This window comes from Ammoniphilus soli, from assembly GCF_040813775.1.
The window spans coordinates 57,672-115,342 of sequence record NZ_JBEGDL010000001.1 but is presented as its reverse complement, the minus strand read 5'-3'; the positions used below and the strand labels follow the sequence as shown (position 1 = coordinate 115,342).

The following is a 57,671-nucleotide window of genomic DNA, read 5'->3' as shown; positions in this document are numbered from 1 at the left end:
GGGTGGGCATTTGTTTGGAAAGGGGCATACGAGCTAAGAGGACCCCCTCAAACACTTCGCTTTCTTCCCCTTCGTAAGGGTAAACCAGGTCGGATAGCCTCCAGTCCTCTTGCAGGAGTTGTTCGTATCCAACCAGATGGCAGCCTTCCATGACAAGATTGCAAATATCCTGATTTTCCCTAGAAGCAATGTATGCTACTCTCGCTAAATTGGGATCATCCAAACCTTGTATAGGGATGGAAATCTCCTGGAGATGGGAAAGAGAAAATTCAATCCCCTTTCGGATGCCAGCAATCACTTGAGACACAGGAACCCCTCGGTGCACCTGGGCAGCTCCCTCCTGAACGAGAGAGCTGGCCAAGATGGTGGCCGTGGTAGTGCCGTCCCCCACTTTGTCTTGTTGGGCCGTTGCAATCTTGATCAGCATCCTCGCGGCAGGGTGCTTCACTTCCATTTTCTCGAGAATGGTGACGCCGTCATTGGTTACAATGACCTCTCCATCCTCATCCACCAGCATAGTGTCCAAGCCCTTAGGTCCCAGCGTCCCTTCTACAGCGGAGGAAACCGCACGAATGGCATTCACATTGTTCATCAACGTCGAAAGCCGTTCTTCCCCAGCTTTTTGCCCACTCTCTCCAGAACGGTTCATCACTTTCTACTCCTTATATCTTCTTGCTATAAAATCTCTCAAGGGCATGGGAGAGGTCTTTGGCAAGAAAATCTACAATACTTATCACTTTGCCGTACTCCATCCTCGTCGGGCCTAAGATGCCGATCGTCCCTAACGGTTGCCCGTCTACATGATAGGTCGCACTGATGATGCTGCAATTGCTGATTGCGTCCTCTCGGTTTTCTGTCCCGATTCTCACCTGGATTCCTGGAATGGATGGGCTAAAGTGCTTGAGGAGCTGCTCATTTTGCTCCAGGAAATCAAGTATTTCCTTCACCTTTTCCACATCCCGGAATTCCGGCTGCATCATGATGTTCGTGGTTCCCTTCAGGACGACCTTTTCTTCCAGCTCCTCATCCACAAAAGTGTCTTCAAGGATTTGGATAGCCGTCTGATAATTGTCCATCAGCTTTTGCAATTCCGTGGATAACTCCCTATGGATTTGGGTCCTCAGCTCATGAAGAGGGATCCCGACCAGTTTGGAGTTAAGAAAATTGACTAGCTTTTCAATCTCATGGATAGGAACCCCATCCGGCACATGGATGGTCTTGTTCTGAACCTTTCCCGAATTGGTTACGATAATGGCTACGGCTGTGTCGTTGGTTAATGGGATAATCTGAATATGCTTCAAACGGGCATCGACCACCTCATGACCAAGCACGATCGAGGTGTAGTTGGTCAAACTGGAAAGAATCGCTGCCGTTTGTTGAGTAATCTGTTCAAAAGCATAGTATTTCTCAGCAAATAATTGCCGAATGTTAAATACATCGCCATGGGTAAGCTGGGATGGCTGCACGAGATGGTCTACATAGTAGCGATACCCTTTTTGCGAAGGAATGCGCCCTGCCGACGTATGAGGCTGCTCAAGGAAGCCCAGCTCTTCCAAATCGGCCATTTCATTGCGGATGGTAGCTGAACTGTACCCTACATCCTCTCGCTTAGAAATCGTCCGTGAACCGACAGGCTCAGCATGGCGTATATAATTGTCAACGATAGCATGAAGGATTTGGATTTGTCTCGTGGATAACAACCTGATCCCTCCTTATTGTTAGCACTCGAACTTGTTGAGTGCTAATGGCTTCTCAATAAAAATACCAAATTGATAAGACCCTTGTCAACTGCCAAGGAATCGAAGGAAAACCTCATTTCCCAACGGAATGCCTCGTTCACTTAAACGAATCCGATGGCCCTCTTGTTCAAGCAGTCCCAAGTTCGTCAGTTCTTCCATTTCCTTCCCAAAAACCTCTTCGAGTGGGCAGCCATATCGCTGAAGAAAGTCATCTTCCGAGACGCCCTGCATCAAACGCAGTCCCATAATCATGAACTCTTCCATAGCCTCTCGAGGAGTGACTGCAAATTCTTCAATTCGCGGCAGTCCCTTTTCGTTGACGAGCTGAATATATTGCTGAACAGGCCCGGCGTTGACGTGCCTCTTTCCGAGTACATACCCATGAGCACCAGCACCAATTCCATAGTATTCCTCGTTTTTCCAATAGGTTTGATTGTGCCGGCTCTCAAATCCCGGTCTGGCAAAATTGCTGATTTCGTATTGCCGGAATCCCTGTCGGTCCATTTCTCGGCGCACCCGCTCATACATCGCAACCTCTTCCTCTTCTGGAGGGAGCAGCAACTGATTTTTTTCATATAAGACATGGAATCGGGTATTCTCCTCCACCTTGAGGCTATAAGCGGAAAAATGCTGCAGATTTAAGGAAAAAGCCTGATCTAGAGTACGCTGAAAGATTTCCAGAGTTTGCCCTGGGAGCCCGAAGATCAAGTCAATAGAAATATTCTCAAATCCAGCTCGCCTCGCATTTTCAATACTGCGGAGCACTTGCGCTGTATCATGTATTCGACCGATATTCTTCAGCAGTTCATCATCAAAAGCCTGAACACCATAGCTAAGGCGGTTTACCCCGCCTTCTCTCATAATGGTTAGTTTATCCAAATCCGTCGTGCCGGGATTCGCTTCCATCGTAAATTCCATATCTGGAGCTTGGTTGGGGATTCTTTTTTGAATGGTCTCCAGGAAAAATCGCATCTGCTCTACAGATAGGAAGGTCGGCGTGCCTCCCCCGACAAAAATCGTATCCACTCGAAGCGAAGGATTCCTTCGCATTGTAGCCTCTAGTTCCTTTTCTAATGCATAGAGATAATCCCATATCAATTGCTGATTATCTGTCACGTACGAATTAAAATCACAATAGTAGCATTTATTCGTGCAGAACGGGATATGGATATATATAGACCGGGGCATTTTATCCTCCTCTTTATTAAATGATAGATAAAAGGCCTTGGCAGACGCCAAAGCCTATTAGTGCGGATTATTTTTTATCCATTTGCAGGACAGCCATGAAAGCTTCTTGCGGAACCTCGACGTTCCCCACTTGCTTCATGCGCTTTTTCCCTTCTTTCTGCTTCTCTAGCAGTTTACGCTTACGTGAAATGTCTCCACCGTAGCATTTAGCCAATACGTTTTTGCGCATCGCTTTAATGGTTTCCCTCGCCACGATCTTCTTTCCAATCGCTGCTTGAACAGGAACCTCAAACATTTGTCTTGGAATAAGCTCCTTTAGCTTTTCGCATAGCAGCTTACCGCGAGCGTGAGCCGAATCTTTATGGACAATGATCGATAAGGCATCGACCACTTCGGCATTTAGCATGATATCCATCTTCACCAGCTTCGACTGACGATAGCCGATGACCTCATAGTCGAACGAGGCATATCCTTTTGTACTTGATTTTAACTGGTCAAAAAAGTCATAAACGATTTCCGCCAACGGCATTTCATAAATGATTTGCACACGGTTCTCATCGATATACTGCATATCGATAAAGTCTCCGCGCTTGCCTTGGCATAGTTCCATGATCGCCCCTACAAAATCCTTCGGCACCATGATCGAAGCTTTCACATACGGTTCTTCAACGAAATCAATAAACTGAGCGTCCGGCATCTTCGATGGATTGTCAATATCGAACTGTTCTCCGTCCGTCTTCTTCACCTTATAAATAACGCTAGGTGCCGTGGTAATCAGGGTAATATTAAATTCCCTTTCGATCCGCTCTTGAATGATTTCCATATGGAGTAGTCCAAGGAAACCGCAACGGAAACCAAAACCTAAGGCTTGCGAAGTTTCTGGTTCGAATTGTAAGGATGCATCATTGAGCTGCAGCTTTTCCAAAGCTTCGCGCAAATCGTTATACTCCGCTGTATCCACAGGGTAAAGGCCGCAGAAAACCATAGGATTGATTTTCCGATAACCTGGCAGGGGCTCTTTTGCTGGGTTCTCCGCGCCGGTAATCGTATCCCCCACTCGAGTATCCCCTACAGATTTAATGCTTGCTGCAACGAAACCAACATCCCCGACGGTCAATTCATTTACTGCGATGGGAAAAGGAGCTGATGTTCCGACTTCGGTTACTTCAAACACTTTATTCGTGGCCATCATTTTAATCTTCATCCCTTTGCGGATGGTTCCGTTGACCACACGGATATTCGCGATGACCCCGCGGTAAGCATCATAATAAGAGTCAAAGATAAGAGCCTGTACAGGCGCGTCCGGGTCACCTTGAGGGGCGGGTACCTTTTGCACCACTTGCTCAAGGATCTCTTCAATTCCGATACCGGCTTTAGCGGAAGCAAGAACGGCATCGCTCGCATCCAGCCCAATCACATCTTCTACTTCGTTTTTGACGCGGGCTGGCTCTGCGCTAGGCAAATCAATCTTATTGATAACCGGGATGATCTCCAAGTTATTATCGAGGGCCAAGTAAACGTTCGCTAGCGTTTGCGCTTCGATCCCCTGAGCAGCATCTACAACAAGCAAGGCTCCTTCACAGGCAGCCAAACTCCGGGATACTTCATACGTAAAATCAACATGCCCCGGTGTGTCTATGAGATGAAGAATGTATTCCTCACCATCTTTTGCTTTATACTTCAAGCGAACAGCGTTTAGCTTAATTGTAATCCCGCGCTCCCTTTCCAAATCCATGGAGTCCAGGAACTGATCTTCTTTCTCCCGATCGCTTAACGTCCCGGTGAACTCTAGCAAACGGTCCGCTAATGTGGATTTCCCATGATCGATATGTGCGATTATAGAAAAGTTGCGAATCTTTTTTTGTCTTTCACGTCTATCCATAGTATGAAAATACCTCCCTGAGGCGAAAAAATGCACTAATTTCAATTATAGCAGGGGAGGTATTCGGAAGCAATGCCAAAACATTATTTTCCGCGTTAATCCATAACCCAATCCATTAGTTCCTGTGTGGCTGAGGTCATCCATCTCCCTACATGATTTCCCATGCTGCTGGCCCAATTTTCGATGGAGCGATCGTGACTGCCTGAAGAAACAGGCGACTGGGGAAGCGATTCCTCAAGAATGGTGTTCTGGCTGCTCAATGAATACTGCTTTCCGAGGACCGTCATCTCCATCTTTCCTTGGTCTACTCTGGCTATATGAAAGGATTGGGCAGGTCCATCTTCTGTCCCCTCTACACGCTGGATGCCTTTTTCCGCTAGGTGAATCCCTCCGATTACCAGACAGGACATCACCATGACCAGCAGTATAAACTGAATTCTCCACTTCATTGATTCATCGCTCCCTTAATCACCCTTTAGTGCGTATAGGCTGAAACGTTATCCATATCAATCTGGTCATGCAATGCAGCATTTAATCCATTCGCAATAATATTGGCGATATCTTCAACAAATTCATCCACTTCCTTGGGGGTAACAATGAGATTGTGGCCTAATGGCTGCAAGACTTCGCGAATGAGTTCCCTTTTTTCCATCTCCGGAAGCGTTCCGACCAATCCCATGATTACCTTTTTTCCTTCATCGGAGGGCTGGTCCTGGGCTTCAAAGGGCTTTGGCTTTCCGGGCAAATTAAAGCCTGCTGGGGTAAGGCGGTTTGATGGTGCCGGGTTAGCTGCCTCCCTCATTTGCCTTCCCATATGCGAGAGAACATAGTCAATCGTATCGCTTGCGATGGATACGGCATCGACCACTGTCGGCACCCCTATCGCGATAACCGGAATCCCCAAGGTCTCCCGATTAAGCGGCTTGCGCTTATTCCCAACGCCGGAACCCGGATTAATGCCTGTATCCGAAATTTGAATCGTGCTGTTTACCCGTTCGATGGAGCGGGAAGCCAGGGCATCCACAGCAATGACAAAATCAGGCTTTGTCCTTTCCACAACGCCAAATACAATCTCGCTTGTCTCGATTCCTGTAATGCCCAACACTCCAGGAGACAAGGCACTGACAGCCCGATAGCCTTCCTCCACATGTTCCGGCATGAGTTCGAACAGATGACGCGTTACCAAAAGATTTTCTACAACAATCGGCCCAAGCGCATCCGGCGTGACGTTCCAATTTCCCAGTCCGACTACTAGCGCCTTGGCTTCCTTGGAAATCCCCAGATCCAGCAGGAATTGGCTAAACGCATGAGCAAACCGGGAAGCCACCATATTCTGCAGATCCGTATCTTTCCTGCGCAGTCCGGGAGCTTCAAGCGTCAAATAGTTTCCCGGCATTTTTCCGATCGATTGGGCTCCTTGTTGATCTCTTACATGAACTCTAGTAATCCGGACCCCATTCTCTTCTTGGGTATCCATTTCCACTCCGGGGATGTGGGGAATCCCTGATTTCTCCGCTGCCAGCTGATGGGCTTCCAAAGCAAGGTCCGTACGCACCGAGTATTGGCTGAGATCTAATTCCTGCTTATCCTGGTTTATAGACATGAGTTAACAGCTCCTATCTTCCATTTTTTCACAAAACTTCTATATTTATAATGCTATAAAGCCCTTCTTTTTATACAACTCCGTTATTGCATTTCTATTTTCGGCATGATAGAATGTTTTCTGTTGCTAACTTCAGCGAATGTTATTTATGGATGCACCAAGGAGGTGAATCTGATGCCAAATATTAAATCCCAAATTAAGCGTACTAAGACAAATGAAAAAAGACGTCTTCAGCGCGTATCGCAAAAATCTGCTCTTCGCACAGCTTTGAAGGGTGTTGAAGCAGCGGTTGCGACGAATGATGTTGCTGCAGCTCAAGAAGCATACAAGCTTGCTGCTAAGAAGCTAGACAAGGCTGTAACAAAAGGTCTTATTCATAAAAATGAGGCTGCTCGCAGAAAGTCTCGCTTGGCTCAAAAAGTGAACGGCGTTACTGCCTAATCACTCAGGATAAAAAAGGAGTGTCCTTGCTTTCGCAGGAACACTCCTTTTTTTCATTTCTACGCCTCGATCATATCTCTCAGTCTCATAAAAAACAATTCCATGGAAAGGGACTTGTCCATTTGCCCTGTTTTGATGCGAAAATCCTCTTCCGCAAGATAGGCAATGATCCTCCGCAAAGCCTTTTCGCTGAATCGTTGTGCTTTTTCCGCCGCCAGCTTAACGGGATAGGGGTGCACGCCTAGCGAGGAAGCCATCTGCTGCCCCGAATAGCCCTTGGCCGCTAATACTTTGACTTGGAGAATCAATCGGAACTGGCGAGCGAGCAAGCTCAGGACGGTTAATGGCTCTTCTTTATTCTTTAAGAGGTCATAGTAGATCCTCATGGCTTGGTCAATATCCAATCGCGAAGCTTTGTCTATCAAACCAAAAATATCCTGCTCTAGTGTGCGAGATGCTAAGGCATCTACGACTTCTTCCGTAATCATCCCACCTTGGCCCACATAGGAAGCCATCTTGTCCAATTCCTGCTGTAAGCGCCTAAGATCGTTTCCGACAATCCGATCTAGGTCTTGCGCTGATGGATCGTCAATCTGCACTCCCCGTTTTTGCGCTTGCCTCTTGATCCAACCCCACAGCTCATGATCCTTCAACGGCATAAAAGGAAATACTGCGCCTGCCGACTTCAGCTGTTTCACTAGTTTTTTCCGTTCATCCAGTTTTTCTTGAAAGACCGTCAAAATGAAAATGCTGGTATCAATGGGTCTTTCCAAATAAGCTTGGAGGGCCTCGAGCTGATGATCCGCACCACCGCTTGCTTTAGCGCCAGTTAGAAATAAGGCATGCTTGGCCACGACAAGCCGTTTCTCTCCCATGAAGGGAAGGGTCTCGGCATCCATGACTGCTTGCTGAATCGGGATTTCATTCATATCATAGACACTGAAATTAAAGTCCAAAAACTGCTCATCCAATGCTTTATTTTTTATAAAGGAAACGCACTCTTCGATTAAAAAGGCTTCCGTTCCATATAGAAGATAAACAGGTTTAAACTCTCCCCGCTGGACTTCCTTGAAAATATTTCGATACTCCACCTGCTACACCTCACTACCAAGCTTTGACTTCTTCATTATACCAGAAAGTTAACGGGGGCACTTTCTGGAGAGAACAAGATAAAAAAAGGGCAGCCATGCATTCTCAGGCTACCCTTCTTATTCCTCTATCCCCGTATATGTAAACGCCGGAATGCCGAACCCTAGGCTTCAGCAACCGGACGGAAAGCAGAAAGTCATTGCTTGCTATACTATACGCAGGGACTATTGTTTTTGTTCCTGTTTATCTTTCACGCTAATCAGCCATTTCTCAGGTTTCTCCGCAGGCTGCTCTGTTCCGCCATTAGCGGGATATAGAGTATACAAGACCTTAGCGGAGTCGACCCACTCCACCGAGACATAAGCGGCTCCTTGCCATTCATGGCTTCGAAACGCTTCCTTCCCCTGCTGGTCCAGAATGATAACTCTTTGCCCTTCCACCCGAGCGCTCCACAAACCATCCGGCGAGGCAAACGAATCGGGCTCTTTAGGCGCTGCAGCTAAGCTCTTCTGTGCTGGGGCAGAATCGGCAACAGGTTCTTGCTCTTCTGATGGCTCCACGGCCGCGAGCGACTGGACGGGTTCAGAAGGTTCGGGTTCGCTGGCCGGAGGGGCCATTGCAATTTCGCTTTCCAATGGGGCTTTCTCCTCTTCCGCCTTTGTCTGTTGCTCCTCTGTCTCTGATTTCCTCTGAGGAGCTTCGGGTGGCGCAACCGGTTCTTTCAGTTGCGGGGCTTGCCCCTCCTGTGCGATGGGTTCGCTGGCCTTGGACATAGCAACCGGTTCATCAGAAGGCTCAGCGGGTTGGCCCGGTTCAGACGGTGTCACTTCCTGCTCCTCGCGATTTTCCACCATCGCCATCTGGTCTTGTGCATTCTTCTCTTCATCCGGAGGTGCAACGAAAGATTCCATGGATTCGCTTTCCGTACCTTCTTGCATTCCAGCTAGATTCAATTCCGGTTCTTTAAAGAACTGCGGTACTGCCATTAGCAAGATAATGGCTGCGGCCACCCCTCCTGCTGCTAAAGACCAAGTTTTCCAAGCCATCTTATTCTTTTTCAAAAAGGGAGATTCCTCAGTTTTGCCTAATTCCGGCAGGATAGCGTCCACTAGGCTGATCGGAGGCTCCACATCTGGTAGACTTTCGAGCTCGGCATGCAATTCTTTTAAAGTTTGATACATGGATTGGCATTCGTTGCATGAACAAAGATGTTCTTCCATCAGGGTCATTTCGCTTGGCGTCAAATCGTTATCTAAACTCCGCTGCATATACTCGGTCACCTCTTCACACCTCATACCCGAACACCACCTTTCTGATAGTCCTGGAGAAGCTTTTGTAGCTGCTGTCTGGATCTGAATAAATGTGATTTAACCGTATTAAGGGGAAGCTCCAGCGCTTCGGCTATCTCCGTATAGGAAAAATCCTGAATGTAGCGCATGACCACAACCGTCCGATGCTGTTCGGGCAACAAATTGATTGCTTCCCTTATATCTTTAGCCATATGGCTTAACTGAACTTCTTCTTCAACGTCTGTTTTATCCTGAAGCGGTAACCCATGTTCATCGATGGAGGTCGTTTCTTTCCTTTTTCGGCAATGGTCAATGCATATATTCGTTACGATTCTCTGCACCCAAGTCGTAAATTTGGCTTTTTCCTGGTATGTGCCAATCTTGTTATACACTTTAATGAGTGCTTCCTGTGCAGCATCCATCGCATCCTGCTCATTTTTTAATATATAGTAGGCTGTTTTGTACACAGATTTCTCTATTGTTCTTAATAATTCAATGAGGGCGTCGCGATCGCCCGCTTGTGCAGCTCTGATCAGATCTGCTTCAGTCACTTGAGTTCCCCCCTCTGTGATCTTTCTGACGGTCTGGCCTTCCCAAAGGTTGCAGGTAGGTCCAAACTTTCATGTCATTAAGGCTAATCTCCACCGTAACCGCCCCATGCTGGTCGGTTCTGAGGATACCGCTATTTATATCCTTTATTCTATTAAGCACTTCCTGGTGCGGATGCCCATATCGATTGTTTCTGCCTGCTGATATCACGGAGAAATCGGGCTGAGCAGTATGTAGCCATTCGCTCGTTGTTGAACTGTTGCTTCCATGATGCGCGACCTTTAGGACATGGATCTTTTCTAAAATTTGCTGCTCTAAAAGCTCCTCCTCGCCTTTCTCCTCCAAATCACCCGTAAAAAGGACTCTGAAGCCATATGCTTCAAGCAATAGCACCAGCGAACGGTCATTATCGGAGTAGTTCGAGCCTGCTCCGGGGTGCAGAATCCTCCAATGAATCCCGTCCGCATCCGTCCATGCGATTCCTCTGCTTCCTTGGTACAAGGGAATGCGCTTGGCTCGGAAAAATGCATAAAGGGATGTTTCCTCCTCGCTTGCGGGCAGAGCGCCGTTGACGAGGACACGCCTAATGGGTATTTCCGCAGCCACCGAGGCTAGTCCGCCGATATGATCCAGATCGCCATGAGTAATAGCTAGAGTATGCACTTCATTAATCCCTTGAGCCTTCAAAAATGGGATAATGACGTTTTTTCCGGGGTCAAATTCTCTTTTTCTTACCCTCCATGATTCTTCTCTATCATAATTTAATACACCGCCGCCATCAATCAGGTAAACCTTATTTTTGGGCAACTGAACGACAATCGCATCCCCTTGTCCTACGTCCAAGAAGGTAATCTTCACTTTATTGCCCTGTAAAGGAAGGAAAAGCAAAAAAGCCACAAGGCCTGTCATTGAGCATATCCATAACAATTTCCTACCTTTTATTATCCATAGCCCACTATAAAGGACAATGTAATATATTGCCAACCACCAAATAGAAGGACTTGCCATGTAATAAAGAAAAGCTTGCCCTTCCGTAACCTTTTTCAAGGTTTCATTCACCAGGGCAAGGAAAAGGCCTAAGCTTTCTGTCCAAAGCTGAACTAAACCGGGGTGGATAATGCCTAGCATAAACAAAACAAATCCTATAGGAATGACAATGACTGAAAATAGGGGAACGAAGAGAAGGTTGATGACGAGAGAGAGAAAATGATATTGGTGAAAATAATAGACCGTCAAGGGAAAAGAAACCAGCTGAGCAGTTACAGCGACCGCGAGCAGAGAGGAGATAGAGGCGGGCAGATAATGAAAATATCCGCTGATTGTTGGAACAAACATAATAAGTCCCCATGTTACGAGAAAAGACAACTGAAAGCCAATGTCCCAGAGATGATAAGGGTTGTAAAGAAGCATAAGAAACAAAGCTATCCCCCAGAGATTCAACCCATCCCTTGGACGATGAAGATAAACTCCAATAAGCGAGACCATGGCCATAATCCCGGAACGGACAATGGACGGGGCTGCCCCTGCCAGGATCGCATAAGTCGGGATGATGGCAAGAGTGATCAGAATGGAAGTTTCCCTTGTTAATCCTATAAAGCGAAGCGTCCCTAAAATACCTCCGGCAATAATCGTCATATGAAGCCCGGAAATAGCCAGAACATGGATTAGGCCTGTATCTGCATAAAGATCCGAGATTTCCTCAGGAATGACCCCCTTGATCCCCAGCAATAAGGTTTTCATGATGTCAGAAGAACCTGGAGGAAAGGTATGATCCATGGAAAGCTCGAGATAAGCCCTTAGCTTGTATGCCCATACATCTGCTCTCCACAGAGAAGGCGGTTTGACTTTTATCGCAGACCAGGAGGAAGAATGCAAGGTCCAGTGGATTCTCTTATAATATAAAAATTCCCGATAATCAAAGGAGCCGGGATTCGAACCTGGTTCAGGCCTCTTTAATCGGGCTGGGAGCTGAAGCAGCATGCCATAGGACAATTTCCTGGCTTGCTTCTGTTCTTCCTCAGACTTCAAGAAGATACGAACCTCCGCCGTTTCCTCGATACGCTTCCCCTGCAGTTCCATCAAAGCCATTCGAAACTTCACGACATCCCCGTCTACCTCAACCGCCGAAACAATCTCTCCAGTCAGCAGGATTTCTTCAGCCGATTCCTTTAAAACGCTTTGATTGCTGACATCATACCAGAAATAATACCCTCCCCCGCCGAAAATAATGGAACAAGCCAGGAGGTACTCCCTCATGGTTAGGGTAAGGCAGGACCTGCAAGCAAACACTGCTGTGACAATCAGAAGGTAACCTAGAGAAACCCAGTGGCTTTGAATGAAAAAGTGGGAAGCAGCCATTCCTAAAGCAAGCAATAAAGCTGCTGAATACATTGGCCTGTCACGCAATCTTCATCACTCCCCGTCCTGCTTTTTCTCCATCATATCCCTTTAGGAGGCAGGAAAAAAGCCCCACAGCGAAAGTGGGGCTTTCAGGCTCATACTATCTATCCGATCAAAAACACCAGGACCGTATGTAACCCTCGCAGCAAGAAATCCGAAATCCAGCTATACACGAAAAAGGCTACGATCGGAGACAAATCAATCATGCCAAGCGGGGGAATAAAGCGCCGGAAAACAGCCAAATAAGGTTCGGTAATATTATATAGAAATTGGGCAAATCGGTTCTCCTGCAGCTGCGGAAGCCAAGAAAGCAAGATGCGTCCGATCAATGCAAAATAATATAAACGGATCAGCAAAGCTGCACCTTCCATAATGGTCATAACTAACGAATTGGTCAAAGTGTAGTTCCTCCATTAATGTTTTTATCCTAAATATTATACGTTTTTTCCCAAAAGAAAGCTACCTTTCGGGCTTTTGAAGTGGGTTGGGCCCATCAGGTTGCATAAGGGATGTGAACGAGCTCAATCCCTTCCAAAAACACTTTGTTTCTATCATTTTTATATCTATGGCGAAAGACGATTCGTTTGATTCCAGCCTGATTTAATAGCTTCGAGCATGTCTCGCAAGGCTCATGCGTAACATAAGCCGTTGCGCCTACAATTTCATCACGCTTGGCATGGATAATGGCATTCTGCTCCGCATGGATTGTTCGAATGCATCTGCCCTCATCATTAATCATGCATCCCACGTCCAAGCAATGCTCGTGTCCGTGAATCGACCCATTGTAACCGGTTGAAACAATCATTTTATCCAGTACAATGACACAGCCTACAGCCAATTTGTTGCAAGTTGAACGGGTGGCAACAACATCGGCTATATCCAAAAAATATTCGTCCCAAGATTTCCGCACTTAAGATCCCCCCTCCTGTTAGCATTACTATCGTCATTGTATCACAGACCAAACCCGATTCTCCATCTCGCCCGTAGGCAGGGAGAAGCATTGATTCTAGCCGAAAAGAATGTTAAAGTTTACTCTGGACTATTTCGAATCAAAAAGGAGCCATAACGAAATGTGCGGATTTGTCGCTCTTTATAATAAAAAGCAACAACCTTTATCACCACAGCATCTGAAATCGATGACCGACCTCATCATTCATCGGGGACCAGACGATCAAGGCTTCCATATCGATCGTCATGTAGGCCTTGGTTTCCGTCGGCTGAGCATTATTGACCTCGAAGGCGGCAAGCAGCCTCTTTGCAATGAAGACGGAGATATCTGGATCGCTTTTAATGGAGAGATTTATAATTACCAAGAGCTGCAAAAATGGTTGAAAGACCGCGGGCATCGCTTTAAGACGGAATCAGACACGGAAACGATTGTCCATTTATATGAAGAAGTAGGCTTTGATTGTCCGAAGCATTTGAGAGGGATGTTCGGTTTCGTCATCTGGGATAAGAAAAAGAACATCCTCTTTGGCGCTCGCGATCATTTTGGCATCAAGCCGTTCTATTGGACTGAAACCGAAAATGCATTTGCCTTCGGATCCGAGATCAAAAGCCTCCTGCAGGTGGAGGGCGTGGAAAAAAAGGTGAATCCGACCTCTTTTTATCACTATTTGACCTTCCAATACGTTCCTGATCCTGAAACCATGTTTGATGGAATTCATAAGCTGCCTCCAGGACATTCCGTTCTCATCCAAGAGGGGGACATGAAAATTCAGCCCTACTGGACCGTTGAATTCCTTCCGGAAGATAAGCCGTTCTCCTATTTTGTTGAAGGGACCCGCGGAATCCTTAAGGATTCCGTTGACAAGCACCGTGTAAGTGACGTTCCGCGCGGAGCCTTTTTATCAAGCGGTATTGATTCCAGCAGCATCGTAGCCCTATTAAGGCAGCACGAAGATGTAAAAACATTCACCGTAGGATTTGATATCCCAGGCTATAGTGAGCTTGATATTGCTCGCGAAACCGCACAGTTCCTGAAAACGGACCACCATGAAGTGAAGATTAGCGCCGATCGCTATCTCGAGGAGCTTCCTCGTCTAATCTGGCACCAAGACGAGCCTGTTGCCGATCCTTCAGCGATTGCCTTATACTTTGTCGCAGAGCTTGCCAGCAAACATGTCACAGTTGTTCTGTCAGGAGAAGGCGCGGACGAGTTCTTTGGGGGCTATAATATCTACCGTGAACCGCATTCCCTTCGCTTCTTTTCAGGGATGCCCGGCTTCCTGAAATCGTCTCTCCGCCATGCAGCCGAGCTCCTGCCGGAAGGAACAAAAGGCAAGAGCTTCATTATACGCGGATCAAAGTCCGTGGAAGAACGGTTTTTCGGAAATGCTCTGATTTTTTCGGAGGAGCTTAAAGAAAAAGTAACAATGAAAAGCTTAGCCGCCGATCCGATGTATGTGACTGCGCAAGAGATTACGGCAGCCATTTACAAAAACGCCAAATCTTATGATGACGTAACGAAGATGCAATACTTGGATATTCATACTTGGCTCCGCGGTAATATCCTCATGAAAGCGGACAAGATGACGATGGCCAATTCCTTGGAATTGCGCGTGCCTTTTGTTGATCCGAAGGTCTTTGAGTTTGCAGCCACGATCCCGACTCAATACAAGATTGCCAATGGGACGACAAAGCATGTTCTTCGCGAAGCCATGAAGGATATACTTCCGCCTCAGATCAAGTCGCGCAAGAAACTAGGTTTCCCTGTTCCGACCAGGCATTGGTTAAAGCATGATTTCTACAACTGGGCAAAAGAGTTGATTTACGATTCCAATGTAGATGAGTTCATTAACAAAGCCTATGTCCTTTATATGCTTGATGAGCACAAAGAAGGAAAAGCCGATTATGGAAGAAAACTATGGACAGTGCTTGTATTTATGCTATGGCATCAGATCTATATGGAAGACAAGTATTCCTTTGGCCCTTATGTCAGCCCTTATATCGAGACTCGCCGCAAGCGCCTTGAATCCTATCATGTCGGGTAGTTTATCATTTCCATTCAATACAAAAAAGGAGTCCAAAAGCTACTCTTTTGGGACTCCTTTTTTGTATCTATAAAAATCAAATCACATTGTAATTTGAGAGATTTCCATTTTTTCAAGCCGAGCTTTTTCGAATGATCGGTCCCGTCTTTTCGATAATCTGCCACTCCATTCCCATCGACTTTACAATATTTAAAAATGGAATCGGATCAATTAGTTCCGGCGGTATGCAGCCATACCTTCCTTTTAGCGTATCATTCGCCATGAGTTCTACTGCCGCAACGGGAGGAACCCCTGTTTGCCAAACCGTAGCCTGGAATCCGGTTTTCTTGAATACCTCATCATGGTTCGCCATGGTATAAACATAAAGCTCTTTGCGACGATCTCCTTGCGTTCCTCTTACTAGCGCCCCAACGCAGGAAAATCCGTGAATTTTTCCGGCTAGATCAGCCGGCTTCGGCATTGTCGTTACCACCACATCTCGCGGAATGACCTCCGCTCCATTTACTTCAATGACTTCATCGCTATCTAATCCCAGATAGGCCAATACCTTCAGCGTATTGACAAAATCGGGATGCAGGGCATATTTGAAATCAACATACTGGCATCCTTTCTGGCGCCCAATGGTTTCCCCTAATGTGGTGACTTCTTCATGCTCCACATTATAGCAATCCAGCCATCCAATGGGTTCAGGGAACTCAAATTCTTCCTTATTGAAAAACGGGTCAGGAAAAAACTGCTCTCCCTGCTCTGCGGTCCAATAGTTCGGTTTAGCTAAGCACTCCTTGATAGCGGTTTGCGGACTAAAATAGGCACAGAATCCGTCATAATCAGCTACGGAATTATCCCCATCCCGTATCATGATGGATTCCACCGTATCCAATTGATCTACGGCATACCTTGCCGCTATATTAGAAAATCCAGGGTCGCAGCCGATCCCCATAATGCCCAGTATGCCTCTCTCCTTAAACCTCGGATCCCAATCCAATTGCTCCATCAGCCACTTTGGGCCGTTTGAAGCCATATCAATGTAATGCGTTCTCGTTTCAAGACAAGCCTGCATCACTTGAATATTAAAGTCCGGCAATCCAGCATGAATGAGTACATCCGCTTTCTCTGTAACCTGGATGACACTTTCAATGATACTTGCATCCACACGCTGAACCTTGATTTTCTTGTTCGTTAGGGATCGCAGGTTTTGAGCAAACCTCTCTGCACAATCGACAGATATATCCCCCAAGATCAGTGTCTTTACGTATGCCTTCTTTGACAGCTCTGCCGCACATACCTGCCCCACGCCACCGACACCGAGTACTACCACTCTCAACAGGTCGTCCTCCTTAGGAATTTTCAGATCATGCTTTCGCTTTATATGCGTTGCCTGAACAGCCAGCGGTCTTGCCGAAACGCTATTTGTCTCGTCGCCATCTCCCCCTTTCTATATAAATTTATGCTGCAACGAATGAATTTAGGTATAGGAAAAAAAGGGACAGAATCAGGCTGTTGCCTGTCTGTCCCACTTCGTTTATTTATTTTTGGCTCTTCATCACTTTACTCGAATATGCTCCTCCACCTTTTCATATAGTTTATCTCCGATCCCTGTGACATTTTTCAAGTCGCTCTCCTTTTTGAACATGCCTTGTTTCGTGCGATAATCTATGATCGCCGCCGCTTTTACCTCACCGATACCCGGCAACCCGGTTAATTCCTCAGCAGAAGCTGTATTGATGTTCACCCGCGGCTTAGGTTGGCTGGGATCCGATCCCAATACTTGCCCTTCAGCTGGCAATTCCCCTTTTATGGGAACGTAAACAACCTCTCCATCCAGAAGCGATTTCGCCAGGTTGACTCCCCGGCTGTCAGCCTCTGGCAATAAACCACCACTTTGTTCAATGACCTCATAAACCCGTGCATCTTCTGCCAATTCATATACTCCCGGTCGGGCTACAGCCCCTTTGACATCGATCCATATCATCTTGGGAAGGTCGGGCATTGGCTCGTCTTCTTCCTTCTCCGGCGATGTGGCCCCTTCTATAGAATAAGAAGGAAACGGAACCGGTTCTTCTCCTTGATCAGATCGCCATACGTAGTATAGCAAGCTAAACAGCAATAATATGGCGATGGCAGATAATAAAGCTAGCTTTTTTTCGCGCGGTGTCCAGCTTAGCATAAACGACTCCTTCCTGAGTGGGATTAGATTGGCTTGTATTCTGGGTTGGGTTTCTTTATAATCGAATAGCATAAAAGGAATGGGGGTAGACATTCATGAGTGTTCACCATGAAATATCAAAGAAGGTCAATCAAACTGTAAGCCTTGTAGATTCTTATCGGAAATTGGATATGCGGAGGGAAAAAGAAATAGAAAAGGTGTTAGAGCAGGCAAGGAATGGGAAGGATTTTTCATTAGAGGCCATCCACCGGGTAACAGAGGAAATTAATCAATTGGCATTAAAGCATCATCTCCCAACTCGTAAGGGGGTAACAAAACAAATGATCTTGGATCTAGTGAGCCAAAACTAGTATAACGCAGAATTTTCCTGCGTTTCAAGAGAAGCTTTTGGCTGTCTGGAAGAATTTGACGTATGGAATACTCTTCTCCGTCATAGATATAGAGATATATTGACATACGGGAGGAATTACCATGCGAGTGGGCTTTATCGGCACAGGGAGTATGGGAAGTATCTTGCTGGAATCATTCATTGCTTCAGGAGCCCTTCATCCTAATCAAATAGTTGCCAGCAATCGCACCCGGGAAAAAGCCCTCCGGCTAACCCGCGAATATTCCGGACTCACTGCTGCCGCAAATAACATCCAAGTGGTACGGGAAAGTGACGTTGTATTCATCTGTGTCAAGCCTCTTGAATTTAAAAACGTAATTGATGGCGTTCTGCCTTACATCAAACCCAATCACTTGTTCATTTCAATCACTAGCCCTATTCTGCTGGCCGACTTAGAGAAGCAGCTTCCTTGCAGCGTAGCCAAAGTGATCCCAAGCATTACCAACTCGGTTCAAGCCGGAGCTTCTCTCATGATGTTCGGGGAAAGGTGCAGTGATGAAGAGCGGCAATTGCTCAAGGAGCTTTTTTCGAAAATCAGTATGCCGCTGGAGATTGATGAATCCAATACTCGAGTTTCATCCGATATCGTAAGCTGTGGACCGGCGTTCATGAGTTATCTTCTCCAGCGCTTCATATCTGCCGCTGTTGAAGAAACCGGGATTAGCAGGGAGCAGGCAACCTTCCTAGCCAGTCACATGATTATTGGCTTGGCTGAGTTAATTTCCAAGGGACCCTTTGATCTCGAGACCCTTCAGCAAAGAGTAGTCGTTCCTGGAGGCGTAACGGGCGCCGGTCTGCAGGCTTTGGAGAATATCGGGGACATTTTTAATCAAGTTTTCCGAAACACGCAGAGGAAATATGAGACGGATCTCGAAGAAGTTGCCCATATGTTTTATGACACGAGAAAGCTTGACTGATGTTTGAGCCGCAATCCATAGGGTTGCGGCTTTTTTTAATGGGAATACTAAGATATAAAAAGGAGTTGATTCACTTGATTCGTCTACATTTAAAGAAGGATGCTATGCTCTCAATGTTCTTTGATGATATAAAAGGGGGAAAATCCAGCTTTTCCAACCAACCGGAAGGAATGGAAGCCAGTATCTCCCATGAGGAATTTGAAGGCTTCCTAAAGGCGAACAACCTTATCACCTATCATAATACGTTAAAGGGATATGAAGACGGTGCGGTCTACGGGGAGTTTCAGGCGGAATAATAGTTAGAAAAATCCGCTTTTCGCCGGGGGCTGCAGAAATTCAATTTGAATAGATTATAGCAGGTGATTGCCGAATGACCCTGCTATATCAGCTTTCATACATGAATCAACGGGCGGTTCCCCTGTTGGGCTCGAAAATTAAGGAAAGGCTGGAACGGCATCCGGATTATGCCGATTTCATCATCCTTTGCATTGGCACCGACCGATGCACGGGCGATGCGCTAGGCCCTTTGGTTGGCATGCTGCTAGAGAAACAAAACCTCATTTATCCACAAGTATGGGGTACCCTTGAAAAACCCATTCATGCACTGAATCTGAAAGAGGCCATTCATAAACTTTCCGCCAAACCCAATCCTCTCGTTATTGCCGTGGATGCCTGTCTCGGACTTCCTCAGCATGTGGGAGATATCCAAGTCGTTGATGGTCCTTTGCGTCCCGGCTTGGGAGTCAAGAAAATCCTTCCACAGGTCGGACACTTCCACATTAAGGGGATTGTTAATGCCAGCGGCTTCTTAGACTCCATGGTCCTTCAGAATACACGCCTTCATACCGTAATGCAGATGGCCCAAGTCATAACAGATGCCCTGCTATACGCCTTAAAAAACCAAGGGGACGACCCCTAAAGCATCCATAGACTTTAGGAGCGTCCCCTCTATCTCATTTTTTCCGCTGCATAGAAGATTCTCTCGCTTTCATCCGTCGGCGCTTCTTCCGTAAAATCAGCGGAGCAATCTATAAGCCTGAAGCCGGCTTCCTCCAGCCAGCCAACGATAGCCTCATGGCTATATCCCTGTTGGACATGCATCTCTTCAAACCGCTTATACAACTGGCCCTCTTTAACAAATATCGTAAGGTCGTGAGTAACTTTTTCCTCTCCCACCAATGAGCAATCCCATATATAACAGATATCATCTTCGACTAAAGTAAACGTCTGATCTGCAAAGACATGATTAATTTTATAGATAGAATGAACATCAAATAAAAAGACTCCCCCTGGCTTAAGGGCTTGATGCACTCTTCGGAAAGTCTGAAGAATATCACCCGGCTCTGTCAGGTAATTCAAGGAGTCGCAGAAACTCACGATAGCATCAACTTCATAAGGCAGCGCCAGGTCTCTCATATCCTGGTGAAGCAGCTGGATGGACAAACTCTTTTCTCTTGCCTTATCATAGGTGACAGCCAGCATCTCCTCAGAAAGGTCAATCCCCGTTACCTCGTAGCCTAATCCAGCCAGAGGGATGGAGATGGAGCCCGTTCCGCAAGCCAAGTCTGCCACCTTTACAGGCTTTTGCTGCCGACCTGCCCATATCCTTTGGGCATAGTCGATCCATTGATCATACGGCGCTTCTGTCATCAACCGGTCGTATACCTGAGCCAAATGCTGGTAGCTAATGAATGCCGACACTGCCTGCATCTCCCCAGATTCGCTCAATATTATAGTATTCGCGCTCATCCTTATGGAAAATATGTACAACTACATCCCCTAAGTCCACCAGCACCCAACGGGCATCATCATACCCCTCTACGCCTTTGATCTCAACTCCCAGCTCATTCATTTTCTTTTTCAGCTCCGAAGTGAGGGCTTGCACTTGGGTGGACGAATTACCGTGACAGATCACAAAATAATCTGCAATAACGGAAAGGCCTTGAATATCCAAGATGATTACATCACCTGCTTTTTTATCCTCTACAATTTCGGCAGAGCGTTTGGCGATATCCAGTACAGTCATGCTTCGTGGCTCCTTTCCTGCTGTTCAATTTGTCGAACCAAATCATTATAGGTTTCAAGGGTTAGCGGATAAATTCGCTTGCCCTGTTTAACTAAAAAAACAATCGTGTTTCCCAGCGCTTTGACCAGCGCTTTAGTTAAATCCCGCTTCGCGATTTCCCGCACTTCATCTACTCCTGGAAAATGGCGGCCTGGTTCGATATAATCCGCCAGCCACAGAATCTTCTCCAGCTGGCTCATTCCCGGCCTCCCCGAGGTATGAAAACGAATGGCATCCAGTACAGCAGCATCCTGAATATGAAGCTCTTGCTGAACGACATAAGCCCCAACGGGCGCATGCCATAGCTCCTTATCATAGTCAAGAATGTCTGAGGGGATAGAGTCCTCTTGCATTATAATCTGCTTCATTCGATCCTTTTCCCAGAATTTGCAATAATCATGGAGAATTGCTGCCAAATACGCTTTTTCCTTCTCTTCTCCGTATCGCTCAGACAACGAAACTGCTGTATCTGCCACACCCAGCGTATGGGCAAACCGATGCGCGGTCATCTGTGCCTTCACTCTGTCAAGCAGATTTTCAACATTCATACAACCGGTTCTCCTCTATATAGCTTCTGACTTCATCCTTTACCATAAATCGAATCGACAGGCCCTTGCTCCTCAAATCGCGGATAATCGTGGATGAGAGATCCATAAGCGGCATGGAAACCATTTTTACATGCTGCCGCGAAAAGGTATTATTCGGCTCATAGCCCGGACGATGGACTCCTGCAAACTGCACAATTTGCACAAGCTCATCGATCCGATGCCACTGCGGCAAATAATCAATCATATCCCCGCCAATGATGAAATGAAACTCATGCTCCGGATACTTCTCTCTTAGCAGGAGTATCGTATCGATGGTATAGGATGGACCAGGGCGTTCCAATTCAAAACTGCTTGCATGAAAATAAGGAACATTTTCTACAGCGAGCTTAACCATCTGCAACCGATGCTTTGCGTCCGTTACGGAACCCTCCTTATGCGGCGGGATTCGAGCCGGCATAAACCAAACCTGGTTAAGCTTGAGCTGATGCCATACCTGTTCAGCCACCATGAGATGGACGATATGAATGGGGTCAAACGTTCCTCCCAAAATACCAATCTTCATGGTTAAGTCGGCAATACCAGCTTTTTTTGTTCGCGGGATTCTTTATACAACACGATCGTTCGGCCGATCAGTTGAACCAGTTCAGCATCGGCACCCTCTGCAAGCCGCTCGGCTACCTCATCTTTATCCTCTCCGCAAGTGTCCAGGATCGATACCTTAATTAATTCGCGAACCTCAAGGGTTTCTTCGATTTGCTTAATCAAGTTTTCATTTACCCCGCCCTTCCCTACCTGAAAAATAGGGGTTAAATGATGGGCTTCCGCACGCAAAAAGCGTTTCTGTTTTCCGGTTAGCATCTGTTTTGCTCCTTTTTATTATGTTTTGTTGCGCAGTCGTTCCAAGACCGTTCTCCTCATTACATCAAGGGGCGCATCATAGCCTGTCCATAATTGAAAGGACAACGCACCTTGATGAATGAACATACCCACTCCGTTATGAGTGGATGCACCGATTTGGCGAGCTTCTCTGAGCAGTCTTGTTTCCAGCGGATTATAAATCAAATCACTGACTAATAAGCCAGAATGAAGGGCTTCACTAGAAATTGGCATACCATCGATCGCCGGATACATTCCAATCGAAGTCGTATTAACTAAGAGATCGATGCTTTTCAAAAGTTGGACATCCACTTGATCAAGTCGAATGGCTTCGGCATCCGTATGAATCCTAACTTGACCGGCTAGCTCAATGGCCTTATCTTGGCTGCGATTAGCAATCGAGATTTGCTTGGCTCCATTTCTTGCCAAGGAAACCGCAACGGCTCGGGCCGCTCCCCCAGCCCCGAGAATGAGAACTCGTTTTCCGGCTACATTGACTTGAGTTTCTTCAAGAAGAGACCTGACAAAACCTTGTCCATCCGTGTTGTATCCAATGAGAACGCCGTCTCGATTGACCACGGTATTGACAGCACCGATTTCCCTTGCTTCATCATCAATCTCATCCAAATAGTGCATAATTTCCACTTTATGAGGAATCGTCACATTCACTCCCTTAAAGCCGAGTGCTCGGATCCCGCTTACTGCTTCTTGCAATTGGCCAGGTGCGATGGGAAATGCGGCATAGGCGTAATTAAGGCCCAGTGTTTGAAAAGCTGCGTTATGCATATCCGGCGACATTGATTGTCCAACCGGATAGCCAAACACTCCCGTCATGACTGTCTGATTGTCCATAATTTTTCCCTCTCCCTTGTATTGGTTTTGTATATATGCCTGTTTAGATCAGCGAATTCCTCAGCACGACGGAAACTCCTTCTGGCGCATGAACATCCACCCAAGCTCCAGTTGCCCCGCTTGTCACCCATCCGAGGCCGGAAATCACAATATCCTTCTTTTCCCCTGGTGGAATTTTAAACGAAACCCTGCGCAATGGAGGCAGCTTCTTGGCCTTCTCTCCTGTAGGGGGTGAAAGAATGTCAGTGCCAAGATGCGTCTGATACAGCTCATCGGCTTTCTCGAGCTTGGTCCGGTGAATCGAAATCCGATTGGAGGCATAAACCACAAATGATTGTTTTTCTCCGCGGACAAAATCGATACGCGCCATGCCCCCTATGAATAGCGTCTGCTTATCATTTAACTGGAAGACTTTCGGGTTTATTACCTTGTCTGGGGATATGAGCTTTAAGTCTTCCGGATCTACCATATGTACAATTTGATCCCGGTTGATAATCCCTGGTGTATCAAACATGGAGGTGTGATCATCGATTGGGATTTCAATCATGTCCAGGGTGGTACCCGGAAACCGGGAAGTCGTTAGCTCGCTGTCCCCTTCCCCTGCTCCATACTGCTTTAAGAGACGGTTAATTAAACTCGACTTGCCCACATTGGTCGCACCCACAATAAATACATCCTGACGTTTCCTGTATGTAGACATGGCTTCCACCAAGCGATCAATTCCCGTCCCCTTCTGCGCGCTGCACAAAACGACATCTACGGGCTTTAATCCAAGCTGCTTGGCTTCGTATTTCATCCAATTGACCAGGCGATTCGCGTTGATCGCCTTAGGCAAGAGATCCAGCTTATTGCCCACTAAGAGGATCGGATTATTGCCGACGAACCGATGAAGCCCCTTCAGCCAACTGCCATTAAAGTCAAAAATGTCTACCACTTTCACTACAAGCGCCTTGGTAGATCCGATTTGGTTGAGGATGCGAATAAAATCATCATCCTCCATGGACACTTGGGCTACCTCGTTATAGTGTTTAATGCGGAAGCAGCGCTGACAAATAATTTTTTCTTTCGCAAGGGCACCGGAAGGGACAAATCCGGGTGTTTTCGGATCGTCCACTTGTATGGTCACCCCGCATCCTGCACAATGCCTTGCCTCAACGATTGAATCCATTTTCTTTTAATCCTCCCATGAAATCAGCCCCTTCTTCCTCATACGGGAAAGGGCGATGCGTTCCAGCTGCCTATTGAAGCGAGTAAAAAATCCGTCTGTTTGGGCTACGGGAACCACTAGGACCGTATATAGACCCAATCGGTTTCCGCCCAATACATCCGTGAACATCTGATCCCCGATGACGACAATTTCCTCAGGGGAGAGGGATAGCCTCTTCATCGCGTCCTGAAAGGGAGTGCGAGTTGGCTTTTTTGCGGCATGGATATACGGAATGCCCAAAGGGTCTGCAAAAGCCGAAACGCGGATACGGTTATTGTTGGAAACGATGATGACTTGGAAACCTTCTTTTTTCAGCCGGTTCAGCCAATCCATCAGTTCCGGCGTGGCATTGGGGCGGTCCCACTCTATGAGCGTATTGTCCAAATCCGTAATGATTCCTTTTATTCCGCGCTTCTTTAAAGCTTGCAGGTCAATATCGTATATAGAATCCACATGCAAACTTGGGAGTAACTTCTTTAAAAACATGGCACACACCTCGCCAACCGAGATCTATTATTTTTATTTTTTCGGAGTTTACTATACCATATTCATTCCTGCACCCACCACTTCCCAAGAAAGCTCATCCGGCGGAGCCGATATCGGCAATTCGGAAGCAAAAAAACTGCGGGCTTACACCGACAGTTCGCTTGATAATGAAGATAACACCGTATCAATATAATCATCAAATAAATCAGGACCAAAAGGACGTTGATAATATAGTTCTACACTATTGGCATTAGAGAACGGGTAGCGCGTCAACGCCATGAATTTCATCAGCGCCCTGCGCGGCTGCTCCGTTCCGACCTGCTCGAAGAAACTCATCAGCTTGTTGTTAATCGTCAAATAATGCGGTTTGATCACTTCGTCAAACCTTTCGGTTTCCAATGTAATCTCCCTCATCACAATTCGTGAAGAGTCAAAATTACTGTACATGTATTCTATGGCCTTGCCTGTTAATTTCCTGATGATTTCGATCTTATCCGTTTTTGCCCCATCCAAAACAGGGTCAATCGCGTCTGCCATACCCGCATAGAAATCTTCCACGATTTTCTGCAGTATGCCAATCTTATTGTGGAAATAATAAGAAATTGAACCAATATTGACATTGGCTTCTGCAGCAATTTTCCGGACGGATACGTAATCGTATCCGTACATGGCAAATAACTTTCTGGAAGCCTCCAGTATATGCTGCTCAGACATGCGCCTTCTCCTTCCAATAAAATCTTCTCCATCACTGCAATTAGAAGCAAGCTAATGAAGAAATGTTAAATTTTATTATATCGCAACTCGCTCTTATTGCCATAATAAGTTACTTATTTTCAGCTAGTTTGCCAAAACTCGCCTGCATCCAAAAAAAAACCAGGTACGACCTGGCTTTCATCTATCCTTTTAATTATTGCACCTCACAGTCCTTGCAATAACCGTATATTTCAAACTTATGTCCAGTAATGGTAAAGTCTCCCGGCGCACCCAGCATGCCATCTAGAGGGCAGGCTCTTAAGTGCTTGGTCTTTCCGCACCCTAAACAGATCAAGTGATGGTGATGGTGATCGTCACTGCACTGAAATCTATATTTCCGTTCTCCGCTTAGCTCGGTTTCTTCAAGGATACCCAAGTCAGAAAAAAGCGATAAGTTTCTATAGATTGTATCAAAGCTGAGGTTAGGGTATTCATCCTTCATCAGATCCAGTAATTCTTTCGCTGACATGTATCGCTTCTGATGAGCGAAGATGCGGATCATCTCTTCACGTTTCCCGGTATATTTATACCCTTCTTTTTTTAGAGCTTCCAATGCCTGGTCCACATTCATTCCTAAAAACCCCTTCCAATTGCTTAACATCATTTTACAAAGCGCAGTACAAAAGGTCAATTATACAGAAATAAGGCCCCTAAGAGAATCTTCTCTTGGGACCTTTAAAGGGATATTCTGTTTATTCGGCTTCAGGCTCCGATACTTTACAATCCTCACAGATCCAGTGTTCCACTTGCTTTCCTTCCTTGACCGTACGGTTACAACATTCACAAGTTGGCATTTTATCACCTCTCTGCTTTTGATAATTCTATTTTACACTATCTGCTTGGATTATGGTGTGAAAAAATGTACAGACGGTAAGGATTTTAAATCTTTATCGGGGAAATCTATATCTATCTGTCATATAGAGGAGTGAGAAAAGCCAGATGGATCAAACTAAGAAGGGTTTAAGCGACAAGCCCCCCCTAGAAACCTATAAGATTTATAAGCATGCTGGCGCACAACCACCTCAAGAAGAAATTCGAAGCACAAAGCCGCTTTCAGATGATGAATATTACGAGCTATATGAGGATGATCGAATCATCCCAGAGGAAAACAACTCATAAGCATGCGTAAAAAACTGCAACTTAAAAGGAGAGATCCCGATGGGCAAAAAGAAAACCAATGTCAATAATTTGGAGAAGACCATTACCCCTGATGATATCGCTACAAACCGCGTAGATACCAGCATCGGGCCAAGAAATAAGGAAAAAAGCCGTACATTGAAGTAATCTAGAATAACCAGGGCCAACGCCCTGGTTATTCTAGTTGACCTGTATGCCCCCTTATAAGCACCTTCATTGTTTTTCCCAACTGCTATATTGATTGAATTGTTGAAATCCTTCAAGTACAATTAATATCATGTCAATATAGAAAATGATAGTTTGGGAGTCTTTATCCCCTCTGATGCATGAAGTGACATAAGGAAAAATAGGCTAAAGGAGATTTTCCTTTATGAAGAAGGTCGAAAAAGATTTACAGGAAAAATGGGCCCTATTCAAGGAACAATTGGATGATGCTTTGGACCTTTTGGGGCAATTTTCTACGACTCCCCACGCACTCTTATCGATAGGCGAAGCTTATACCTTTGAGAATAGAAGAAATTACTGTTTGGATCTGGAACCGTCTTTTGCCTTTTGCCTTTCCTACCCAATGGAACAACTGGGAGAAAAGGAATCTAGGCTCATTTCCATGTCCATCAGAAAGGAATGGGAACGAAAAACCGGTTACCTGGAACATTCCAAAGACGTAATCTTTCAAAAGGCACTGCTGGGCATATTGGGGGAAAAGGAAATAAAGTGGCTAAAGCAGATGGGCTATTCGGAAAAAGAAAGTTATTTGCCGATGGTATTCCTCTTCCATAATCCAATATCTGCGGATGATGTAAGGATTGTAGAAGAAGGATTGACCAGCTTTTTTGGGTTTCCCGTTCCGCTCATCAGATCGGCTGAAAATTATGTATGCTTTCTTCCCACTTCACGCATCCAAATGGACGAAGGATCAGATATCCCCAATTGGAAGGAATTGGGACAAGGCATATTTGAATTATTCGAGGCCGAATTCAACTTGGAGACAAGAATTTCCGTTGCTTTCCCGGTAGAGGGCTTTTCTTCGTGGGGGCCCGGATTCCGCAAAGCTTCTAAAGCTTTGCGGGTAGGAATGCTAATGTACCCGGAAATGCGGATTTTTTTCGCATGGGATTTGGATATAGAAATGTTTTTGCATTTCATTCCCAAAGGAACGGCACAACCCTTTGTTGCTTCTGTATGGGAAAATTGGGGACAGGAAAACTTGAATCCGGAATGGGTTAAACTGATTCGGACACTCATTCAGGAAAACCTAAATATTAGTGAAACCGCCAGGAAAATGTATGTCCATAGAAATACCCTCATGTACCGGATGGAGAAATTCAAATCGGAAACCGGACGGGACTTGCGTTTAATGGAGGATGTGATCCAAGTTTATCTAGCCACGCTGCTCACGCTTTTAGATAACAGTGCACAAAAAAGGGACTTATAAGTCTCTTTTTTTGTGCACCTTTTCCATAGTATCGGAAACGTTTTCAATTTATTATTAATTTAGAACTTAATTACAGGGAGGATTAAAAAATGGCAAGCTTAACTTTCAATCACGTGAAAAAAAGATACGGCAATAATCCTGATACGGTAAAAGATTTCCATTTGGAAGTAGCTGATAAAGAATTCTTGGTGCTCGTCGGTCCTTCCGGCTGCGGTAAATCCACCACGCTTCGCATGATAGCCGGATTGGAAGATATTTCGGAAGGCGAATTTTACATCGGTGACCGATTGGTTAATGATGTAGCTCCAAAGGATCGGGACATTGCGATGGTATTCCAGAATTACGCCTTGTACCCACATATGAATGTATATCAAAATATGGCCTTCGGCTTAAAACTTCGCAAGATGCCAAAAGAGGAAATTGACAAGCGAGTAAAAGAAGCTGCCAAAATTTTGGACCTGGAGCACCTGTTGGAGAGAAAGCCGAAAGCATTGTCCGGCGGCCAGCGGCAGCGCGTGGCTTTGGGACGCGCTATAGTCCGACATCCCCAAGTGTTTTTGATGGACGAGCCGCTATCCAACCTGGATGCGAAGCTTCGCGTACAAATGCGCACCGAGATCAGTAAACTGCATAAGCGCCTGGAAACAACCGTCGTCTATGTTACCCATGATCAAACGGAAGCCATGACGATGGGTGACCGTATCGTGGTCATGTATGACGGGGTGATTCAGCAGGTTGCTTCGCCTAAGGAAATCTATAATTTCCCTGCAAACAAATACGTTGCCGGCTTTATCGGTTCTCCTGCGATGAACTTTATGGAAGGAAGAATTGTGGAGGACAATTCCAAAGTCTACTTCAAGAACAATGAAGTAAAAATTCAAATCCCGGATGGAAAGGCCGTCATATTGCGCAATCAAGGATATATCGGAGAAGAATTGATCTTAGGAATCCGTCCAGAAGATATTCATGATGAACCCGTATTTTTGGAGACCTTCCCGGAAACGGCGTTTAGTGCCAAAATTGATGTAGTGGAAAACATGGGGTCAGAGCTTTTCCTCTACTTTACACTTGGTTCTACGCAAATCACCGCTCGTATCAACAATAGAACGGAGATTCACCACGGAGACCGAATCCAATTAGCCATCGATATGAACAAGTGCCACTTCTTTGATATTAAAACGGAGAAAGCCATCCGATAAAGAGGAGTGAAATGTTATGACGATCTTCCAATGGTTAACCCGGCTATGGAAGAATTATGAAGAGACGTGTGAATCCCCTTCCATCCCAGAGCTTAAAACGCTTTATCATAAACTGCCTAAAAATATGGTGATGAATGCGGTGACCCAAGCTCTTCAGAAGCTCCCTAATTGGAAAGTCGTCCATGCGGACCATGAAAGAGGAGAAATTACCATTCTGGCGAGACAAGGATGGGGAGTTCACGACATTACCATTAGCGTGTGCAGCTTATCTCCCAGACAGACCGCCTTGGACGTTGTGTCTGCCAAACGTGGATGGGGCGGAGACTTGGGCCAAAGCTACCGAAACATTATGACTTTCTTCCATCTGGTCAATAAGGAAATCACCCCTGAAAACCACAACACAGCATAACGAAGATAGATCAAACAGAGGGTGTCCCAAAACTAGGTTTTTGGGACACCCTACCTTTTTATATGGAGGAGTCCTGAAGACGGGACTAAGGAGTGAAAATTCAACTTTTCCGATCCCGTGCCTAATAAGTGGAGAATTGCCACTAAAAATCAAAATCGAACTAGAAAAAATTAAAATAGTTGGAAAGTCGCCATCTAATTAGTTTAAATCCTATCATTTTGCCCGTTTCACTGCCAATAGTTGTCGTTTTTCCATCTAAACGAAAGAAAATTTAAGGATCTGGTCGTTTAATTGGCGAATCTCCACTTACTTCAAATCCATCCACCTCTCCCTCACATATCTTTGGGCAAACACAAAGAAAAGACTGATCCCGGGCGGATCAGCCAATTCTTGATATACTAAAACCCAAAATACTCTTTAGCATTATAATAGGAAATGTTTTGAATAATACGTCCTAGTAGCTCCTGGTCATCCGGGAACTCCCCGTTCTCGACCCATTCCCCAACTAAATTGCATAGAATTCTGCGGAAATACTCATGTCTTGTATAAGACAAAAAGCTTCTGGAATCGGTAAGCATTCCGACAAACCGGCTTAGCAGGCCACAATCCGCCAAGGTTTTCATCTGCTGGAGCATGCCTTCCTTGGTATCGTTGAACCACCAGGCAGCTCCGAACTGGATCTTTCCGGCAATTCCCCCGCCTTGGAAAGATCCCGTGAGTGTAGCAAGGATAGGATTATCATTGGGATTCAAGGAATATAAAATCGTTTTCGGCAACGTGTTCTCTGAATCTAACTTATCTAGCAATCGCGTTAACGAGCAGGAAACCGAGCTGTCATTCATAGAATCATAACCGGTATCAGGGCCTAGCTGCCCAAACATTCTCGTGTTATTATTGCGGGCAGCATTAATATGAAATTGCATCGCCCATCCCAATTCATGATAGAGTTTTCCTAAGAACACTAGCGTATAAGTTTTGTACTTCGTTTCATCTTCTAGGCTTACGCGATTTCCTTGAAGGGCTTTAGTATAAATAGCAGCGACTTCTTCCTTCGTTGTCTCCGCGTATGGGACATAGTCTAAAGCGTGGTCAGACACTCTTCCTCCAACGGAGTGGAAAAACCTTACGCGAGATTCCAACGCCGCCAAGAACTGGTCATAATCATATACAGATTGCGCGGTTACCTCCTCAAGCTTATGGAGCCAATCCACAAATCCCTGGCGGTTAATCTCCAGTCCTTTATCCGGACGGAACGAAGGTAGCACAGAGACGTTAAAATCTTCAATTTCTTTAATCTTTTGGTGATATTCTAAGGTATCAGCAGGATCATCCGTGGTTACCACCACGCTGACATTAGACTTTTGAATAATATCCCTCGCGCCAAACCCCTCCCCACTGAGAATGGCATTTGCCTTTTCCCAAATGATCGGAGCATTTTTTTCATTCAGCAGCTCGGTGATGCCGAAATAACGCTGAAGCTCTAAGTGAGACCAGTGGTATAGAGGGTTTCCTATCGTCATGGGGACCGTTTTCGCATAGGCTAGGAATTTCTCATAATCGCTTCCATTTCCGGTAACGAATTTTTCTTCCACCCCATTCGCTCTCATGACTCTCCACTTGTAATGATCGCCATAAAGCCAGATCTCCGTCAGGTTTTTGTAGCGTTTATTTTCATAGATTTCTTGCGGGCTCAGGTGACAGTGATAGTCGATAATTGGCATGGCACTCGCATAATCGTGATATAGATTAACCGCGGTTGGATTATTCAGCAAAAAGTTATCATCTAAAAACTTCTTCATCAGTTACATCCCCTTACGCGCTTCTTGAATCGCTTGAACATATTGCTTGGCTGTTTCTGTAATGGACGCAAAATCTCCAGAAAGAATGGCCTTTTGGTTGACCAGGTTTCCGCCCACTCCTACAGCAACGACTCCTGCCTCAATAAAGGAAGCTACATTATCCAGATTGACTCCGCCCGTCGGGATGATCGGGATATGAGCGAAGGGGCCCTTTACATCCTTTATGTATTTGACGCCGAGACCTGTAGCCGGAAAAATCTTTACCATATCCGCTCCAAGCTCCATGGCCTGTATCATTTCGGTAGGGGTCATGACACCGGGTACGACGATCTTGCCATAGCGCAAAGCCGTTCTGATCACATCCGGATGAAGGCTCGGGCTAAATACAAATTCCGCTCCCTGTTGAATGGCCAGCCTTGCCGACTCGCTATCCAGCACTGTTCCCGCCCCGACAATCGCCCGGTCCTTTAATTGGCGGGAAAGCGTATGAATGGCCGCAAAGGAATCGGGATGATCCACGGTAATCTCAAGAGCAGTAATCCCCCCTTCCACCAGAGCCGCAGCTACCTGCTCCATATGCTCTAGGGATACTTTCCGAACGACCGCTACAACACCGCTTTCCAGCAATTTTTGTAAGTTGGTTAATTTTGAATACATGTTTCATCCTCCTGCAGTCAATTTATCTTAAAACCTGTTCTGATCGATTCGGATCGACCTGAGACCAAAAGGGGTATCCTTCCACATCTCCTGCCACGGTTAAAGCAAAGGCCCCAACACGATTGGCGAGGCGTACTGCATCCGTATAGGACCATCCTCTAAGCAAACCGGATAAGAACCCTGCCGCGAAGCCGTCTCCAGCCCCTACCGTATCGACAATTTGCTTGACAGGATATCCCGCCACGTATTCCTGTTCCGTACGGGTAGCGTAGAATGCCCCGCGTTCGCCGAGCTTAATCACTACCGCTTTCGCCCCATTATCCAGCAACGCTGAAGCGATCCTTTCCGGTTCATTCTCCCCGATCAGTATCTCGCCTTCTTCAATGCCGGGCATCACAATATCGCATCGGCTGGCCAAGTCAAGCAGAACCTCTTTTGCTTCTTCTTTTGACCAAAGCTTCAAACGGATATTAGGATCAAAAACAACCTTTACTCCATGCTTTTTTGCTATCTCAATGGCTCGATACGACGCTTCCCTGCCGGATTTGCTCAATGCTGGCAGAATCCCCGACAAATGCAGATACTTGGCCCTTGCAATATAGTCCTCATCCAAGTCTTCCGGCTTCAATTGGCTTGCAGCAGATCCCTTGCGATAAAAATAAATTTTTGGATCCTGCGCAGTTTGACGCTCTTTAAAAAATACCGCCGTGGGATACTGCTGGTCGAAGATAACGCGGGAAGTATCCACACCTTCTCCGCGGATGAACTGGCGGACAAATAATCCGAATTCATCCTCTCCCAGCCGACTGATCCAGCCCGTGTCATGGCCTAGCCTAGAGAGAGCAATCATGACGTTGGATTCCGCTCCTCCAATCGTTTTCTCAAAGGTACCCGCAAATCGAAGCGGGCCAACACTATTAGGCACGAAAAGCACCATTGTCTCGCCTACCGTTACAACGTCCATGCTCTACTCCCCTTGCAAAAGATTTATAATAGACTCTTTCATTCCGAACCGGAGAATCTGGGTCAAATGCATATAGAGTGATTCAAAAAGAGATGGAACCTGGTTCAGGTTGATTCCCCACCAAGCCTCTTTACCCAAAATGCTTTCTACTATAACTTGCAGCTGTTCTGGTTCCCCTTGATACCCTGCCCATAGATCACTGAGCAAGGACACGACTTCCGGTTGATCCCTCAATGTATAGATTTCTTCGCCGCGTAGGCACGTCATTTCGTTATCGCCTGTTTTTTGACCGCGATAGAGTGATAGTAATGCAGCAAGGGAGAACACAATCGTTTCAGGCAGCTTTTCTTCCTTGTCTACTGTTTCCAGTAGGGTAGGAAGCAACCTCGTTCTGAATTTGTAGAATGAATTCAAAGCGATGTCCCTAAGAAAATGCTTGTTAAAAGGATTTAAAAATCGTTCAATGACAGAATCAGCAAAAGGCATTTTCTGCGCCATAGGAATGTCCAGGATCGGAAAAATCTCCTGATAGATTCCCTTCCAGATGAATTGGCGCAGCACCTTGTCTTCCATTGCCTCCAGCACCGTATCTTTTCCCGCTTGAAGAGCCACCGGTACCATTAAGGTATGGGCACCGTTTAAAATCCTCACCTTGACTTCACGAAAAGGTGTTACATCCGTCCAGTGAACATTCAGTCCCGCTTGATGAAGGGGTAAGGCATGGGCTATCTCCTCATCCGCCTCAATCGCAAAGAGATGGTATGGCTCTCCCACGGTCAATAGTTCATCTTCATAATCTAGACGATCCCTGAATTCTTCCATGCTGTCTTTGGGATATCCCGTAACAATCCGATCCACAAGCGTATTGCAAAAGCGATTGTGCTCGGTTACCCAAGACTTGAATGCAGAAGGAAGGTTCCAATCGTCCGCGATTTTCAAAACGATTTCCTTGAGCAGTTCCCCATTGCCCTCTACTAGCTCGCATGGGAAAATAGCCATCCCCGATTCCCTGGATTCTCCTAAAACCTTGTAGCGATGATAGAGGAATGCTGTCAGTTTTCCCGGATAGGATAGGGGGCTCTGTTCAAGGTTTAGATCCTCCTTCTGGTAAGTCAATCCCGCCTCCGTCGTATTGGAAAAAACAAATTGAACGACAGGATTCTCCGCTACCTTGAGCACCTCTTGCCAATCCGCATAGGGATTAATCCCACGGCTGATAGAGGAGATTACTTCAACCTCATCTATGACCTTCTCGTTTTCAATCCCTTGAAGAACTAGCGTATATAAGCCGTCTTGCGCGTTTAATTTAGGAACCACTTTGCCATGCGGGGTCGGCTGGATTGCGACGATTTTTCCATTGAACAAGCCTTGCTTGTTGCATTCATGGACCATCCAATCAACGAAACCTCGGAGAAAATTGCCTTCCCCGAATTGGATGATCTTTTCCGACAAATGATCAAAACGCTGATCCTGAGGGATCATTTCCTTGGTTAGTTTTTGCACGTGCCTTCTCCCCTTCTATAAAATGACCCCATCTTTAAATATCGCTATTTCCTTGAACCCATACTGTTCATTATTCGTTCTGATCTCCCCGGAGGCCAGTTGCTGGATATAATCGAATAACTCCTGCTTTAGCGTGTCCATGCCTTTACCCTCAATTAACTGGCCGGCATTGAAATCGATCCAACGCTTCTTTTTCTCATATAATGCGGAGTTTGTAGAGATTTTCACTGTTGGCACCGGTCCGCCGAAAGGCGTCCCTCTCCCAGTGGTAAATAAAACAATATGTGCCCCCGCTGCCGTTAAGGCGGTTACGGAGACCAGGTCATTACCTGGCCCTTGAACCAAGTTCAAGCCCTGTTTGGTTACTCGTCCCCCATACGGCAGAACGTCCGTCACTTCAGCAAATCCGCCCTTTTGCACGCATCCCAATGACTTCTCTTCCAGCGTAGTAATTCCGCCTTCCTTATTACCTGGAGATGGATTTTCATAGACCACTTGATCATGCCTAATAAAGTAGTTTTTAAAATCATTAACCAGTTCGACGGTTTGGTTAAATACACCCTCATTCGAAGAACGCTCCAGCAGGATCGTTTCCGCCCCAAACATTTCCGGTACCTCCGTCATGATGGTCGTGCCTCCCTGAGAGATTAACAAGTCAGAGAACGCTCCTACCAAAGGATTTGCCGTAATTCCGGAGAAACCATCGGATCCGCCGCATTTGAGTCCGACTCTAAGTCTGGATATAGGAACCGGTTGTCTCTCAAACTGTTCCGCGTATTCTACTAACTCTCCGATCTTCTCCAAGCCTGCCTCTAGTTCATCCTCTACCTCTTGACTGACGAGAAACTTGACGCGCGCTTCGTCCACATCGCCAAGCACTTTCTTGAACAAAGCCACATAATTGTTCTCACAGCCTAGCCCCAGTACGAGAACACTTGCCGCATTCGGATGATGGACGAGGTTGCTTAGAATCTTTTGCGTGTTCTGCAAGTCATCTCCCAATTGAGAGCAACCGAAGGGGTGGGCAAAATGAAAGACGCCATCGATGTTCGCATCCCTATAAATTTCATTTGCCTTTTTAGCCAGCAATTCAGCTGTTTTGTTAATGCAGCCAACCGTGTTGATAATCCAAATTTCATTGCGGATCCCAACATCCCCATTATTTCGTACGTATCCTTGAAACGTTCGATTGGAAGGTGTTACCTCTACCTTCTTTTCTGAAGTCGGCTCGTATTGGTATTCCAATACGCCTTCGAGGTTTGTTTGTACATTATGGGTATGTACCCATTCCCCTTCCAAAATGGGATCTTTGGCCTTACCGATGGGATAGCCGAATTTGATGACGTTCTCACCCTTATTCATGTTCCTCAAAGCTACCTTATGACCAAACGGAATATCGTTTTTTATCGTGATAGACTTATCATTTATAGTAACGACTTCTCCTTGCGCTAACGGACTTAGGGCAATAAAAACGGAATCTTCCGGATGAATGACTTGATAATGGCTCATATCGACACCTCTTTTCAGATTTAACAACCCAAACCCTTTACGCGTTTAAGAAGAAAGATACCCTTCTCACTAGTTATGAGAGAGGGTATCTGCCTTTTACTATCTAGCCATCCAACCGCCGTCAACAACAAGTACGTGACCCGTCACGTAATCTGATGCAGGGGATGCCAAATAAACGGCTGCTCCTGCCAGATCCTCCGGCCTTCCCCAACGCCCGGCCGGAATGCGGGATAGAATGGACGCGCTTCGTTCCTCATCATTCCTTAAAGCCTCCGTATTATTGGTTTCGATATAACCAGGAGCAATCGCATTCACTTGAACTCCGTACGCTGCCCATTCATTAGCCAATGCCTTGGTAAGTCCCGCTACAGCATGCTTGGCTGAAGTATAGCCGGGAACACTGATTCCTCCTTGAAAGGACAGTAAAGATGCAATGTTAATTATCTTGCCTCTTCTTCGCTCCAGCATCGGTTTAGCAATCTGCTGGCTTAGAATGAAAAGAGAGTTTAAATTTGTATCGATAACGGCTTTCCAGTCTTCAATCGAATGCTGAATCGCTGGTTGCCTGCGAATAATCCCTGCATTATTCACTAGAATGTCAATTTCAAACTTAGCAGCGATTTCCTCCGCTTTACCCGCTAGCTCATCCGTCCGAGAGAGATCAACCAACACGGTTTCATAGCTTCCGCCTATCTCTTTAATCCGCGCTTCTGTATCTTGCATGTTATTTTGGTGACCTAGCAAAATCAGATTCGCTCCGGCTTGTGCCAATCCAAGGGCAATGGCTTGGCCGATCCCTGTTCTGGCGCCAGTGACCAAGGCAGTTTTTCCTTCCAATGAAAACAGCTGGTTCATCGTTCTATCCCTTCCTTCCTTCTTCCAATTGCTGCAAGGCCATAGTAGCCAAAATGAAGGCTCCCACTCCATGCAAATCGTTTTCCGACGTAGGACGGGATACATAATAATCATAGTCCCCTGCCGATGTCCCGATGCAGATCCCTTTCATGGTCCATTTCTCTTCGTTGGCAACAATCATATGATCCAGCAAGCCTTGGTAGGCTTTTCGGGCTGCTTCCAAATACTTTTCATCGATGTATCCGTTCTCGACGGATTTGGCAAGCGTATAGACAAACAAGCTTGTGCAGGAAGATTCCAGCCAATTGTCCGGGTGGCCGCCTTTATCCACCACCTGATACCATAAGCCGGTTTTCTCATCTTGGAATTTGGCCAATCCCTCGGCAAAATTTTGAAGGGTCTGGATAAGCTCTTCCCTGCCTAGATGCTTCTCCGGAAGAAGCTCCAATATATCAACCAAGGCCGTTCCGTACCAGCCAACCGATCTTCCCCAGAATTCCGGCGAACATCCGGTTGCGGGATCAGCCCAAGGTCTTTCCTTCTTTTCATCCCATGCATGGAAAAGCAGGCCGGTCTTCTCATCTTTCATATGCGATCTCATTAGCTTTTCCTGATATAAAACCTGATCAATCAGCTCAGGTTGATTGAACCATTGGTTATACATCAAGGCAAAAGGTCCTGCCATAAAAAGTCCATCGAGCCACATTTGGTACGGATATTTGTCCTTGTGCCAAAAGCCGCCTTCTGACGTTTTATTCAAGGTATAGAATAAGCTTCTTAACTTGTCAGCCGCAATTTTATACCTTCGCTCCCCACTCCGCTCCAGCAGGGGAAATAGTAGAATGCCCACTTGAATAGAATCGAGCTGGTCCCGGTCAAAAAGGAAATTTCCCTGCTCATCCACTAGGAGGTCAATATAGGCTTTAATATATTCGTAGTACTCCTCTTTTCCTGTCTTTTCCCATATTCTTTGCATACCATATAAAAATACGCCCTGATGATAATGCCAGGAATTAGCCGGAGGCAATTGACTTGGCGCATAAGTCTTCATCAGCTCTTGACAAGCCTGTTCAGCAATAGCCAAATAGTTGCATAGATTAATCTGCATCTATTAGCTCCTCCCTTCTATTTCAAATCTTTCATCTCTACAAAATCCATATCTTTAAAAGTATAGTTCTCTCCCGCCATGGCCCAGATGAAGGTATAATTGCTTGTTCCTACTCCAGAGTGGATAGACCAGCTTGGCGATATGACTGCCTGCTCATTCGCTACGACTAGATGGCGAGTTTCATCCGCTTCTCCCATGAAATGAAATACTCTTGCATTTTCGTCCATATCAAAATAGAGATACGCTTCCATGCGACGGTCATGAAGGTGGGCAGGCATAGTATTCCACATATTATTGGGTTCAAGGATAGTCATTCCGAGCATGAGCTGACAGCTCTTGATGCCATCTTCATGAACATATTTATAAATGGTTCGCTTATTGGATTCACTGTCCGAACCAAGATGATTAGGTTCTGCCTTCTCGATGCCTAGCTTTTGGGTCGGATATTCCTTATGTGCAAGAGATGATACAAAATAGAAACGTGCAGGCTTGGAAGGATCCGCGCTTTGGAAGGTAATTTCCTGCTTGCCTTTTCCGATATACAGGCAATCTTTCTTATCCAGTGCATAATCTTCCCCGTCCACTCGAACAATTCCGGGGTGCCCAATGTTAATCACACCCATTTCTCGGCGCTCCAAGAAGTATTCGGTTTTCAACTGGTCTGCTGCCTCGACGTATAGTTTCCCCTCCGTAGGAATCGCTCCGCCCATGATAAATCGGTCATGATGGGTATACACCATATGTACTTCCCCATCTACGAATAGCTTTTCAATCAAATACTCTTTTCTTAATCTTTCTGTCGTATAGTGCTTTGCGTCTACAGGATTCGTTGCGTGTCTGATTTCCATTTGTCCATCTCTCCTTTTATTTATGAATAGATAAAATCTTCCCTTTGCGAATCATCTCAAAAAGTCGCTGAGGGCGACTTTTTGAGATCAACGATGACAACTCACCGGCTTATTTCTTCATGACGGAATCGAATTGCTGCTTTGACTTCTCCATGGCTGCTGCCCATTCATCCAGGAAGTCTTGAGTTGATTTTTTCCCGCTCATTACGGCTTGGATACCAGGGTCTACAATATTGTCAAGGATCGAACGATAATCTGGCAGATAGAATGGCGGATTATAAAACACAGTGTTCGGATCTTCCAATACAGCAAAGGCCGTTTGGATATGCTGTGCATCCTTTACCCATTGCTCATTTAATACTTCAGAGTTGGTAGGGATGAGTCCGACTTTTTGATTCCAGTAGCTTTGGCTCTTCGCCGACCCTAGGAAGCTGACAAATTTCCAGGCTTCATCCGGGTGCTTCGTCGTTTTGAAGATCGCGTATCCGTTTGTGTTCCCGCCTTCCACTGTATACTTCCCGTCAGCTGTTTTAGGAAGAGGCAACGCTGCATATTGGCCTGGCTGCAACGCCTTGCTATGTTCACCGAAAGATCCGATATTATGCTGGACTAAGGCAACGGCCCCTGTATCAAAACCAGCAATCATTTCCTTATATGCATTGGTAATGTCGCTCTCTGGCGTATATTTTTTATAAATACCTAAATACTTTTCTACAAATTCCACATGCTTCGGATCGTTAACGGTACTCTTGCCATTGGCATCAAAGTACTCGCCAATTCCGGAGTAGGCATACATCATGCGCTGAAGCTGGAAGGAACCGCCCTTTCCTCCACGGATCGTAAATCCGAAACGGTTTTGGCCCTTATCCGTCATCTTTTCAACAGCCGTAAAGAACTCATCCCAGTTTTCAGGCGCCTTTAGTCCTGCCTCTTGATACCAGTCAGGACGGTACCAAAGAATATCGATATTTTGCATTGTTGGCAGCTGGTATAACTTCCCGTCAATGGATACGGAGCGGTTGAACTCAATCGCACCCTTGTTCATCTTGTCTTTTTCACTCCACTGATTAAAGTATTCGTCCATCGGCACCAAGGCTTCACGTGCAGAGAAATCCGCAATCCAGCTGGTTTGAACGCCCCCTACATCAGGGGTGTCGTTCGCTGCAATCGATGCATCGTACTTTTGCTTGGAGGACTTATTCGGGATCCCCACATACTCAATATCAATGTTCGGATTTTCTGCTTCAAATTGTTTGATCAGTTCCTCATAGTATGGCGTGCGTTCAGGACCCGCATTTTCATCCCAAAACGTGAGGACTACCTTTTCTGAAGCTTCTGCAGGCTTTGCTCCATCATCCTTAATTGCTGTTGTTTCTTGGCTTCCGCCGCCGCAGCCTGCGAGCAATAGCGTAGTAGCGAGGCTGGAAGCTAAAAGAGCGCGAAATATGGTGTTTTTCTTTTTCATTGGTTTTGACCTCCCTTTTATCTCATGTATTTTTGTTTGGAATTACCCTTATCCTTTTACCGCTCCACCTAATCCATTAACCAAATACTTTTGTGCGTAAGCAAACAATAGAATGGCAGGGATGATTGCGATCACACTTCCTGCAGCAAGAGTCCCATAGTTGACGTTGAACTCGCCCATCATATAGCTCAGTCCGATTGGAAGCGTAAATTGGGCTTGCTGATTGGTAAACATTAAAGCGAGCAAAAACTCGTTCCAAGTATAGATGAAAGTAAATACGCCAGTGGCTACAATGCCCGGAAGCAAAAGCGGGAATACTGCATGGCGGATCGCCTGCAATCGATTGCAGCCGTCGATCATGGCTGCTTCCTCCAACTCTTTTGGCACATTGGAGATAAAGCCCATCATCAGGATGGTCGTAAACGGCAGCTCAACCACCGTGTATGAAATAATGAGGGACAGCGGATTACTGATCAGTCCCATATTCTTAAAGATGACAAACAAGGGAATGATGAGCATGGCTCTAGGGACAAACTGAGTAGCCAGCAGCATGAGGAGAAAGATCCGTTTCCCTTTGAAATTATAGCGGGCTAGAGCGTATCCACCTAAGGTCGAAAGCAGCAACACCACAACAACGGTACAAACCCCGATGAATAAACTGTTTTTGAAGTAAACGGAAAAGCCGACATTCGTCCAGGCGGATACGAAATTATCCAGCGTTATTGAGCTGGGGATATATTCAAGCGGACGCTTTATAATATCTCCTTCATGCTTAAACGCGGTATTGATCGTCCAGTAGAACGGAAAGAGCGTAAAGCTTAGCATTAAGGTAAGCGGCAGATAGAAAAACAATAACCGGTCCGACTTGATAGAGAAATTCATGGTTTTCTACGCCTCCTTCTCATAACGGGTGATTTTCAAGTAAGCGACCGCAAAAATTAATAGAATTCCAAAAGACACAACGGTCAAAGCCGATCCGTATCCGAAATCATTACCATGTACAGCCAGTTCTGCAATGTACATCGTCAGGGTGGTCGTTTGATGGGCAGGTCCGCCGCCCGTCAAGTTAAAGATCAGATCAATATTGTTAAATTCCCAAACCGTACGAAGCAACGTAGTTAATACAATGGTGTTTTTCAGCTGAGGCAGGGTAATGTACCAAAACGTTTTCATTTTTCCCGCACCGTCCACCTTGGCCGCCTCGTAAAGTTCTTCCGGAATACTCTGAAGACCCGCAAGGAGCGTAATGGCAAAGAAAGGAATTCCTCTCCACAGCTCAGCGATGACCACTGATGCAAACACAGTCACTGAATCGGCTAGCCATGCTTTGTTTTGCTCGATCAAGCCAAGCTTTTGGAAGATATCATTGATAACGCCCATATGCTCGTTGTACATCAAAGACCACATCACTGATGCCAGGACCCCGGAAATGGCCCAGGGCGTAAAAGCAGCCGCACGCACTAAAGCGCGGAACTTAAAGGATTGATTCAGGATGAGAGCCACAACCATACCGAAAACGAGCTGCAGGCCCACCTGCGAAACTACCCATTTTGCCGTAATCTTAAGACTGGAATAAAATTGAGGGTCGCTGAAAACGGTGACAAAGTTTTCTAAACCGACAAACCCATTATAAAAAGGAGTGTTCAAATTATAATTTTGTAGACTGTAGTAAAACACGTTCGCTAAAGGATAAAACATAAAAGCCATAATAAGAAATACGGTTGGCGTTAAGAACAAATAGGGTATCCATTTTTCATGCTGGAATTTTCGCTTCTTATTAGACTGAGCCGGTTGTGAAAGCCCTACTTTTTTCTGCAAGCGCAATTCATTCTGCATTGTCTTTCTCCTTTCTCTTTTGTTATAGACTTATTGTAAGGTTTTCTCCCTTTTTCAAGAATTAAATATCTTTATGGAAACGTTTTATATTTTTATAATTTGAAACGGTCGAAAAATAAAAAAACAAATAAGGCCAACCCATAAAGAATGGATTGACCTATAATGCGAAGAGGCTGGTCCCAAAAGGTGGTTTTTAGTCACCTTCTAGGACCAGCCTTTTGTTTAATTTTTTGGAGGTGAACTCTTCACATCCTGAAAAAGGCGATAGGAACCCTTTCTCCTATGTTAAATAAGTGGAAATACAGAACAGCCTATTTCTCATACTTTTGTTTGGATTTTTCCATCGCTCTGGCCCATTCATTCAAGAAATCCTCGACCGTTTTCTTTCCGCTCATAACGTCCTGTATGCCAGGGTCCACCTGATTATCTAAAATGGAGCGGTAATCCGGCAGATAAAAAGGCGGATAATAATACACCGTTTGTGGATTTTCCAGAACCTGCAATGCCGTTTGAATGTGCTGAGTCCGTTTTACCCAAGGGTCTTTCACTGCATCCATGTGGGTTGGAATTTGCCCGATTTTTTCATTCCAATAGCTCTGGGCCTCAGCCGAACACAGAAAGCTCAAGAGCTTCCAAGCTTCGTTCGGATGCTTGGTATTCTTAAAAATGCTGTAGCCATTCGTATTCCCTGCTTCTACCACATACTTTCCATCCGGAGCTTTAGGAAGAGGTTGAGCCGCGAATTGTCCTGGGTTCAAAATTTGGCTATGCTCCCCGTAAGATCCAATATTATGGTGGATCAAAGCGACAGCCCCGGTATCAAATGCCGTGATCATTTCCTTGTAGGAATTTCGGATATCACTTTCAGGCGTATAGGATTTATAAATATCAAAATACTGTTTTACAAATTGGACATGTCTGGGATCATTTATGGTACTTTTTCCGTGCTCATCAAAATAATTGCTAATTCCTGAATAGCTGTACATCAGGCGCTGGAGCTGAAAGGATCCTCCTTTCCCGCCTCTAATCGAGTAACCATAGCGGCGATTCGCTTTATCCGTCATGCTTTTCACAGCGTAAAAAAACTCATCCCATGTTACAGGAGGCTGAACTTTTTTCTGCCTATACCAATCCTGGCGATACCAAAAAACATCCAGGTTTTGAGTATTAGGGATACCATATAGCTTGCCATCCCCTACAACTTCTCTGTTAAATTGAATGGCATCCTTATTTATTTTGTCCTTTTCGCTCCACTGTTCAAAATGCTCATCCAATGGCAGCAGCGCCCCTCGAGCCGTAAAACCAGACAGCCAGCTAGGGTAAACCTCAGCCACATCCGGGGTATCATTCGAAGCGATGGCTGCTTCATACTTTTGGAGGTTAGACTGATTGGGAATCCCGACATACTTTACATCGATTTCCGGATGTTTCTCTTCAAATCGCTTAATCAGCTCCTCATAGTAAGGTGTGCGGCGCGGTCCTGCATTAGAATCCCAGAATATAAGAACCACCTTTTCCTGGGCCGGTTCTTCTTTATCTTGAATAACCGTATTTTCAGGACTATGGCTGCAACCTATCCCCGCAAAAGCAGCGACACTAAAGATCATAAAAATACGAAAAAGATGAACCATTACCATAAGCGGGCCCCCTATTCCTGCTTCTTAAACTCAAGAGGAGAGTAGCCTGTATACTTTTTGAAACTGACGCTAAAATATTGAGGATTGCCGTATCCTACCTTTTCTGCAACCTCATATGTTTTTAGATTTTGGTGCCGCAACAGCTCCATGGCTTTTTTCATCCTGGTTTCGAAGAGAAAGTCAGAGAAATTAATATTTTTTTCCTGTTTAAAAAGAATGCTCAAATAGGTGGGACTAATGTGGACTTCCTTTGCGACATCTTGCAAGGACAAGCCCTCTTTAAAATAATTTTCTTCAATAAATCTCATAGCCAAGTCTACCGTGGCATTCTTCTGTCCTTCTCTCTTCATATTAACGTACGAAACGAGGCTCGTTACGACCGACTCTAGTTTCTTTACTATTTCTGCAACGGTTTGCAATTGGTTGATTTCATGATAGTGATTCGTCAAGTCTTCACGATGGCGATCTACCCAACCCTCTGCCCATTCTTCCGCTTCCTTGAAGAGAAGGACAATGATTTGCGTGGCCATGAGCCGAACATGATGAAGAGAAATATACTTCTGGCTTAAAAGTTGATTTTTGAGCTCTTCAATAACAGCAAACGCTTCCAATGATAGCCCTAGCTTCACTTTCAGCAGCAGCTCATTTTCTATGCCCTTTATGGGATCAGGGTTACTGTTTGGGGGAAGACCCGTATCCGCAATCGAAAATACTTTGTCCTTTCCTATCAAGTGGCGGAACTCTATAGCAGAGCGGGCCTCCTCATAGGCTTGAGAGATGCCGGGTATATTGCTATGGACCCTCCCCATCGCAATCGTGACCGTTTTCTTAAGGTACATTTTGACGCTTTCCCTAATTCGTTCAGCTAAAGCGTACATGTGTTGGCTAGCGGTTTCCGGCACCTCATTGCTGGAATAGATAAGAACAAGCTCATCCCGATCCGAATCAAAGACGATGCCGCATTTTTCCTCATCCAAAATCTCCTCGCAAATATTGTATACGCAAAATTTCAGGATTTCGCTTCCGAAAATGTCATCCTTCTTCTCACCTGTATGGGGAAGGCCATCATCCAGCTTGATCAGGAAAGCTGAGAAAAGGGGACCCTTCAGTTCAACACCGAGGAATTCCAATTCTTTATCGATTTCATCCGGTCTGCATTGGTTATGGATCAGCTTCTTTAAAAAACGCTGCCGCAGAAATGGCATTCCTTCGTTCATCTGCTTTTGCGCTTTTTGCTCATTCTCCAACTCACTCGCAGCCATTTTCACCTTTTCTATCAGGACTTCCCGGTCAACCGGCTTAAGCAGATAATCAAAGGCCCGAATCTTAATAGCTTCCTGGGCGTATTTAAAATCATCATAACCCGTCAGTAAAATCACTTTAATTGCTGGATAGTTCTTCTTGATGGAACCAGCCATTTCCAGCCCGTCCATAAAAGGCATTTTGATGTCAGAAATGACAATATGCGGACAAGTCTCGGCAATGACCTGCAATCCCATTTCCCCGTCACTCGCTTCGCCTACAAGCTGAAAGCCAATGTCTTCCCAAGGGATACTGGATAGACCTCGCCTGATAATTCGATCATCGTCAACAATTACAACTTTATACACCTGTTTCACCGCCTAACCTTCTGCAATGGGAATCAACACTTTTACTACGGTCCCTTGTCCGGGTTCACTATCAATCGTCAGACCATAATCCTTGCCATAATGAATTTGGATTCGTTCATGGACGCTCCGCATCCCAAATCCAATTTTTTGAGAGTCTTTATTCTTTAGGGCCAGTCTGATTTCATCCAATCTTTCGTGACTCATTCCAGCTCCATTGTCTCTCACTTCAAAGCATAGGTTATTTTCGATCGCATACCCTTTAACTTGAATATGCCCAATTCCGCGTGTTTGCTTGACTCCGTGATAAATCGCATTCTCTACGAGAGGCTGAAGGGTTAATTTAATAATGCTATAACCTGATATTTGAGGATCAATATCCAAGTCATAGGTGAAATCATCACCGTATCTCATTTCTTGTATAAATAAATAATTTCGTATATGCTCCGTTTCATCTTGTACACTAATAATCTCCTGTCCTCTGCTGATACTGATTCGAAAATAATTAGAAAGAGCAGTAACCATCGAACTGGCATCCTGATTAAGGTTCATGTCACAAAGTCCTTTTATAGAATATAGCGTATTATACAAAAAATGAGGATTAATCTGCGCTTGCATTACGGCTAATTCAAGCTGTCTCTTCGTTTCCTGTTCTTTTCGGATCTGATCCAGCAAAATGTTCACTCTTACGACCAAATCCCTAATCCCCTTATATAAAATGCCAATTTCGCTTGCGCCAGTTACATCCAGTTTTACGTCCAAGTTTCCTTTTTGAATAATCTTCATGTGATTGGCCAAATAGGAAATGGGCCTGGTAATATATCTGGCTAAGAGGCTTGCTAATGGGACAGCAACCGCAATAAGTAAGATAATGACAGACAGGGTAACTAGCTTGATATAATTCACCCTTTTTAGAATGTCTTCCTCAGGAAAGACAGCGGCAACCTTCCACCTATTCACGCCAATCGTATCGTAAACGACAATCATCTTGTTTCCGTTCGGCTTTTGGAATTCAAAGCGGCCATTTTCTTTATTCATTTTCTGCAAATGATTTAAGACCTCTTCGTTCAGTTGATATTTTTGATCCACCTGCTTAAATGTCATATAGCCGTCTTGACTGGCCAGCACGAGGTACCCGTTTTCGCCGATAAGCGAATCGTTCATAACCTTCTTGAAGAAATCCTCACGGATATTAAATAAAAGAATGCCCTTGGCCTGGGATTCCTCATTTCCAATCATCTTAAAAACACTGACGACGCCATTCCCTTGATTGGGTCGACTGAAAATATCATCCGGGTGAAGGTTCCTCCAATAAAACTCTTCATGGTTTCCTTGGTATTGCGTTCGGTATTCATCATAAGAAAAGTTCTCTTTTACCCATATGTCATGTCCTTTAGAAAGGACAAAGTCCCCATTATGAAAATGGACCAGCATCGATTCGATAATGGGATTATAAGAAAAAATCCGGTTTAAATGGCTATCCATCCGAATATAGTCCGTAGGGTTTATATCCTTTGAATCCTTAGCGATAATGGACAGTGTATCCGGATGATTAGTTAGCGCTACCAATTGCTCAAATATATCGGATAGTTGATTATCCAGGTATCCTTTGGTTTGAAAAACCGTATCGCTAATATTTTTGTAGGCGTTTTCCTGCAGTTGGCCAGAAGCGAGAGTGTAGGAAACAAAACCCATGATCATAATGAAAATGATAATGATGGGCAGGAATAGACTAAGAATGGTCGTCTTAAAGGAAGAAAAAAGATATTTTGCAAGTATTCTTTTCAAATTTCACCTCTAGAGTCATTTGATTATATAAAAGACTCGCTCCTCTGAATAGTCTTATTTTATACGAAAAGCGTTTTATTGGTAATAGGAAATATAAGTAACGACCTTGCAAAAAGTCTGCATGGCCGCACAATAAGCTATCATCTTCAGTTTATACTTTCTTTAGTTTGCCGACAATTTCATATCTTTATATTTTTGTTTATATTATTTTTGTAATTGAACGTATAAACATTTTTGTTCAAAATCCTTTTATCATTGTATAATTAGAACTAACCATGGTACATTAATGGATGAAATCACATGACCGAAGGGGATTTTATTTATGTTCAATTTTGGACAATTACAGATTGACCATTCCTATAGCATCTTTCCTTCCCATCTTCTACTCTCAGAAGTGGTTAGAAAAACAAATCCCTCCCACTCGGCGATTATTGTAGATGAATCTCATTACGTGTTAACTCCTTATGAACGTGAACAAATGGATTCCAAAAACGATACGCTAACAGCAAAAAAATGGCTGAAGGAAAAAAAGTGGCTTCCTTCTACCGTGTGTCCCTTGTCCAAATTGCTCACTTCTCGATTAGATTGGAGACGGCCTGTAGTGGTTTTGAATGACGGAAAGATTGCGGGAGTCGTAACATCCGATGAATGGATTAAATATTTAACAAAGGAAAACGAACGCCTAGCCTCTTACTTTCACACCTTGGCAGAAACAGTTAACGATGCTGTTACCGCAGTCGACCACGAAGGAAAAGTGATCTGCTGGAATCATGTAGCGGAACAAACTTACGGAATTAAGCAGGAAAATATCCTGGGCCGAAAAATCGGGGAACATTTCCAAATGGAATCGATTATGCTTCATCAAATTCTCGACGAGGGACGACCGGTAAGGGGGGCTTATCATCAGCCCACACCCGACACCCACGTGCTGATCAATGCATCCCCCATTTTGGAAGGCCACTCGGTCATTGGAGGGATCGCTACGGAACATGACATTACGCGCATCGTTCGACTTAATGAGGAATTGTATTCCTCCCTTCCGAATCATGTACAACAGGCACACCCCTTTACATCCTTAATTGGGATAGGATTGGAGATCCAGCAAGCGATCAAAATAGCCGAAAAGACAGCCAACGCCGATATTCCTGTTCTACTGGTTGGAGAATCCGGAACCGGAAAAGAGATGCTTGCCCAAGCCATCCATTTCAACAGCCCGAGAAGCGGCAAACCTTTTATATCGATGAATTGTGCAGCGCTTCCTGCCGGCTTATTGGAGGCGGAGCTCTTCGGGTATCAGGGAGGAGCCTTCTCAGGAGAGGAACATTCGGGTAAAAACGGCAAGCTGGAGCAGGCTGCAGGAGGCACTCTTTTCATTGAAGAAATAGACCAGATGCCTTTCGATGTTCAAGTTAAGTTTCTGCAGTGCATGGAGCACCATACGTTTTATCACATTGGCGGAACCGATCCCATCCCTATCCGAGCCCGAATCATTGCAGCGGCTTCACCAGCGTTAGAAACAATGGTTACTAAAGGGCATTTCCACGAAGATCTTTATTATCATCTTAACGTGGTGAGCATCGAGATTCCCCCACTGCGCGAACGTACAGAGGACATCCCTGAATTGGTGTATCAATTCATGAAGGAATTTACAGTCAAGTACAAAAAGCCGATGCCCTCAATCGACTCTGCCGCCATGACAGCGTTAATGAACTTCGATTGGCCGGGTAATATCCGACAGCTCCGCAATGTGGTGGAACGTTTCATCCTTTTAAACGACAGTGAAACCGTTACGCACCATCAACTGCCGAAAGCGCTGACGGCTAATATGCCTGTGAATGCGAAAGCTCCCGACAAAGCGGAGCCTGTCCGTTCGAACACTCAAGAGGTTGTACTGAAAGCGAAAATGACGACGGAGAAGGAATCTGCCGCCATCGAAGAAGCCCTGCGCAAAACTTACGGAAATAAAAGCGCAGCGGCCAAATTGCTCGGTATCTCTAGAGGGACTCTGTACAATAAGATGAAGGAATATAACTTAAACGGATAGTGCGAAAGCAACGTAATAGAGTGGCACATCAAGACAAAAAAGAGCGGTTTTCCTCCATGGAGTAAACCGCTCTTTTGCATATTCGACTAATTTTAGGCAGCATTTTTATACTTTTCATATTGGCTTTGAACGCCGGCTTCCGGCTGTGGGGTCAATAAGCTGACGACAACAATAGCTATCAAGCTTGCGGCAAAGCCAGGAATCATCTCGTACACTTCTTTTAGCGAAGGAAACTGTGTCCATATAATAACGGTCGCAGCTCCTGCAATCATTCCCGCTAATGCTCCCCACTTGGTCATTCGATTCCAATACAAGCTTACTAAAATAGCAGGGCCGAAGGAAGCGCCAAAACCCGCCCACGCATATCCAACTAAAGATAAAATGGTTCCATTTTTGCTCCAAGCCAATGATAGCGCGATGACGGAGACTAATAAAACGGAAAGACGGCCAATAAACACAAGCTCTTTATCCGTAGCTGAACGGCGGAAGAACGTTTTATACACATCTTCCGTCAGGGAACTGGAGGTCACCAGCAACTGAGAGGAAATGGTACTCATGATAGCGGCTAGAATGGCTGCCAACAGGAAACCAGTGATAATCGGGTGAAACAGAATTTCACTCAATTGAATAAAGATGGTCTCTGGATTCTCTAACTTTAGACCTTGCTTATTGTAGAAAGAGATTCCGCCAAATCCCGTGAACATCGCTCCAACAATGGAAAAGATCATCCAATTCATTCCGATTCGTCGAGCTTTCTTAATTTCTTTTACAGATGAAATCGCCATAAAACGGACAATGATATGCGGCTGACCAAAATAGCCAAGCCCCCAGGCAAATAAAGAAATAATGCCGATAAAACTAGTCCCTTTCAACATATCAAACAAGGCTGGATCCACTGCTTTTATCGTCTCAAAAGATTGCCCCATTCCTCCAGAATGAGTAATGGCCATAGCTGGTACTAGAATCAAGGCGATCACCATAATAATCCCTTGTACAAAATCCGTCCAACTCACGGCAAGAAAGCCGCCAAAAAGGGTGTAAGCCACAACCACGCCCGTGATGATCCAAACGCCTGTATGGTAATCCATCCTAAAGGTATTCTCAAACATCAATCCGCCCGATACGATTCCCGCCGATACATAGAACGTGAAAAAAATCAGGATGACGAGTCCGGAAACCAAACGCAAAAGATTGGATCCGTCGCCGAATCGGTTTTCCAAATAGGAAGGGATCGTAATGGAATTATTCGCTACTTCCGTATAAGTCCTTAGCCTCGGTGCCACGTATAGCCAGTTTGCCCAAGCGCCAAGGGTTAAGCCAATGGCGATCCAAGATGCGCTTAAGCCTTGGGCAAACATAGCACCAGGAAGGCCCATCATCAACCAACCGCTCATATCGGAAGCGCCTGCACTGAGTGCTGTGACAGCAGGCCCAAGCGTTCTTCCCCCCAACATATAGTCGGATAAATTAGATGTCCGCTTGTAGGCGTAGTAACCAATCCATAACATTCCTACCACGTAAACCACAATCGAACTAAGTAACAGTACATTCATTGCAAATTGCTCCTTTATTAAATTTTTCAAAGTGTATTTGTATGTAAAATAATTACACACAAGGGCGTCATTTTGTACAAAAAATTCAAATTTTGTATATAATTTTATTTCATAACAACATATTTATACACTTTTGTTTAAATTATATTCCCTACTGTATTATTACGAAACAAGTATGTTATATTTTCTCACACAGAAACCATTCAGTGATCCCCATGCCAAAATAGGCAGGAATTATTCGTCCTGTAATTAACCTGCTGGATATTACGAAAATTGGCTAATAAATGGGTACTGGGACCTTCATGCGAGGGTTATCGTAACTTCTTTTGGCATGAGAGGATAGTCTGTGGGGGGATGTATGTCCTTTTTACTCTCTCAGTTTATGAAATTTGTGGATGTAGGCCGCATCGTAACCCATTAGGCACATTTTCGAACAGTCTCGTACGTGTGCGAACAGGAATAGAAAAAGCTCGGATGAGCAGCTTCTTCATCGCTTCTATTTCTCTTTCTTTTTGCAGCTTTTGCGTACAGCGGAACCAAGAGAGGGGACACCACTGTAGCCGGAGACTTATAAATTCTTATTACAAAAAAAAAGGGGACACCAGCGATCGTTAACTCCGACCATTGGGGTCACCCTCATTTCTATTAGGCAGCTTTTTTGTACTTTTCAAATTGGCTTTGAACGCTAGCTTCCGGCTGAGGTGTCAGCAAGCTGACAACCACAATGGCGATCAAGCTTGCGGCAAAGCCCGGAATCATCTCATACACGTCTTTAAGTGATGGAAACTGCGTCCAGATGATCACAGTAGCGGCACCTGCAATCATTCCCGCTAAGGCCCCCCACTTCGTCATTCGCTTCCAATACAGACTTACTAAAATGGCAGGGCCGAAAGAAGCACCGAAACCGGCCCATGCATATCCGACCAGCGAAAGAATCGTACCATTTTTACTCCAAGCCAATACTATAGAAATGATCGAAACGATTAAAACAGACAAGCGCCCAATCAACACCAGCTCTTTGTCCGACGCAGAACGGCGGAAAAATGTTTTATACATGTCTTCCGTCAAGGAAGAAGCCGTTACCAGCAGCTGGGAAGCGATCGTACTCATGATAGCGGCAAGAATAGCTGCTAATAAGAATCCGGTAATGATAGGATGGAATATAATCTCACTTAATTGAATAAAGACTGTTTCAGGATCAGCTAGGTTCAAGCCATTCTGGGAGTAATAAGAAATACCAATCAAGCCTGTGAACATGGCTCCCACAATCGAGAAAATCATCCAGCCCATTCCGATCCGGCGAGCGTTCTTAATTTCCTTAACCGATGATATGGCCATAAAGCGAACAATGATATGTGGTTGGCCAAAGTAGCCAAGTCCCCAAGCAAACAAGGAAACGATCCCAATAAAACTCGTTCCTTTTAACATGTCAAAAAGGGCCGGATCGACCGTTTTGATGGTTTCAAAAGACTCTCCCATTCCTCCTGTATGCATAAGGGTTACAGCTGGTACTAAGATTAACGCAATAAACATGATAAGTCCTTGAACAAAATCGGTCCAGCTTACAGCCAGGAATCCTCCAAACAGGGTGTAAGCGACGGTAACGCCAGCAACAATCCAAATTCCTGTATGATAGTCCATTTTGAAGGTATTCTCAAACATAACCCCACCGGATACAATCCCGGCCGATACATAGAAGGTGAAGAAAACGAGGATAACGATTCCTGAAGTTAAACGCAATACATTAGATCCGTCACCAAAGCGGTTTTCCAAGAATGCAGGTATCGTGATCGAATTGGTCACTTCCGAATAGGCTCTTAATCGGGGTGCCACATAAAGCCAGTTTGCCCAAGCACCGAGAACTAACCCAATGGCAATCCAGGATGCGCTTAACCCTTGAGCATACATCGCACCAGGAAGACCCATCAGCAACCAACCACTCATATCGGCCGCACCGGCGCTTAACGCTGTGACCGCAGGACCTAACCCTCTCCCTCCTAGCATATAGTCGGATAAATTGGAAGTCCGCTTGTAGGCAAAATATCCTATAATGAGCATGCCTACCATGTAGACAGTAATTGAAAAAATTAACTGTAGATTCATTTGCTAACTCCACCTCTCCTAATACAAGCGCTTACTTAATTGAATAGTAAAATAATACCGAATTAAATTATGATTGTATATCATGGCAATATCTTTGATTATTGTACACTATCTTGGTATCCTTGGGAATAAAAATAGTTATAAATATATTTTCCATTATATAAATGACCCTCCCTTAGGAGGGTCATTTATCCATCTAGATCTTATTACACTTTCCGAGAAGTCATCTTTGCTTGGGTAAACAACAAAAGATAATCAAACCCGCCTGCTTTAGAATCGGTACCCGACATATTAAATCCTCCGAATGGATGTACCCCTACAAGGGCTCCTGTACACTTGCGGTTAATATAGAGGTTTCCGCAATGCATAGTTTCCAAAGCATATTCAATTCGCTCTTCATTCTTGGAAAAGAAGGCACCGGTCAACCCAAACTCCGTATCATTGTACATGTCGATGGCTTCTTTCCAATCCTTTGCTTTCGCTAAAGCAAGGACAGGCCCAAAAATTTCTTCCTGCATAATGCGCGCTTTGCCATCTACATCCGCAAAAACAGTCGGTTGAATGTAATATCCGTTTCCTTCAGCTTTTTCTCCTCCAGCAATCAAGCGCCCTTCGCCTTTTCCGATCTCAATGTATTCCAGGATTTTCTCATATGCATTCTTGTCTGAAACTGGACCTATCGCAAAGTTTTCTTCCGGTAAACCGATTTGGAGCTTTCGAGTTAGTTCCCCTACTTTACCTACAATTTCATCATAAACCGATTCAACGATAATCGCACGAGAGCCGGCCGAACATTTTTGTCCCTGGAAACCGAAGGCAGAGGCAACGATAGAAGATGCTGCCGCATCCAAATCCGCAGTTTCATCCACGACAATTCCGTCTTTTCCACCCATTTCCGCTACCACACGCTTAATCCAGATTTGGCCCTGCGCCGTTTCCGCAGCCAAGCGATTAATGCGCAATCCGACTTCTTTAGATCCCGTAAAGCTGATAAAACGAGTTTTCGGATGAGTGGTCAAGTAATCTCCAACTTCCGCGCCGCTTCCTGGGATGAAGTTGATCACTCCAGCTGGCAGACCCACTTCTTCCATGAGCTCAACAAAACGATAAGCAATAACCGGAGTAATGGACGAGGGCTTCAATAAAACGGTGTTGCCGGAAACCACACTAGCCGTTACCATTCCTACACAAATCGCTAACGGGAAGTTCCAAGGCGGAATTACCACTCCGACACCCAGTGGGATATAGGTCAATTTATTGTCTTCACCAGCCAATTTTACAAGCGGCTGATGTTCGTTCACGTTGCTTAACCGGATCATTTCACGAGCATAGAATTCCATGAAATCGATGGCTTCCGCTGTATCCGCATCCGCTTCAGCCCAGTTTTTGCCGGCTTCATAAACCATTAAGGCGGAGAATTCATGTTTGCGTTCACGCATCAATGCAGCTGCTTTAAATAAATATTCCGCACGCTCTTGAGCAGAAACCTTTTTCCATGTTTCAAAGGTTTGCAAAGCCACCTGCATCGCACGCTCCGCTAACTCTTGAGAAACTTTGCTCACGCGTCCAATGACTTGATCCACATCACCAGGATTAATGGAAATAATTTTTTCATCGGTCATCACTTTGTCAGAACCGATATGTAACGGGATATCTTGGCCTAGTTCCTTTTGCACTTTAGCTAAAGCGACTAACATTACTTGCTTGTTTTCTTCCTTTGTAAAGTCCGTAAACGCTTCGTTTGCAAATGGAGTGATTTTAGTTAAAGTGGTCATTTTGGTACTCTCCTTTTAAATGGTTTTATTTCAATAGATTTTTAAGTACAAACCAAACATTTGCAGGACGCTCTGCCAGGCGCCTCATGAAGTATCCAAACCAGTCCACACCATAGGGAACGTAGACTCTTACTTTATATCCCTCTTCCACCAAACGCTTCTGAAGGTCTACACAAATGCCGTAAAGCATTTGGAATTCAAATTGTTCATTGGGAATCTGATGTTCGCGAACAACACTCTTGGTGTACTCAATCATACTCTCATCATGGCTGGCAACGGCTGTGTAATTACCATTCAGCAAATGCATCTTAATGATCTTTTTATAGTTTTCATCCACGTCGTGCTTCTCCGGAAAGGCGACCTCTGGGGACTCCTTGTAGGCTCCCTTCACCAAGCGAAGATTGGCATGATCCTCATTCAGATCCGTGATGTCTTGTACAGTGCGATACAGATAGGCTTGGATCACCAACCCGACATTGTTGTACTCCTTGCGCAGCTCTCGGTAGATGTCAAGGGAAATTTGGCAATGTGCGTAATCTTCCATGTCGATGCGGACGAAATTTCCGTGAATTTTTGCCCGATCCAGAATGCGGCGCATATTAGCCATACACAAATCTTTACTGATATCCAACCCGAGTGAAGTCATTTTCAGTGAAAGATTCGACTTCACTCCCGCCTTTGCGATCGCATCAAGCGTTCGGATACACATGGAGGCCGATTCATTGGCTTCCTCTTGAGTGAATACAAACTCACCTAGGTGGTCGAGTGTTGCCACTCTTCCCTGTTTATTCAACTCACGCACCGCATTAATTGCTTTTTCAATCGACTCTCCAGCCACGAACCGACTTGCACCAAATTTAAGTCCGTATTTTTTCGCCCACTGGTTAGCTGAACGGTTCTTCCCCAATGCTTGAAACATATTTCTCATTAACACTTCCACCGGGAGCCATCCTCCTTATGTTCAAAATTGTACAATTAACAATTAATTAACCATTTGTTATCATTTCATGTTTAAATTATATATTTTTTATACATATTTGTACATAGTTTTTTAAAATATTTATCATTAGTGAAAAACTCATCTTGGTTCTTTGTTATTTTTGTACATTGTTGTTTAATTTGATTGGATTTGTTCATGAAACGTCAAAAAAGCCAACACCCCTTTCCTCTGGAATGTTGACTTGACGCCGTCCTTTATCCATTTAAGTCAATCATCTGATATCTCTTGGCAAGATCTAACCATTCACTTCGCTTACTTATCCCTAGTTTTTTGCTGATATTGCGTCGATGATTCTCCACGGTGCGTTCGGAGATATGAAGTTTTTCAGCAATTTCGTCTCCACAGCTACATTTATGAACTTCAGCGGAAACTCAAACAACAGTCGGCCCGAACAAAAATCAAGTAGCTCAAACTTTTATTTGGTTTGCAATAAAGTAGAGTTAAAAAGATATAGAAAAGCACCTTGGAATATTGTTGAATCCAAGGTGCTTTTGTTTGTTAAAAAGGACACGTCTTATCTTGCTACTTTCGCTATTTTATATGGTATTTATTTTAAAAACTAACCCATTGCTGAATTAGTAATCCAAAGTCTTCGATGTAGTATTTTCTATTGAACATAGTTACAAAGCTTACCGATCTGCTCGACTTCAACAACTACAATATCTCCCGACTTCATAGGACAACTTCCAGAAGGTGAACCAGTAGCCAAAACATCACCCGGCTCCAGTGTCATTACCTTTGAAATCCAACTGATAAGGTAAGGAATGGAAAGTGACATCTGATTCGTATTACCTTCTTGTACGACTTTGCCGTTTAAAGTTGTAATGATTCGTAAATTAGTTGGATCTATACCTGTTACAATATACGGCCCCAATGGACCAAACGTATCAAAGCCTTTACCGCGCGTAAACTGGGGATCCGCTTTTGTAAGGTCTCTTGCCGTCACATCATTAAAGATCGTGCAGCCAAAAACGTAATCCAAGGCTTCCTCTTCTTTAATATTTTTTCCGCGTTTCCCAATAACTAGAGCCACTTCCCCCTCCAATTCCACCTGGTTGGTTAATTCGCTAGGCGGAAGCAAAATTTTCCCTTGATCTGGAATAAGAGAAGATGTAGGCTTCAAAAACAAAAAAGGTTCTTTAAGATTAGCCTGACCTCCCGTTTCTTTTGCATGCTCTGCATACGTCCATCCGAAATTGACCACCTTAGAGGGTTTCACAGGCTCTAGAATTTTCACTTCACTATAGCTAACCTTTACACCGTCATATTTTACCTCTTCGTTGACAAGTTCGGAAAAATTGCTAGACAGTTGTAAAATGACATCGTCCTCAACAATACCGTAATATATTTTGCCATTTTGGTTCTGATAGCGAACTATTTTTTGAGTCTTTGTTTTTTGTAGAACCTGCATTCTATCCACTCCTCTTTCAACCAATTAAATTAAATCCTATATATTATAACAAGAAAGGTTCAGTACCCCAACTCTGAGTAACCCGAACCTTTCTTGTTTTTATTACCATGTTATGAAAAACTTACTTAATGAATCTTACCTGCTTGCTAATTAACTCATACTGTTCTTCCTTCTTTTTATTGAACTCCACCTTATTTTCTTCAAAGATGTTATTTCCTTCGGCATCAATAGAAACAATAAGAGGGCCGAATTCATTCACTTCACATACCCAAAGAGATTCAGGCATTCCAAGGTCTTTCCAGTGTACTTCTTTGATTCGCTCAACCTTCACTGCCGCATAAACAGCATTTCCGGCTGGAAAGACGACATGCAGCGCTTTGTGAGTCTTGCATCCTTCTTCGGTGTTTTTTCCCATTCCGCCTTTTCCAACAATCACTTTAACACCTGTTTCTTCAATGAATTCCTTTTCGAACTTTTCCATTCTCATACTGGTTGTCGGTCCAACAGAAACAATCTCGTACTGTTCATTTCCTAGGTCTCTCACAATGGGACCCGCGTGGAAAATAGCTTTACCCTTAAGATCTACAGGTAGAGGAA

General features: G+C 44.9%; 57 protein-coding genes (2 of these 57 cut by a window edge). 12 read left to right on the top strand and 45 right to left on the bottom strand.

Features of this window, described 5'->3' with window-relative positions; all coding sequences use genetic code 11:
• The 6 genes from ABLT31_RS00570 to gpr form a co-directional block, all read right to left on the bottom strand.
• Window positions 1-649 carry the start of a TCP-1/cpn60 chaperonin family protein gene (locus tag ABLT31_RS00570; protein WP_367747510.1) on the bottom strand. Its footprint begins 899 nt before the window's first position, so only the first 649 of its 1,548 coding nucleotides appear in the window; its start codon is at window positions 647-649; its stop codon lies off the left edge, out of view.
• Between the two features lie 13 nt (window positions 650-662).
• Window positions 663-1,700 (bottom strand): heat-inducible transcriptional repressor HrcA, encoded by a 1,038-nt coding sequence (gene hrcA / locus ABLT31_RS00565; protein WP_367747507.1) that lies wholly within the window; start codon window positions 1,698-1,700, stop codon window positions 663-665.
• Window positions 1,701-1,784: 84 nt separating this feature from the next.
• A complete protein-coding gene (hemW, locus tag ABLT31_RS00560) occupies window positions 1,785-2,927 on the bottom strand; it encodes a radical SAM family heme chaperone HemW (protein WP_367747504.1) in 1,143 nt (380 codons plus the stop codon).
• Window positions 2,928-2,994: 67 nt separating this feature from the next.
• Window positions 2,995-4,809, bottom strand: coding sequence for a translation elongation factor 4 (gene lepA / locus ABLT31_RS00555; protein ID WP_367747501.1), 1,815 nt, complete (start codon window positions 4,807-4,809; stop codon window positions 2,995-2,997).
• Between the two features lie 95 nt (window positions 4,810-4,904).
• Window positions 4,905-5,258 carry a DUF3679 domain-containing protein gene (locus tag ABLT31_RS00550; protein WP_367747497.1) on the bottom strand — a complete coding sequence of 118 codons (354 nt, stop codon included), beginning with the start codon at window positions 5,256-5,258 and terminating at the stop codon, window positions 4,905-4,907.
• 26 nt (window positions 5,259-5,284) lie between these two features.
• Window positions 5,285-6,412, bottom strand: coding sequence for a GPR endopeptidase (gene gpr / locus ABLT31_RS00545; protein ID WP_367747494.1), 1,128 nt, complete (start codon window positions 6,410-6,412; stop codon window positions 5,285-5,287).
• A 174-nt stretch (window positions 6,413-6,586) separates the two neighbouring features.
• On the opposite strand from gpr, the gene rpsT reads away from it, so the two are divergent.
• Window positions 6,587-6,853 (top strand): 30S ribosomal protein S20, encoded by a 267-nt coding sequence (rpsT, locus tag ABLT31_RS00540; protein WP_367747492.1) that lies wholly within the window; start codon window positions 6,587-6,589, stop codon window positions 6,851-6,853.
• 59 nt (window positions 6,854-6,912) lie between these two features.
• On the opposite strand, the gene holA is transcribed toward rpsT, so the two are convergent.
• The 6 genes from holA to ABLT31_RS00510 form a co-directional block, all read right to left on the bottom strand.
• Window positions 6,913-7,944, bottom strand: a complete 1,032-nt coding sequence (gene holA, locus ABLT31_RS00535; protein WP_367747489.1) for a DNA polymerase III subunit delta — start codon at window positions 7,942-7,944, stop codon at window positions 6,913-6,915.
• Between the two features lie 222 nt (window positions 7,945-8,166).
• The gene (locus ABLT31_RS00530; protein ID WP_367747486.1) at window positions 8,167-9,237 is read right to left on the bottom strand and encodes an anti-sigma factor family protein; all 1,071 of its coding nucleotides are present in this window, start codon (window positions 9,235-9,237) and stop codon (window positions 8,167-8,169) included.
• A complete protein-coding gene (locus ABLT31_RS00525) occupies window positions 9,234-9,782 on the bottom strand; it encodes an RNA polymerase sigma factor (RefSeq protein ID WP_367747484.1) in 549 nt (182 codons plus the stop codon). The genes ABLT31_RS00530 and ABLT31_RS00525 overlap by 4 nt, the downstream gene beginning before the upstream one ends.
• On the bottom strand, window positions 9,775-12,186 hold the full coding sequence (locus ABLT31_RS00520; RefSeq protein ID WP_367747481.1) for a DNA internalization-related competence protein ComEC/Rec2: 2,412 nt from the start codon (window positions 12,184-12,186) through the stop codon (window positions 9,775-9,777). Before ABLT31_RS00520 ends, ABLT31_RS00525 begins: the two co-directional genes overlap by 8 nt.
• Window positions 12,187-12,284: 98 nt before the next feature.
• Entirely contained in the window at window positions 12,285-12,578 is a 294-nt protein-coding gene (locus ABLT31_RS00515; protein ID WP_367747479.1) for a YggT family protein, read from the bottom strand.
• 95 nt (window positions 12,579-12,673) lie between these two features.
• Window positions 12,674-13,090, bottom strand: a complete 417-nt coding sequence (locus ABLT31_RS00510) for a deoxycytidylate deaminase (protein WP_367747477.1) — start codon at window positions 13,088-13,090, stop codon at window positions 12,674-12,676.
• 160 nt (window positions 13,091-13,250) lie between these two features.
• Here ABLT31_RS00510 and asnB point away from each other — a divergent pair, with 160 nt between their 5' ends.
• Entirely contained in the window at window positions 13,251-15,173 is a 1,923-nt protein-coding gene (gene asnB / locus ABLT31_RS00505) for an asparagine synthase (glutamine-hydrolyzing) (RefSeq protein WP_367749327.1), read from the top strand.
• A 112-nt stretch (window positions 15,174-15,285) separates the two neighbouring features.
• Here the strand turns inward: asnB and ABLT31_RS00500 are convergent, their stop codons facing one another.
• The gene (locus tag ABLT31_RS00500) at window positions 15,286-16,491 is read right to left on the bottom strand and encodes a saccharopine dehydrogenase family protein (protein WP_367749326.1); all 1,206 of its coding nucleotides are present in this window, start codon (window positions 16,489-16,491) and stop codon (window positions 15,286-15,288) included.
• Between the two features lie 225 nt (window positions 16,492-16,716).
• Window positions 16,717-17,340 carry a helix-hairpin-helix domain-containing protein gene (locus ABLT31_RS00495; protein WP_367747475.1) on the bottom strand — a complete coding sequence of 208 codons (624 nt, stop codon included), beginning with the start codon at window positions 17,338-17,340 and terminating at the stop codon, window positions 16,717-16,719.
• 95 nt (window positions 17,341-17,435) lie between these two features.
• On the opposite strand from ABLT31_RS00495, the gene ABLT31_RS00490 reads away from it, so the two are divergent.
• The 4 genes from ABLT31_RS00490 (at window position 17,436) to yyaC (ending at window position 19,564) form a co-directional block, all read left to right on the top strand.
• Window positions 17,436-17,690, top strand: a complete 255-nt coding sequence (locus ABLT31_RS00490) for a DUF2533 family protein (RefSeq protein ID WP_367747473.1) — start codon at window positions 17,436-17,438, stop codon at window positions 17,688-17,690.
• A gap of 121 nt (window positions 17,691-17,811) precedes the next feature.
• On the top strand, window positions 17,812-18,645 hold the full coding sequence (gene comER, locus ABLT31_RS00485) for a late competence protein ComER (protein WP_367747471.1): 834 nt from the start codon (window positions 17,812-17,814) through the stop codon (window positions 18,643-18,645).
• Between the two features lie 74 nt (window positions 18,646-18,719).
• Entirely contained in the window at window positions 18,720-18,941 is a 222-nt protein-coding gene (locus tag ABLT31_RS00480) for a hypothetical protein (RefSeq protein ID WP_367747468.1), read from the top strand.
• A 74-nt stretch (window positions 18,942-19,015) separates the two neighbouring features.
• Window positions 19,016-19,564 (top strand): spore protease YyaC, encoded by a 549-nt coding sequence (gene yyaC / locus ABLT31_RS00475; protein WP_367747465.1) that lies wholly within the window; start codon window positions 19,016-19,018, stop codon window positions 19,562-19,564.
• Window positions 19,565-19,593: 29 nt separating this feature from the next.
• Here yyaC and ABLT31_RS00470 read toward each other — a convergent pair whose 3' ends face one another.
• The 10 genes from ABLT31_RS00470 to ABLT31_RS00425 all read right to left on the bottom strand — a co-directional run bounded on the left by ABLT31_RS00470 (window position 19,594) and on the right by ABLT31_RS00425 (window position 26,003).
• Window positions 19,594-20,346 (bottom strand): class I SAM-dependent DNA methyltransferase, encoded by a 753-nt coding sequence (locus ABLT31_RS00470; protein WP_367747462.1) that lies wholly within the window; start codon window positions 20,344-20,346, stop codon window positions 19,594-19,596.
• Window positions 20,330-20,671 carry a ribosome silencing factor gene (gene rsfS, locus ABLT31_RS00465; protein ID WP_367747459.1) on the bottom strand — a complete coding sequence of 114 codons (342 nt, stop codon included), beginning with the start codon at window positions 20,669-20,671 and terminating at the stop codon, window positions 20,330-20,332. The genes ABLT31_RS00470 and rsfS overlap by 17 nt, the downstream gene beginning before the upstream one ends.
• Window positions 20,668-21,258, bottom strand: coding sequence for a bis(5'-nucleosyl)-tetraphosphatase (symmetrical) YqeK (gene yqeK, locus ABLT31_RS00460; RefSeq protein WP_367747451.1), 591 nt, complete (start codon window positions 21,256-21,258; stop codon window positions 20,668-20,670). Before yqeK ends, rsfS begins: the two co-directional genes overlap by 4 nt.
• A complete protein-coding gene (locus ABLT31_RS00455) occupies window positions 21,248-21,820 on the bottom strand; it encodes a nicotinate-nucleotide adenylyltransferase (RefSeq protein WP_367747448.1) in 573 nt (190 codons plus the stop codon). The genes yqeK and ABLT31_RS00455 overlap by 11 nt, the downstream gene beginning before the upstream one ends.
• Window positions 21,821-21,822: 2 nt before the next feature.
• On the bottom strand, window positions 21,823-22,116 hold the full coding sequence (gene yhbY / locus ABLT31_RS00450) for a ribosome assembly RNA-binding protein YhbY (protein ID WP_367747445.1): 294 nt from the start codon (window positions 22,114-22,116) through the stop codon (window positions 21,823-21,825).
• An 18-nt stretch (window positions 22,117-22,134) separates the two neighbouring features.
• A complete protein-coding gene (gene aroE / locus ABLT31_RS00445; RefSeq protein WP_367749325.1) occupies window positions 22,135-22,989 on the bottom strand; it encodes a shikimate dehydrogenase in 855 nt (284 codons plus the stop codon).
• A gap of 40 nt (window positions 22,990-23,029) precedes the next feature.
• On the bottom strand, window positions 23,030-24,154 hold the full coding sequence (gene yqeH, locus ABLT31_RS00440; RefSeq protein WP_367747442.1) for a ribosome biogenesis GTPase YqeH: 1,125 nt from the start codon (window positions 24,152-24,154) through the stop codon (window positions 23,030-23,032).
• Window positions 24,155-24,160: 6 nt separating this feature from the next.
• The gene (locus tag ABLT31_RS00435; protein WP_367747439.1) at window positions 24,161-24,679 is read right to left on the bottom strand and encodes a YqeG family HAD IIIA-type phosphatase; all 519 of its coding nucleotides are present in this window, start codon (window positions 24,677-24,679) and stop codon (window positions 24,161-24,163) included.
• A 144-nt stretch (window positions 24,680-24,823) separates the two neighbouring features.
• Window positions 24,824-25,393 (bottom strand): TetR family transcriptional regulator, encoded by a 570-nt coding sequence (locus tag ABLT31_RS00430; RefSeq protein ID WP_367747436.1) that lies wholly within the window; start codon window positions 25,391-25,393, stop codon window positions 24,824-24,826.
• 193 nt (window positions 25,394-25,586) lie between these two features.
• Complete coding sequence (locus ABLT31_RS00425) at window positions 25,587-26,003, bottom strand: Fur family transcriptional regulator (protein ID WP_367747433.1); 417 nt, start codon at window positions 26,001-26,003, stop codon at window positions 25,587-25,589.
• A gap of 368 nt (window positions 26,004-26,371) precedes the next feature.
• Here ABLT31_RS00425 and ABLT31_RS00420 point away from each other — a divergent pair, with 368 nt between their 5' ends.
• From ABLT31_RS00420 to ABLT31_RS00400, 5 genes are all read left to right on the top strand, one after another.
• Complete coding sequence (locus ABLT31_RS00420; protein WP_367747430.1) at window positions 26,372-26,551, top strand: hypothetical protein; 180 nt, start codon at window positions 26,372-26,374, stop codon at window positions 26,549-26,551.
• Between the two features lie 39 nt (window positions 26,552-26,590).
• Complete coding sequence (locus ABLT31_RS00415; protein WP_367747427.1) at window positions 26,591-26,716, top strand: hypothetical protein; 126 nt, start codon at window positions 26,591-26,593, stop codon at window positions 26,714-26,716.
• A gap of 223 nt (window positions 26,717-26,939) precedes the next feature.
• Entirely contained in the window at window positions 26,940-28,004 is a 1,065-nt protein-coding gene (locus ABLT31_RS00410; protein ID WP_367747424.1) for a PucR family transcriptional regulator, read from the top strand.
• An 89-nt stretch (window positions 28,005-28,093) separates the two neighbouring features.
• Window positions 28,094-29,203, top strand: coding sequence for an ABC transporter ATP-binding protein (locus tag ABLT31_RS00405; RefSeq protein ID WP_367747421.1), 1,110 nt, complete (start codon window positions 28,094-28,096; stop codon window positions 29,201-29,203).
• 16 nt (window positions 29,204-29,219) lie between these two features.
• The gene (locus ABLT31_RS00400; protein WP_367747418.1) at window positions 29,220-29,612 is read left to right on the top strand and encodes a hypothetical protein; all 393 of its coding nucleotides are present in this window, start codon (window positions 29,220-29,222) and stop codon (window positions 29,610-29,612) included.
• Between the two features lie 398 nt (window positions 29,613-30,010).
• Here the strand turns inward: ABLT31_RS00400 and uxaC are convergent, their stop codons facing one another.
• The 14 genes from uxaC to ABLT31_RS00330 form a co-directional block, all read right to left on the bottom strand.
• The gene (uxaC, locus tag ABLT31_RS00395; protein WP_367747415.1) at window positions 30,011-31,411 is read right to left on the bottom strand and encodes a glucuronate isomerase; all 1,401 of its coding nucleotides are present in this window, start codon (window positions 31,409-31,411) and stop codon (window positions 30,011-30,013) included.
• A gap of 3 nt (window positions 31,412-31,414) precedes the next feature.
• Window positions 31,415-32,068 carry a bifunctional 4-hydroxy-2-oxoglutarate aldolase/2-dehydro-3-deoxy-phosphogluconate aldolase gene (locus ABLT31_RS00390; RefSeq protein WP_367747412.1) on the bottom strand — a complete coding sequence of 218 codons (654 nt, stop codon included), beginning with the start codon at window positions 32,066-32,068 and terminating at the stop codon, window positions 31,415-31,417.
• A gap of 22 nt (window positions 32,069-32,090) precedes the next feature.
• Window positions 32,091-33,032, bottom strand: coding sequence for a sugar kinase (locus ABLT31_RS00385; RefSeq protein ID WP_367747410.1), 942 nt, complete (start codon window positions 33,030-33,032; stop codon window positions 32,091-32,093).
• A gap of 3 nt (window positions 33,033-33,035) precedes the next feature.
• Complete coding sequence (locus ABLT31_RS00380; RefSeq protein WP_367747408.1) at window positions 33,036-34,535, bottom strand: tagaturonate reductase; 1,500 nt, start codon at window positions 34,533-34,535, stop codon at window positions 33,036-33,038.
• Window positions 34,536-34,550: 15 nt separating this feature from the next.
• On the bottom strand, window positions 34,551-36,044 hold the full coding sequence (locus ABLT31_RS00375; RefSeq protein ID WP_367747405.1) for a UxaA family hydrolase: 1,494 nt from the start codon (window positions 36,042-36,044) through the stop codon (window positions 34,551-34,553).
• A 99-nt stretch (window positions 36,045-36,143) separates the two neighbouring features.
• Window positions 36,144-36,899 carry a 2-dehydro-3-deoxy-D-gluconate 5-dehydrogenase KduD gene (gene kduD / locus ABLT31_RS00370; protein WP_367747403.1) on the bottom strand — a complete coding sequence of 252 codons (756 nt, stop codon included), beginning with the start codon at window positions 36,897-36,899 and terminating at the stop codon, window positions 36,144-36,146.
• 4 nt (window positions 36,900-36,903) lie between these two features.
• Complete coding sequence (locus tag ABLT31_RS00365; RefSeq protein WP_367747401.1) at window positions 36,904-38,007, bottom strand: glycoside hydrolase family 88/105 protein; 1,104 nt, start codon at window positions 38,005-38,007, stop codon at window positions 36,904-36,906.
• Window positions 38,008-38,024: 17 nt separating this feature from the next.
• On the bottom strand, window positions 38,025-38,855 hold the full coding sequence (gene kduI / locus ABLT31_RS00360; protein WP_367747399.1) for a 5-dehydro-4-deoxy-D-glucuronate isomerase: 831 nt from the start codon (window positions 38,853-38,855) through the stop codon (window positions 38,025-38,027).
• Between the two features lie 109 nt (window positions 38,856-38,964).
• On the bottom strand, window positions 38,965-40,320 hold the full coding sequence (locus ABLT31_RS00355) for an ABC transporter substrate-binding protein (protein ID WP_367747397.1): 1,356 nt from the start codon (window positions 40,318-40,320) through the stop codon (window positions 38,965-38,967).
• A 48-nt stretch (window positions 40,321-40,368) separates the two neighbouring features.
• Entirely contained in the window at window positions 40,369-41,202 is an 834-nt protein-coding gene (locus ABLT31_RS00350; protein WP_367747394.1) for a carbohydrate ABC transporter permease, read from the bottom strand.
• A 6-nt stretch (window positions 41,203-41,208) separates the two neighbouring features.
• Entirely contained in the window at window positions 41,209-42,156 is a 948-nt protein-coding gene (locus ABLT31_RS00345; protein ID WP_367747391.1) for a carbohydrate ABC transporter permease, read from the bottom strand.
• Window positions 42,157-42,467: 311 nt separating this feature from the next.
• Window positions 42,468-43,793 carry an ABC transporter substrate-binding protein gene (locus tag ABLT31_RS00340; RefSeq protein ID WP_367747389.1) on the bottom strand — a complete coding sequence of 442 codons (1,326 nt, stop codon included), beginning with the start codon at window positions 43,791-43,793 and terminating at the stop codon, window positions 42,468-42,470.
• A gap of 11 nt (window positions 43,794-43,804) precedes the next feature.
• Complete coding sequence (locus ABLT31_RS00335; protein WP_367747387.1) at window positions 43,805-45,403, bottom strand: response regulator; 1,599 nt, start codon at window positions 45,401-45,403, stop codon at window positions 43,805-43,807.
• A gap of 12 nt (window positions 45,404-45,415) precedes the next feature.
• On the bottom strand, window positions 45,416-47,188 hold the full coding sequence (locus tag ABLT31_RS00330) for a cache domain-containing sensor histidine kinase (protein WP_367747384.1): 1,773 nt from the start codon (window positions 47,186-47,188) through the stop codon (window positions 45,416-45,418).
• Between the two features lie 322 nt (window positions 47,189-47,510).
• On the opposite strand from ABLT31_RS00330, the gene ABLT31_RS00325 reads away from it, so the two are divergent.
• Window positions 47,511-49,232: a sigma-54 interaction domain-containing protein gene (locus ABLT31_RS00325; protein WP_367747382.1), complete on the top strand. Its 1,722-nt coding sequence runs from the start codon at window positions 47,511-47,513 to the stop codon at window positions 49,230-49,232.
• Between the two features lie 92 nt (window positions 49,233-49,324).
• Here ABLT31_RS00325 and putP (ABLT31_RS00320) read toward each other — a convergent pair whose 3' ends face one another.
• The 7 genes from putP (ABLT31_RS00320) to ttdB form a co-directional block, all read right to left on the bottom strand.
• Window positions 49,325-50,785, bottom strand: coding sequence for a sodium/proline symporter PutP (gene putP, locus ABLT31_RS00320; RefSeq protein ID WP_367747379.1), 1,461 nt, complete (start codon window positions 50,783-50,785; stop codon window positions 49,325-49,327).
• A 645-nt stretch (window positions 50,786-51,430) separates the two neighbouring features.
• The gene (putP, locus tag ABLT31_RS00315) at window positions 51,431-52,888 is read right to left on the bottom strand and encodes a sodium/proline symporter PutP (protein WP_367747376.1); all 1,458 of its coding nucleotides are present in this window, start codon (window positions 52,886-52,888) and stop codon (window positions 51,431-51,433) included.
• Window positions 52,889-53,094: 206 nt separating this feature from the next.
• Entirely contained in the window at window positions 53,095-54,663 is a 1,569-nt protein-coding gene (gene pruA, locus ABLT31_RS00310; RefSeq protein WP_367747374.1) for an L-glutamate gamma-semialdehyde dehydrogenase, read from the bottom strand.
• 25 nt (window positions 54,664-54,688) lie between these two features.
• Window positions 54,689-55,603 (bottom strand): proline dehydrogenase family protein, encoded by a 915-nt coding sequence (locus ABLT31_RS00305; protein WP_367747372.1) that lies wholly within the window; start codon window positions 55,601-55,603, stop codon window positions 54,689-54,691.
• A 254-nt stretch (window positions 55,604-55,857) separates the two neighbouring features.
• Entirely contained in the window at window positions 55,858-55,995 is a 138-nt protein-coding gene (locus tag ABLT31_RS00300) for a response regulator transcription factor (protein ID WP_367749324.1), read from the bottom strand.
• A 275-nt stretch (window positions 55,996-56,270) separates the two neighbouring features.
• Window positions 56,271-57,074, bottom strand: coding sequence for a fumarylacetoacetate hydrolase family protein (locus tag ABLT31_RS00295; RefSeq protein WP_367747369.1), 804 nt, complete (start codon window positions 57,072-57,074; stop codon window positions 56,271-56,273).
• A 121-nt stretch (window positions 57,075-57,195) separates the two neighbouring features.
• On the bottom strand, window positions 57,196-57,671 hold the 3' portion of the coding sequence (gene ttdB / locus ABLT31_RS00290) for a L(+)-tartrate dehydratase subunit beta (protein ID WP_367747368.1). Its footprint extends 136 nt past the window's final position; only the last 476 of its 612 coding nucleotides appear in the window; its start codon lies off the right edge, out of view — the gene reads right to left on this strand; it ends in the stop codon at window positions 57,196-57,198.

Excerpts from the sequence above, each read along its gene's own strand:
- hemW (WP_367747504.1), bottom strand. The coding sequence starts at position 2,927 with ATGCCCCGGTCTATATATATCCATATCCCGTTCTGCACGAATAAATGC.
- lepA (WP_367747501.1), bottom strand. The coding sequence starts at position 4,809 with ATGGATAGACGTGAAAGACAAAAAAAGATTCGCAACTTTTCTATAATC.
- ABLT31_RS00550 (WP_367747497.1), bottom strand. The coding sequence starts at position 5,258 with ATGAAGTGGAGAATTCAGTTTATACTGCTGGTCATGGTGATGTCCTGT.
- gpr (WP_367747494.1), bottom strand. The coding sequence starts at position 6,412 with ATGTCTATAAACCAGGATAAGCAGGAATTAGATCTCAGCCAATACTCG.
- rpsT (WP_367747492.1), top strand. The coding sequence starts at position 6,587 with ATGCCAAATATTAAATCCCAAATTAAGCGTACTAAGACAAATGAAAAA.
- ABLT31_RS00530 (WP_367747486.1), bottom strand. The coding sequence starts at position 9,237 with ATGAGGTGTGAAGAGGTGACCGAGTATATGCAGCGGAGTTTAGATAAC.
- asnB (WP_367749327.1), top strand. The coding sequence starts at position 13,251 with ATGTGCGGATTTGTCGCTCTTTATAATAAAAAGCAACAACCTTTATCA.
- ABLT31_RS00495 (WP_367747475.1), bottom strand. The coding sequence starts at position 17,340 with ATGCTAAGCTGGACACCGCGCGAAAAAAAGCTAGCTTTATTATCTGCC.
- ABLT31_RS00490 (WP_367747473.1), top strand. The coding sequence starts at position 17,436 with ATGAGTGTTCACCATGAAATATCAAAGAAGGTCAATCAAACTGTAAGC.
- comER (WP_367747471.1), top strand. The coding sequence starts at position 17,812 with ATGCGAGTGGGCTTTATCGGCACAGGGAGTATGGGAAGTATCTTGCTG.
- yyaC (WP_367747465.1), top strand. The coding sequence starts at position 19,016 with ATGACCCTGCTATATCAGCTTTCATACATGAATCAACGGGCGGTTCCC.
- rsfS (WP_367747459.1), bottom strand. The coding sequence starts at position 20,671 with ATGACTGTACTGGATATCGCCAAACGCTCTGCCGAAATTGTAGAGGAT.
- yqeK (WP_367747451.1), bottom strand. The coding sequence starts at position 21,258 with ATGAATGTTGAAAATCTGCTTGACAGAGTGAAGGCACAGATGACCGCG.
- ABLT31_RS00455 (WP_367747448.1), bottom strand. The coding sequence starts at position 21,820 with ATGAAGATTGGTATTTTGGGAGGAACGTTTGACCCCATTCATATCGTC.
- yhbY (WP_367747445.1), bottom strand. The coding sequence starts at position 22,116 with ATGCTAACCGGAAAACAGAAACGCTTTTTGCGTGCGGAAGCCCATCAT.
- yqeH (WP_367747442.1), bottom strand. The coding sequence starts at position 24,154 with ATGGATTCAATCGTTGAGGCAAGGCATTGTGCAGGATGCGGGGTGACC.
- ABLT31_RS00435 (WP_367747439.1), bottom strand. The coding sequence starts at position 24,679 with ATGTTTTTAAAGAAGTTACTCCCAAGTTTGCATGTGGATTCTATATAC.
- ABLT31_RS00430 (WP_367747436.1), bottom strand. The coding sequence starts at position 25,393 with ATGTCTGAGCAGCATATACTGGAGGCTTCCAGAAAGTTATTTGCCATG.
- ABLT31_RS00425 (WP_367747433.1), bottom strand. The coding sequence starts at position 26,003 with ATGAATGTGGACCAGGCATTGGAAGCTCTAAAAAAAGAAGGGTATAAA.
- ABLT31_RS00420 (WP_367747430.1), top strand. The coding sequence starts at position 26,372 with ATGGATCAAACTAAGAAGGGTTTAAGCGACAAGCCCCCCCTAGAAACC.
- ABLT31_RS00415 (WP_367747427.1), top strand. The coding sequence starts at position 26,591 with ATGGGCAAAAAGAAAACCAATGTCAATAATTTGGAGAAGACCATTACC.
- ABLT31_RS00410 (WP_367747424.1), top strand. The coding sequence starts at position 26,940 with ATGAAGAAGGTCGAAAAAGATTTACAGGAAAAATGGGCCCTATTCAAG.
- ABLT31_RS00405 (WP_367747421.1), top strand. The coding sequence starts at position 28,094 with ATGGCAAGCTTAACTTTCAATCACGTGAAAAAAAGATACGGCAATAAT.
- ABLT31_RS00400 (WP_367747418.1), top strand. The coding sequence starts at position 29,220 with ATGACGATCTTCCAATGGTTAACCCGGCTATGGAAGAATTATGAAGAG.
- uxaC (WP_367747415.1), bottom strand. The coding sequence starts at position 31,411 with ATGAAGAAGTTTTTAGATGATAACTTTTTGCTGAATAATCCAACCGCG.
- ABLT31_RS00390 (WP_367747412.1), bottom strand. The coding sequence starts at position 32,068 with ATGTATTCAAAATTAACCAACTTACAAAAATTGCTGGAAAGCGGTGTT.
- ABLT31_RS00385 (WP_367747410.1), bottom strand. The coding sequence starts at position 33,032 with ATGGACGTTGTAACGGTAGGCGAGACAATGGTGCTTTTCGTGCCTAAT.
- ABLT31_RS00375 (WP_367747405.1), bottom strand. The coding sequence starts at position 36,044 with ATGAGCCATTATCAAGTCATTCATCCGGAAGATTCCGTTTTTATTGCC.
- kduD (WP_367747403.1), bottom strand. The coding sequence starts at position 36,899 with ATGAACCAGCTGTTTTCATTGGAAGGAAAAACTGCCTTGGTCACTGGC.
- ABLT31_RS00365 (WP_367747401.1), bottom strand. The coding sequence starts at position 38,007 with ATGCAGATTAATCTATGCAACTATTTGGCTATTGCTGAACAGGCTTGT.
- kduI (WP_367747399.1), bottom strand. The coding sequence starts at position 38,855 with ATGGAAATCAGACACGCAACGAATCCTGTAGACGCAAAGCACTATACG.
- ABLT31_RS00355 (WP_367747397.1), bottom strand. The coding sequence starts at position 40,320 with ATGAAAAAGAAAAACACCATATTTCGCGCTCTTTTAGCTTCCAGCCTC.
- ABLT31_RS00350 (WP_367747394.1), bottom strand. The coding sequence starts at position 41,202 with ATGAATTTCTCTATCAAGTCGGACCGGTTATTGTTTTTCTATCTGCCG.
- ABLT31_RS00345 (WP_367747391.1), bottom strand. The coding sequence starts at position 42,156 with ATGCAGAATGAATTGCGCTTGCAGAAAAAAGTAGGGCTTTCACAACCG.
- ABLT31_RS00340 (WP_367747389.1), bottom strand. The coding sequence starts at position 43,793 with ATGGTAATGGTTCATCTTTTTCGTATTTTTATGATCTTTAGTGTCGCT.
- ABLT31_RS00325 (WP_367747382.1), top strand. The coding sequence starts at position 47,511 with ATGTTCAATTTTGGACAATTACAGATTGACCATTCCTATAGCATCTTT.
- putP (WP_367747379.1), bottom strand. The coding sequence starts at position 50,785 with ATGAATGTACTGTTACTTAGTTCGATTGTGGTTTACGTGGTAGGAATG.
- putP (WP_367747376.1), bottom strand. The coding sequence starts at position 52,888 with ATGAATCTACAGTTAATTTTTTCAATTACTGTCTACATGGTAGGCATG.
- pruA (WP_367747374.1), bottom strand. The coding sequence starts at position 54,663 with ATGACCACTTTAACTAAAATCACTCCATTTGCAAACGAAGCGTTTACG.
- ABLT31_RS00295 (WP_367747369.1), bottom strand. The coding sequence starts at position 57,074 with ATGCAGGTTCTACAAAAAACAAAGACTCAAAAAATAGTTCGCTATCAG.